The sequence below is a fragment of the Nocardia carnea genome (assembly GCF_029868325.1).
GTDB lineage: Bacteria > Actinomycetota > Actinomycetes > Mycobacteriales > Mycobacteriaceae > Nocardia > Nocardia carnea_C.
The window spans coordinates 1-43,524 of record NZ_JARWNW010000185.1; the positions used below are offsets into that span (position 1 = coordinate 1).

General features: G+C 68.4%; 39 protein-coding genes and 1 pseudogene. 16 read left to right on the forward strand and 24 right to left on the reverse strand.

Features of this window, described 5'->3' with window-relative positions:
• The 3 genes from QH196_RS14605 to QH196_RS14615 form a co-directional block, all read right to left on the reverse strand.
• On the reverse strand, positions 1–2,284 hold a 2,284-nt coding region (locus tag QH196_RS14605; RefSeq protein WP_280416329.1), incomplete at its 3' end, for a sensor histidine kinase.
• 204 nt (positions 2,285–2,488) lie between these two features.
• Positions 2,489–4,009, reverse strand: a complete 1,521-nt coding sequence (locus QH196_RS14610) for a hypothetical protein (RefSeq protein WP_280416330.1) — start codon at positions 4,007–4,009, stop codon at positions 2,489–2,491.
• A 179-nt stretch (positions 4,010–4,188) separates the two neighbouring features.
• On the reverse strand, positions 4,189–4,575 hold the full coding sequence (locus QH196_RS14615; protein ID WP_280416331.1) for a hypothetical protein: 387 nt from the start codon (positions 4,573–4,575) through the stop codon (positions 4,189–4,191).
• Between the two features lie 231 nt (positions 4,576–4,806).
• Between QH196_RS14615 and QH196_RS14620 the strand changes: the two genes are divergently transcribed.
• Positions 4,807–5,736: an alpha/beta hydrolase gene (locus QH196_RS14620; protein ID WP_280416332.1), complete on the forward strand. Its 930-nt coding sequence runs from the start codon at positions 4,807–4,809 to the stop codon at positions 5,734–5,736.
• Here QH196_RS14620 and QH196_RS14625 read toward each other — a convergent pair.
• The 4 genes from QH196_RS14625 to QH196_RS14640 all read right to left on the reverse strand — a co-directional run bounded on the left by QH196_RS14625 (position 5,725) and on the right by QH196_RS14640 (position 10,095).
• Positions 5,725–6,324: a TetR/AcrR family transcriptional regulator gene (locus tag QH196_RS14625; protein ID WP_280416333.1), complete on the reverse strand. Its 600-nt coding sequence runs from the start codon at positions 6,322–6,324 to the stop codon at positions 5,725–5,727. The genes QH196_RS14620 and QH196_RS14625 overlap by 12 nt on opposite strands.
• A 228-nt stretch (positions 6,325–6,552) precedes the next feature.
• A complete protein-coding gene (locus QH196_RS14630; protein WP_280416334.1) occupies positions 6,553–8,085 on the reverse strand; it encodes an acyl-CoA synthetase in 1,533 nt (510 codons plus the stop codon).
• Between the two features lie 353 nt (positions 8,086–8,438).
• Positions 8,439–9,296 carry an alpha/beta fold hydrolase gene (locus QH196_RS14635; RefSeq protein ID WP_280416335.1) on the reverse strand — a complete coding sequence of 286 codons (858 nt, stop codon included), beginning with the start codon at positions 9,294–9,296 and terminating at the stop codon, positions 8,439–8,441.
• Between the two features lie 94 nt (positions 9,297–9,390).
• Positions 9,391–10,095 carry a FadR/GntR family transcriptional regulator gene (locus QH196_RS14640; protein WP_280416336.1) on the reverse strand — a complete coding sequence of 235 codons (705 nt, stop codon included), beginning with the start codon at positions 10,093–10,095 and terminating at the stop codon, positions 9,391–9,393.
• Positions 10,096–10,393: 298 nt separating this feature from the next.
• Between QH196_RS14640 and QH196_RS14645 the strand changes: the two genes are divergently transcribed.
• From QH196_RS14645 to QH196_RS14665, 5 genes are read left to right on the forward strand one after another with little or no spacing between them, the layout of a single operon-like run.
• Positions 10,394–11,545 carry an acetamidase/formamidase family protein gene (locus QH196_RS14645; protein ID WP_280416337.1) on the forward strand — a complete coding sequence of 384 codons (1,152 nt, stop codon included), beginning with the start codon at positions 10,394–10,396 and terminating at the stop codon, positions 11,543–11,545.
• Positions 11,542–12,804, forward strand: a complete 1,263-nt coding sequence (locus QH196_RS14650) for an amidase family protein (RefSeq protein WP_280416338.1) — start codon at positions 11,542–11,544, stop codon at positions 12,802–12,804. The genes QH196_RS14645 and QH196_RS14650 overlap by 4 nt, the downstream gene beginning before the upstream one ends.
• Positions 12,801–13,772, forward strand: coding sequence for an ABC transporter substrate-binding protein (locus QH196_RS14655; protein ID WP_280416339.1), 972 nt, complete (start codon positions 12,801–12,803; stop codon positions 13,770–13,772). The genes QH196_RS14650 and QH196_RS14655 overlap by 4 nt, the downstream gene beginning before the upstream one ends.
• Positions 13,772–14,674: an ABC transporter permease gene (locus QH196_RS14660; RefSeq protein ID WP_280416340.1), complete on the forward strand. Its 903-nt coding sequence runs from the start codon at positions 13,772–13,774 to the stop codon at positions 14,672–14,674. The genes QH196_RS14655 and QH196_RS14660 overlap by 1 nt, the downstream gene beginning before the upstream one ends.
• A 24-nt stretch (positions 14,675–14,698) precedes the next feature.
• Entirely contained in the window at positions 14,699–15,505 is an 807-nt protein-coding gene (locus QH196_RS14665) for an ABC transporter ATP-binding protein (RefSeq protein WP_280416341.1), read from the forward strand.
• Between the two features lie 103 nt (positions 15,506–15,608).
• Here QH196_RS14665 and QH196_RS14670 read toward each other — a convergent pair whose 3' ends face one another.
• Both QH196_RS14670 and QH196_RS14675 read right to left on the reverse strand, forming a co-directional pair.
• Positions 15,609–17,249 carry an amidohydrolase family protein gene (locus QH196_RS14670; protein ID WP_280416342.1) on the reverse strand — a complete coding sequence of 547 codons (1,641 nt, stop codon included), beginning with the start codon at positions 17,247–17,249 and terminating at the stop codon, positions 15,609–15,611.
• An 84-nt stretch (positions 17,250–17,333) separates the two neighbouring features.
• Positions 17,334–17,981, reverse strand: coding sequence for a GntR family transcriptional regulator (locus QH196_RS14675; protein WP_280416343.1), 648 nt, complete (start codon positions 17,979–17,981; stop codon positions 17,334–17,336).
• A 278-nt stretch (positions 17,982–18,259) separates the two neighbouring features.
• Here QH196_RS14675 and QH196_RS14680 point away from each other — a divergent pair, with 278 nt between their 5' ends.
• From QH196_RS14680 to QH196_RS14705, 6 genes are all read left to right on the forward strand, one after another.
• A complete protein-coding gene (locus tag QH196_RS14680; RefSeq protein ID WP_280416344.1) occupies positions 18,260–19,003 on the forward strand; it encodes a sulfite exporter TauE/SafE family protein in 744 nt (247 codons plus the stop codon).
• Between the two features lie 22 nt (positions 19,004–19,025).
• Positions 19,026–20,246, forward strand: a complete 1,221-nt coding sequence (locus QH196_RS14685) for an amidohydrolase (protein ID WP_280416345.1) — start codon at positions 19,026–19,028, stop codon at positions 20,244–20,246.
• A gap of 68 nt (positions 20,247–20,314) precedes the next feature.
• Positions 20,315–21,121 (forward strand): ABC transporter ATP-binding protein, encoded by an 807-nt coding sequence (locus QH196_RS14690; protein ID WP_432279498.1) that lies wholly within the window; start codon positions 20,315–20,317, stop codon positions 21,119–21,121.
• Positions 21,118–21,975 (forward strand): ABC transporter permease, encoded by an 858-nt coding sequence (locus QH196_RS14695; RefSeq protein ID WP_280416346.1) that lies wholly within the window; start codon positions 21,118–21,120, stop codon positions 21,973–21,975. Before QH196_RS14690 ends, QH196_RS14695 begins: the two co-directional genes overlap by 4 nt.
• A gap of 66 nt (positions 21,976–22,041) precedes the next feature.
• Positions 22,042–23,178, forward strand: a complete 1,137-nt coding sequence (locus tag QH196_RS14700; protein ID WP_280416347.1) for an ABC transporter substrate-binding protein — start codon at positions 22,042–22,044, stop codon at positions 23,176–23,178.
• Positions 23,179–23,382: 204 nt separating this feature from the next.
• A complete protein-coding gene (locus QH196_RS14705) occupies positions 23,383–24,927 on the forward strand; it encodes an acyl-CoA synthetase (RefSeq protein ID WP_280416367.1) in 1,545 nt (514 codons plus the stop codon).
• A 117-nt stretch (positions 24,928–25,044) separates the two neighbouring features.
• On the opposite strand, the gene QH196_RS14710 is transcribed toward QH196_RS14705, so the two are convergent.
• From QH196_RS14710 to QH196_RS14750, 9 genes are all read right to left on the reverse strand, one after another.
• Positions 25,045–25,665 carry an alpha/beta fold hydrolase gene (locus QH196_RS14710; RefSeq protein ID WP_280416348.1) on the reverse strand — a complete coding sequence of 207 codons (621 nt, stop codon included), beginning with the start codon at positions 25,663–25,665 and terminating at the stop codon, positions 25,045–25,047.
• Positions 25,662–26,363: a biuret amidohydrolase gene (biuH, locus tag QH196_RS14715; RefSeq protein WP_280416349.1), complete on the reverse strand. Its 702-nt coding sequence runs from the start codon at positions 26,361–26,363 to the stop codon at positions 25,662–25,664. Before biuH ends, QH196_RS14710 begins: the two co-directional genes overlap by 4 nt.
• Complete coding sequence (locus tag QH196_RS14720; protein WP_280416350.1) at positions 26,360–27,673, reverse strand: cytosine permease; 1,314 nt, start codon at positions 27,671–27,673, stop codon at positions 26,360–26,362. Before QH196_RS14720 ends, biuH begins: the two co-directional genes overlap by 4 nt.
• The gene (locus QH196_RS14725; RefSeq protein ID WP_280416351.1) at positions 27,670–28,728 is read right to left on the reverse strand and encodes a ring-opening amidohydrolase; all 1,059 of its coding nucleotides are present in this window, start codon (positions 28,726–28,728) and stop codon (positions 27,670–27,672) included. Before QH196_RS14725 ends, QH196_RS14720 begins: the two co-directional genes overlap by 4 nt.
• Positions 28,725–30,053, reverse strand: a complete 1,329-nt coding sequence (locus QH196_RS14730; protein WP_280416352.1) for a nucleobase:cation symporter-2 family protein — start codon at positions 30,051–30,053, stop codon at positions 28,725–28,727. The genes QH196_RS14725 and QH196_RS14730 overlap by 4 nt, the downstream gene beginning before the upstream one ends.
• 259 nt (positions 30,054–30,312) lie before the next feature.
• On the reverse strand, positions 30,313–30,978 hold the full coding sequence (locus QH196_RS14735) for a GntR family transcriptional regulator (RefSeq protein ID WP_280416353.1): 666 nt from the start codon (positions 30,976–30,978) through the stop codon (positions 30,313–30,315).
• A 488-nt stretch (positions 30,979–31,466) separates the two neighbouring features.
• Positions 31,467–32,288: a class I SAM-dependent methyltransferase gene (locus tag QH196_RS14740; RefSeq protein ID WP_280416354.1), complete on the reverse strand. Its 822-nt coding sequence runs from the start codon at positions 32,286–32,288 to the stop codon at positions 31,467–31,469.
• 37 nt (positions 32,289–32,325) lie between these two features.
• Positions 32,326–33,099: a class I SAM-dependent methyltransferase gene (locus tag QH196_RS14745; RefSeq protein ID WP_280416355.1), complete on the reverse strand. Its 774-nt coding sequence runs from the start codon at positions 33,097–33,099 to the stop codon at positions 32,326–32,328.
• 118 nt (positions 33,100–33,217) lie between these two features.
• Positions 33,218–33,754, reverse strand: coding sequence for a hypothetical protein (locus QH196_RS14750; protein WP_280416356.1), 537 nt, complete (start codon positions 33,752–33,754; stop codon positions 33,218–33,220).
• 197 nt (positions 33,755–33,951) lie between these two features.
• Here QH196_RS14750 and QH196_RS14755 point away from each other — a divergent pair, with 197 nt between their 5' ends.
• From QH196_RS14755 to QH196_RS14765, 3 genes are all read left to right on the forward strand, one after another.
• The gene (locus QH196_RS14755) at positions 33,952–34,281 is read left to right on the forward strand and encodes a DUF6412 domain-containing protein (protein WP_280416357.1); all 330 of its coding nucleotides are present in this window, start codon (positions 33,952–33,954) and stop codon (positions 34,279–34,281) included.
• Positions 34,282–34,336: 55 nt separating this feature from the next.
• Complete coding sequence (locus QH196_RS14760) at positions 34,337–34,972, forward strand: ABC transporter ATP-binding protein (protein ID WP_280416358.1); 636 nt, start codon at positions 34,337–34,339, stop codon at positions 34,970–34,972.
• A gap of 74 nt (positions 34,973–35,046) precedes the next feature.
• Entirely contained in the window at positions 35,047–36,330 is a 1,284-nt protein-coding gene (locus tag QH196_RS14765; RefSeq protein ID WP_280416359.1) for a DUF6297 family protein, read from the forward strand.
• Positions 36,331–36,352: 22 nt separating this feature from the next.
• Here the strand turns inward: QH196_RS14765 and QH196_RS14770 are convergent, their stop codons facing one another.
• Both QH196_RS14770 and QH196_RS14775 read right to left on the reverse strand, forming a co-directional pair.
• Positions 36,353–36,856 carry an HAD domain-containing protein gene (locus tag QH196_RS14770; protein WP_280416360.1) on the reverse strand — a complete coding sequence of 168 codons (504 nt, stop codon included), beginning with the start codon at positions 36,854–36,856 and terminating at the stop codon, positions 36,353–36,355.
• Entirely contained in the window at positions 36,853–37,506 is a 654-nt protein-coding gene (locus tag QH196_RS14775; RefSeq protein ID WP_280416361.1) for a TetR/AcrR family transcriptional regulator, read from the reverse strand. Before QH196_RS14775 ends, QH196_RS14770 begins: the two co-directional genes overlap by 4 nt.
• 147 nt (positions 37,507–37,653) lie before the next feature.
• On the opposite strand from QH196_RS14775, the gene QH196_RS14780 reads away from it, so the two are divergent.
• Complete coding sequence (locus QH196_RS14780) at positions 37,654–38,598, forward strand: oxygenase MpaB family protein (RefSeq protein WP_280416362.1); 945 nt, start codon at positions 37,654–37,656, stop codon at positions 38,596–38,598.
• A gap of 3 nt (positions 38,599–38,601) precedes the next feature.
• On the opposite strand, the gene QH196_RS14785 is transcribed toward QH196_RS14780, so the two are convergent.
• The 4 genes and pseudogenes from QH196_RS14785 to QH196_RS14800 form a co-directional block, all read right to left on the reverse strand.
• Positions 38,602–39,813: an acetyl-CoA C-acetyltransferase gene (locus QH196_RS14785; RefSeq protein ID WP_280416363.1), complete on the reverse strand. Its 1,212-nt coding sequence runs from the start codon at positions 39,811–39,813 to the stop codon at positions 38,602–38,604.
• Between the two features lie 19 nt (positions 39,814–39,832).
• Positions 39,833–40,612 carry an IclR family transcriptional regulator gene (locus QH196_RS14790; RefSeq protein ID WP_280416364.1) on the reverse strand — a complete coding sequence of 260 codons (780 nt, stop codon included), beginning with the start codon at positions 40,610–40,612 and terminating at the stop codon, positions 39,833–39,835.
• Positions 40,609–41,829 (reverse strand): 3-oxoadipate enol-lactonase, encoded by a 1,221-nt coding sequence (pcaD, locus tag QH196_RS14795; RefSeq protein WP_280416365.1) that lies wholly within the window; start codon positions 41,827–41,829, stop codon positions 40,609–40,611. The genes QH196_RS14790 and pcaD overlap by 4 nt, the downstream gene beginning before the upstream one ends.
• A gap of 468 nt (positions 41,830–42,297) precedes the next feature.
• Positions 42,298–43,392 (reverse strand): annotated as a pseudogene (locus QH196_RS14800) (lyase family protein); the annotation flags it as partial.
• Positions 43,393–43,524 lie beyond the last annotated feature (132 nt).

Here is a 43,524-nt window from a genome sequence, read left to right on the forward strand (position 1 = left end):
GCGGGGGGGCCCGGGGGGGGGGGGGCGGGGGGGGGGGGGGGGCGGGCTGCCGGGGCGGGGGGGGCCGGGGGGGCCGGGTTCCGGTATCCGGTTGCTGGGCCACGGTAGCGGCGGCCGGCCGCGCCGACCCGCCGGAGCGCGCGGGGGCCGCGACGCCCGCGGGTGCGGCGCTGCCGTTCGGCACGGCGGAGTCCGGTCCGTTGCCGTTCGCCGCGGAATCCCGGGATCCGGCCTCCTCGGAACGGGTGCCGTTGTCCGCGGATTTTCCGGCGCCGGGCACGGTCCGTTCTTCGATCAGTTCGGTGGGGATCAGTACGACGGCCTTGACTCCGCCGTACATCGAATCCGACAGCCGTACCGACGCGCCGTGGCGGGCCGCCAGCGTGGCCACGACGAAAAGCCCGAGCCGGGTATCGCCGGACAGCGCCGCGACCCCGAAATCCGGTGGCTGCGAGAGCAGCTGGTTGTTCGCGACGATCTCGTCGGCCGACATACCCAGCCCCTGGTCGGCGACCTCGACCGCGACCCCGCGGCCCACGACGGCCGCCGAGACCTCGACCCGCGACTGCGGCGGTGAGAACGCGGTCGCGTTGTCCATCAGCTCCGCCAGCAGGTGGATCAGGTCGGCGGTGGCCTGGCCGGCGATCAGCACATCGGGCGCGTGACCGGTGTGGATCCGGGTGTAGTCGACCGTTTCCGCCGCGGCGCCGCGGATCAGATCCCACAGCGGAATCGCATTACGCCACACCCGGCCCGGGTTCTCTCCGCCCAGCACGATGAGGTTCTCGGCATGCCGCCGGGCGCGAGTGGCCAGATGGTCGAGTTCGAACAGGAGCTCGAGCTGGTCGGCGTTCTCCTCGCGGCGTTCCGCGCGATCGAGCAGGGCCAGCTGTTTGTGCACCGCGACCTGGTTGCGGTGGGCGATATTGAGGAAGATCGTGCGGAAACCGGCCCGGGTCCGGGATTCGGCCACGGCCGCCGATACCGCGGCGACCTGCGCCCGGTTGAACGCGTCGGCCACCTCGCCGAGTTCGTCGGTACCGAAATCCAGCCGGGCCACTTCGGCGGCCGTATCGATTTCCGCGCCGCTGTCGAGGCGCCGCATCAGATCGGGTAGCCGGTGATCGGCCAATTCGAGGGTGTCGCTGCGCAGCCGGCGCATCCGGCCGATGAACCGGTTGGCCACGAACAAGGTGCCCAGGAACGCCACCAGCGTGACGGCCAGGACCACGATCCCGCCGATCAGCGACAGGCCCGCCGTATCGGTGCCCTCCTCACGGGCGATGGCGTGTGCGTCGCGGCTCTGGTCCTCCCACAGTTTCAGCAGGGCCGAGCTGAGCCGGGTGGACGTTTCCTGCCAGGCCGGTCCGGTCATCGGCAGGGCGGGACCGGAATCCGCGGATTCCGCTGTGTCGTCACCGCTTTCGGAGGCAGCCGGGAAGGGACCGCGCAGCATCATCGCATCCTGCATGGCGGTTACCCGCTGCCAGTCCGGTGAAGAGGTGAGGGCATTCAGCTGGTCCAGCCGCGCACCCTTCAGTACGGACGCCGAATAGGCGGCCTGCGCGCGGAACTCGCCGACGTACCGGTGGAATTCGAGGAATTGCTCCGGCGTCGCTTCCCCGCGCGCGAGGCTCACGATACCGAGGGTATCGGCGCGCGACAGTGCTTCCGCGGCCCGCAGTGGTTCGACGCCGTAACCGAGTGCGATTCCCAGCCCGGCGTCGGGCGCGACCCGGGCGGCGATCAGCGACGCCCGGAAAATCGTGTCGATCACCGTATTGAAGAATCCGAACGCTTCCGCACTGGGTACCGCGCGGGCGTCGATGGTGGCGCGGAAGCCGGGAACGCTGTTGTAGAGCGGGCGGAATGTCTCCAGTTCGGCCGCCGATCCGCCGGGGTCGAGCCGCTGGGCCGCCTCGCCCTTGGCGATCGTCGCGGCGAGCGCGGTATCGGAACGCTGCCGCGCGTCCGCGAGGGCGCCGGCCGCGACCGGATCGCCCTCCAGATACAGCATCGACAGCCGGCGCTCTTCCTCGAAGGTTTCGACCATGGACATCACCGGCGTGGTGGTGCTGCTGATGAGGTTGGCCCAGACCCGGGCCGACAGACTGTCCTTCACCAGGTATCCGGCGGCGCCGACTCCGATGATCAGCAGCGTGATATTGGTGATCAGCAGGATCGAGAGCAGCCGGGTGCGGATACCGACCCGGCCGCGAGTGACATCCCTGCCGGAGCGCAGTGCCCGATCCCACGAGTCGGACAGATGCCGCCGAACAGCCACGATAGATCAACCCGTTCCAGGGCATGCGCAGACGACACCATGGTGATCGGCGCATATCACCCTAATGTTCCCGGCATTGCCGTTGTCCGGCAATGCATCAGCTTCGGTCCAAACCATAGCGAAGCATGGTTCGGCGGCCGAGACGAGTCTCACCAAGCGGTCGATAGGGTATCGGGGTGACCCCGGCTACATGCGGCTCAGCGTTCAGGCGCCGCCCGGCCGCTTCGCCCCCCGGCCACGGAAACACAGCACCTGATCGCCGTAGCCGGCCAGCGGCCGCGCCTCGGCGGCCTGGCGGATACCGCTGGCGGGCAGCTCGGTGAGCTTCGCGAACATGGTCGCGTTACCGAAGGCCGAACGGATCTGCGTCTCCGAGGCGTAATCGGCGCCGTAATCGGCGAGCTTGCCGAAATCCAGTGGCGCCAGTGGGGTATCGAGCGCCACCGGTTCCGCGGGCCGTCCGAGCGCGGCGTACTGGGTGGCCTCGCCCTGTTCATACCAGCACAGCTCGTAGGCAAGACTCTCCGTGCTGGTCACGCTCATCACCGGCCACTGCCGCGAAAGATGGCGAGCCAGCGGATTCTTCGCGACCGGTGTGAGCTCCCACTTCAGGCTCTGCACCGCGACCCAGCTCCCCGACCGCCGCTCGATCAGCACGATATCCTCGCCGAGTTCGGGGGTCGCGTTCATCTGCGGGTCCCGGGTGCCCCAATGGGCCTTGTCCACGCCGTAGGCGGTGTTGATATCCACCAGCTCCGCGCCCGCCTCGGTGTAGGCCGCGATAATCGCGGCCCGCACCTGCGACAACGCATCCGGTGCCGAACACAGCACGCCGAGCGCACCGAACGAGGAACCGATCTCCACCGGTTTGGCCGGTTGATCCGGCATCGCCCCCGCCACCAGCGGTTTCAGCCCGACCAGCGCCAGATTCCAGTTGATCTCCTCGATGGTCGCCAGATCACCGGCGCTCTGATAGAGGATCTGCTGCTGGGTCAGATAACCGGCGCGCTCGAGCGTGCGGCATTCGAGTTTGCGCAGCGCGGACTGCGTTTTGCCGGTGAAACCGATCTCTTCGATCTTCAGCGCCCGCAGCTGAGCAGCCATCTCCGGGGTGGTGAGCGCGGTATAGCGCTCGCGATACATGGCCACCGCCTGCTTCCGCTGCCGGCCCACCATCAGAGTGCGCAGCAGCGTATTCAAGGTGGCGAGGTATTTCCGGGACTGATCCGGATCCGCCGCGAACAGACCGGCACGAATCCGCACGGCCTCGTCGGTCGCCACGACAGCCGCGCCCGGGTCCAGCCGGCACAGCCATACACCGCATTTCGACAGGCTGTCCGCGCAGGCGCCCGCTGCATTCGGATGATCGTGCGCTACCTGCGTATAGGCGTTGCAGGCGTCGCGGATGGTCGCGGTGGCGAGTTCGCGGTGCCCGATCTCGCGGGCCGCCTGCTCCAGCAGCCGCAGCGTGTCCTGTACCTCGTTGGCGAACTGCGCGGTGACCCGGCCGGCGGTGAACCAGCGCAACCGGATCATCACCGCTTCCTGCGCGGGTTCGAGTGCCCCGGCCACCCGGTTACGTATCGAACCATCGGTTTTGGTGGCCAGATACGCGGCGGCGAGTTCGGACAGGCCGGTGGCCAGCTGTAATTCGGTTTCCGGGGTGCGGTCCCGGGCCGCGATCCGGTCGGTGGCCACCCGGCCCTCGATGGCGATCAGATCCATCGCGATCTCAATTCCCGCATCACCTTCCGCGCACGGTCCGCGCGACCCCATCGAGTCGCGCGGCCGTCATCCGAGCATTCCTCGAAAGTCTGCCACAGGTACCGCTCGATCAGCAGGCCTACCGGGACTCTTACCGGAACCTCGTAGCCGGGCCCCGCCGAATCCGAGGGTGCGTCCGGTCAGTCCGCGGGGACCGTGGTGGCGCCGATACCGAGATAGAACAGCATGATCAGGAACAGGAACCAGCCCGCGCCCTGCCAGATCGGCCAGGTCCCACCGCGCCGCCATACCCGGATCGTCTCCACGAACGCCCCGATACCCCCCAGGAACAGCAGCACACCGGGACCGAACAGGACCGCCACCTGGGACGGCGTATCGCAGAGCAGTGAATCGGCGTCCCGGCACTGCGCCGCGGCCGACCAGATGGCGGTACCGGCGCAGACCAGCGCGGCAACTCCCAGCACCGCCAGGGTGTAGCGCACAGCCCGCCGGAAGCCTCCCCGGTCGCCGGTCCAGCGCTTCTCCACATCGTTGATATTCGACCGCTTTTCCGCGTTATCGGCCATCGTCACGCTCTCCTGCCCGCTCGTCACCGGACCGGTCCCGTCGCCCGCGGTATTGCCCGGATCGAGCGCCGCAAACGTCGTCCCGCCGGCCTACGGGTCCGCGGCCGGGCCCGGCCGGACGCCAATGTTGAGCAGCTCTCCGATACGGCTGCATCAGTGCAGGTCAAGCCGTATAAGGACGGTTGTTGAAAGCGAGTTGTGGGGTATGCCCGGCTCCCCGAGGCTGGAGATATGAACGCACCAGCGCATCGCGCGTACGCCGAGTTCCTTCCCGATCCCTACCGGTCCGATTCGGTCGCCGAACCGGTCTCCGAATGGTGGGAGTGGCGGGGTCGCCGCGTCCATATGCTGCGCGCGGCGGTGCCCGAGGCTCCGGTGCGGATCCTGGCGATCCACGGCGCCGGCGGTCACTCGGGGCTGCTCTGGCCGGCGGTGGCGCTGGGTCTGCGGGAGAACGTCGATGCCACGGCAGTCGACCTCCCGCTGTACGGGCGGACCATCGAACCCGATCCGGCCGGGGTGCGCTACGGCGAGTGGGTCGAGCTGCTGTGCGATCTGGTGCACGCCCGGGCCGCGGCGGACGACCGGCCGCTGGTGCTGTTCGGCGCGAGTATGGGCGGAATGCTGGCCTACGAGGTCGCCGCACGTACCGGCGCGGCAGCGCATATCGTGGCGACCTGCCTGCTGGACCCCACCGACCCGGCGGCGCCCGCCGCCCTGACCCGATGGAACCTGCCCGGCCGGTCGGGCCCGCGGCTGCTGCGGTGGATCGACCCGGTCTGCGGCCGGCTCCGCGTACCCATCCGCTGGATCACCCATATGGACAAGATGAGCCTCGACCCCGGCCTCTCACGGCTGTGCGCGACCGATCCGCTGGGCGGCGGCACCAGGGTCCCGCTCGGCTTCCTCCGAAGTTTCGTGGACTATCGGCACACACCGCCGGAAGACTTCACCGCCGCTCCGATCACACTGGTCCACCCCGCCGCGGACCAGTGGACGCCACCCGAGCTGAGTATCCGGTTCCTCGAACGGATTCCCGGCCGGCGCGAAACCGTGCTGCTGGAAAACTGCGGGCATTTTCCCGTCGAAGAACCGGGAATCGCGCAGCTGGCCACGGCTCTGCGCGCGATCCTCGCCGAAGCGGGCGGCTCAGGGGGCTGATACCGGCGGCGCCAACCGCTCCACCACCGCCATCAGGTCGTTCGTGGTCATCGGGTACCGCGGATTCACCCGGTGCACCTGCGCATCGATCGTGTGCACCAGCAGGCGGGCGGTCGACGCCGGGTCGGCGCCACCGCGACCGCACCGGCGGAGGTGGTAGGCGAGTTCGTTCGCGAGATGATCCTCGAAGGCGTGCATCACCGCCAGCTCACCCGCCTCGCGTAACGCCATCCGGTGCATCAGGGCGTGTAATCCCGGGCGGTCGCGGTGCAGATCGACGACCACGTCCAGCACCCGGCGCAGCGCCGGCTCGAACGGCGGCTCGGCGGCGCGCACCTCGTCCAGTACGGCGCCCAGGCGGGTAGCCGCCTCGGTGACGTGCCGCCGGGCCAGCGCGTGCAGAATCGCCTGTTTGTCCGGGAAGTACTGGTACAGCGTGCCTATCGAAGTGCCGGCCCGCTCGGCGATGTGGTTGGTGGTGGTGGCCAGGCCGTCGCGCCCGAACAGCTGCGCCGCCGCCTCCAGGAGGGTGTCGACGGTGAACCGCGATCTGTCCTGCCGAGGCGACCGCCGTACTCCCTGGCTCACGGGCGCGGACACCCGGAAGTCACGTACGCGGTGGAGGCGCGTCGGCCGACCGGTATGGGCATCGGTGTTCTCCGGTGTCGGGCACTGGGGTCGCCGCCGATTATCCGGCACCGGAGGGCCTGCCGTACAGAGGTGCGAGCAACCGCCGCGACGAGCACCAGGACCCGGGTGGTCGACGCGACCAGTTGCCGGTACCGGAGACCTACCCGGTGCCCGACGGCCGGGGTCTCACAGGTACTGGGCGCGGAGTTTGCCCTTGACCAGCTTCCCGGTCGGTGTGCGGGGGAGTTCGTCGGCGAAATCCACCGTGCGCGGGACCTTGTATCCCGCGATACGGGCGCGCAGGTAGTCGCGGAGTTCCGCGGCGAGTCCGGGGCCGGGTTCGGCGCCGGGGGCGGGTTGCACCACGGCCTTCACCGATTCGCCCATCTCCTCGTCCGGGACGCCGATCACGGCGACATCGAGAACCTTCGGATGCAGGGCAAGCGCATCCTCGATCTCCTGCGGATAGATGTTCACACCACCGGAGATGATCATGAACGCCTTACGGTCGGTGAGGAACAGGAAACCGTCCTCATCGATGTAGCCGATATCGCCGGTCGTGGTCCAGGTCGGATGCTGCGGGTGGATCGCCTGCTCGGTTTTCGCCGCATCGTTGTGGTAGGTGAACGGGACTTCCTCGCGTTCGAAATAGATCGTGCCGATCTCGCCCGCCGGCAGTTCCGCGCCGTCGTCGCCACAGATCCGCACCGCTCCCAGCCCGGCCGGACCCACCGACCCCGGTTTCCGCAACCACTGTTCGCTGTCGATGAAGGTGGCGCCGTTGCCCTCGGTGGACGCGTAGTACTCGTGCAGCACCGGCCCCCACCAGTCGATCATCTTCTGTTTGACCTCGACCGGGCACGGCGCGGCAGCATGGACGGCCACCCGCAGGCTCGAAACGTCGTAGCGGGCGCGGACGGCCTCGTCGAGTTTCAGCATCCGGACGAACATGGTCGGAACCCACTGACTATGGGTGACGCGGTACCGCTCGATGGCTGCCAAGGCCTGCTCGGCGTCGAAACGTTCCAGCACCACCAGCGTCCCGCCGAGCGCGTGCACCACGCCCCCGAACCGCAGCGGCGCCGCGTGATACAGCGGAGCGGGGGACAGGTAGACCGTCTCGGTATCGAATCCGTAGAGCGGGCCGAAAACGGCGGTGTAGGTATCGCCGGGCGGATCGCCGACCTGCCGGTCCGGCAGCGGATGTTTGATGCCCTTCGGCCGGCCGGTGGTCCCGGAGGAGTAGAGCATATCGGCGCCGCGGGGCTGATCGGCCAAAGGTTCGGCGGAAGTGCCGGCCAGCGCTTCCTCGTAGGATCCGTGCCCCTCGACTCCGCCGCCGAAGGCCAGCCGGATCTCCACGCCCGGCGTCTCCTCGATGATCTTCTCGGCGGCCTCGCGCAGACCGGCCGACGCGATGAGCGCCCGCGCCCCGCAGTCGTTGACGATATAGCTGATCTCGCTCGGCGACAGATGCCGGTTCACGGCGGTGATGTAAAGCCCGGATCGCAACGCCGCCCAGTAGACCTCGTACACCTTCGGATCGTTCCCGGACAGCAGCGCGACGTGGTCGCCCTTGCGCAGACCCGCCTCGTGGAGGTGCCGGGCGAGACGGACCGAATTGTCCTCCAGCTCCCGATAGGTCAGCGTCTCACCGGTCTCGGCGAGGATTACGGCCGGTTTACCAGGGAAACGATCGACATGCGCGCCGGGATACATGCTGCTCCTCTACGGAAACGTTGCGATCGGTGCACCGACCGCCGAGCCGATATCGGGACCGCCGCCGCGCCGCGGCGCGCAATCCCACCGGGCATTCGCCCGGCCAGCGCGACACTAGCGGAAAGTGAACCGTGATTCGGTCAGTACACCGAAACTCATCGGTGTGGTCCGGGTTTCGCGTGATCCGGCGGCCGGTGCGATCAGGGAACCCGATCGCACCACATCGCGATCTCCGGGTGGGTATCGGTTTCCCGGTGGGAGCGACGGGCCGGTGGGGCGGCTTGCGATTCGGCGATCCCACCCCGGGCCGACAACGCGCAGTCGATTACGCGCGATATCGGCGCAGGCGTCGGCTACTGGGGTTCGTCGAGGAAGGCGGTGGCCAGGCTGTTGAAGAATTCGGGCCGTTCACCTTGTACCCAGTGCCCCGTGGCGGCCGGTAGATACACATCGCAGTGCGGGATCCGGCGGGCGAGCATATGCGCCCCCGAGGGGCGGTTCACCCGATCCTCCGCACCCCAGACCACCAGGGTCGGATGCGGGATCCGGCGCAGTCGGGGATCGCGGGTGAGGTCCATGCGCAAGAGGGTGCGTGGGGCGGACCGTCCCGAGGGCCGGCGCAGCGGCGGGTTCGCGACGACCTCGGGATCCAGACTCGCGCGGTAGCGGTTGTCGATCATCTCGTCGCTGATGGTGCGCGCGTCGTGCACGAGGTATTCGCGCATGAAGGTGGCGAGCTTCTCGCGGCTGGGGCCGTCGCCGGCGTAGTAGGCGAGCAGCGCACGCAAGCCCGCGGTCGGCAACGCCCGGGTGGTGCCGATACCCCCGGGAGCCAGCAGGACCAGCCGGTCGACCGTGTCCGGCGAGTCCATGGCCATCCGCAGGGCCGCCGCCCCGCCGTAGGAATTGCCGACCACATGCGCGCTGGGCAACTCCAGCGCGGCCAGCAGCCCGGTCATGGCTGCCGCCAGGTCGCCGAAGGGGTCGGAGCGGTCCAGGTACTTGCTCGACCGCCCGTACCCGGGCATATCCGGGACGATCACCCGGAACCGGCGGGCCAGCGCATCCGCATTGTGCGCGTACGCAGCCTGCCCCGAGGCGCCGGGACCGCCGCCGTGCAACATCAGTACGGCAGGTCCCGAACCGGATTCGGTGTAGTAGATATCCCGGTCGCCGACCCGCACCGTTCGCCCGCCCTCGATCTCCGTCACGTTCGACCTCCTCCTCGGCGGATTCTGCGGAGAACGCTACGGAATGCAGAGAAAGACCTGGTGCCGGGGCGGTGCAACGATGGCCATCGGCGATTCAGCGGGTCGGCGCAGCGACGCTGATCTCGCGGACCTCGCGCAGGTGCTGTTCCATCGCGGCCGCGGCGGCGGCGCCGTCTTGCGCGGAAACCGCTCGGTAGATCGTCTGGTGTCCCTGGACGGAGATCCGGCGGCCCAGCGCGGTGCGGTGGGACAGGACACGGGTGTGCCGGGTCCATTCCGTGGTCATGGTGCACAGTGTGACAAGCAGCGGATTCTGGGCGGCGTGGGCCAGGAGAGCATGGAACTCGATATCGAGGCGCATCGACTCGTCGGGTGCGAGATGCTCGTGTGAGCGGGCCAGGATCTCATCGAGGGACAGCAGGTTCGACGCGACCGCGCGCTGCGCGGCCAGCTGCGCGATCCGCGGTTCGACCAGATCGCGCAATTCGGTCGCGTAACCGAGTTCGATATCGATTCCGGCGAGGTTGCCGTGCAGTTCCGTGGCCGTGCGCGGGATATCGGCCACCGTGCTGCCGCTGCCCTGCCGGCGCCGGATGAGTTTCTTCGATTCCAGTTCGAACATGGCCTCGCGTAACGAGGAGCGGGAAACGTTCAGGCTTGCGGCGAGGTCTCGTTCCGGTGGGAGCCGGTCACCGGCGCGTAGTTCACCGCTGGTGATCAGGTGTTCCAGATGTGCCGCGACCTCGGCGCCGACGCTGCGCGTGGGACGACGCATCGGAGGTATCGATGCGAATGTCATACGGTCCCCTCCTCGTTCGGCTCATCGTCGGCGCATCGCAGCGGTTGGTGCCCGGATCGAGGTCGGACCAATGCGCGGCGATCGCTTCGGAAGGGATACAACCTATCAGCTCCCGGAATACCGCGGCGTGCCGGCGACGTGTCCGAATGATTCGGGAAAGTTACCGATATCCAGCACTTTTCGTGCTCGTATTGCCCGGCGGTAAATCGGTCGTTACGTTCCGCCGCCCCGCTCGCCGTGGGGGTCCCGGGCTCTTAGGGTCGGTGCATCAGGTGGTCCGACCAATAAGGAGGTCGCGGTGACGACACTGATCGGACAGGATTACGCCGCCGCATTTCCGGTGCTGCAACAGGGTTCGGGTATCGAACCCGGCACGGCATACGTCCCGGCAGACCCGCACCGAGTGCTCTGGGGACACCTACCGTGCCGTACCGATACCCCGGTCGTCACCGTGGCGGCGGGAACCACGGTCGTCGTCGACACCGTCAGTCATGAAGGAATCCTGGAAGACCAGGGCTCGGACCCGGTGCAATACTTCGGGAGTCACGGCGTGCACCGCGAGGATGTACTCGCCGATGCCGTCGAGGTGACAGCGCACACCCGGCGCGAGCCCGGGGCCGGACCCCATATCGTCACCGGGCCCATCGCCGTCGCCGGAGCGCAGCCGGGCGATCTGCTGGCCGTACGCATCGAAGCCTTGACCATGCGTGCGCCGTACGGGGTCGTGTCCACCCGGCACGGTCGCGGGGTGCTGGCCGGCCGGCCGGGATTCGACGGTGACTACGGGCAGTTCTGCCGGGTGCACGATCGCGACGGCCGCTGGTTCGGCGCCCTGCCGCTCGATTCCACCGGGCGGGCCGGGAGCGCGGTGTTCCCACTGGCCCCGTTCCTGGGGATCATCGGCGTGGCCACCGATACCGGCACCCGCGTGGGTTCCGTCCCACCCGGACCGCACGGCGGCAATATCGACATCAAACTCCTCACGGCGGGCGCGACCCTGTTCCTGCCCGTCCAAGTACCCGAGGCGCTGCTCTACATCGGCGACCCGCATTTCGCGCAGGGCGACGGCGAAGTGGCGTTGACCGCGCTGGAGGCGCCGCTGCGCGCCACACTGACCGTGGACGTGATCTCCGCGGCGGATATCGTCGGCGGATTCGGGGGACGGATCGGCCCGTTCGCCGCCGCGCACGGAATGCTGATCCCCACCGGTATCCATCCGGACCTGAACACCGCGCTGGAACTATGCGTCGCCCACGCCGTCGACCTGGTGGCCGGGCTCTTCGACGCCGACCCCCGGCAGTCCTATCTGTACCTCAGCGCCGCCGCCGATTTCACGATCTCGCAGGCGGTCGACCAGGTGCGCGGAGTGCACGGGATGATCCGGCGCGCCGATTTCGGCGTGGGCGCGGAGACAACGTTCGCCCGCCGCATCCTGGAGCGGGTCCGATGACCGCGGGCGGCGCTCTCACCGGCGGGGCAATCGCTGCCCACGCCGATGCCGCTGCTTCCCGGGCGCGGAACGGTATCTCGTCGGGGATCGATGCGGCCGTGTGGCGTTTTAGCGGGTCGCCGCTCGCGGCGGCGACCGGACCGGGGCCGCTGACCGGCCTGACCGTCGCGGTGAAGGATCTGTATGCGGTAGCGGGTTTCGCCGTCGGCGCCGGAATTCCGGCTTATGCGGCGGAGCAGCAGCCGGCGACGGATCATGCCTTCGCGGTGGCGCGGCTACTGGCGGCCGGAGCCGAGGTCACCGGTATTGCGCATACCGACGAGTTCGCCTACAGCCTCACCGGTAACAACGGCCGCTACGGGATGCCCGTGAATCCGGCTGCGCCCGAGTGTATCCCGGGCGGGTCGACCAGCGGTCCGGCCGTTGCCGTTGCTCGCCGGGAAGTGGAGATCGGGCTGGGCACCGATACCGCCGGGTCCATCCGGGTGCCCGCCGCTTATCAAGGGTTGTGGGGGATCCGCACCACTCACGGCCGGATCGAAACGTCCGGATTATTGCCGCTGGCGCAGTCGTTCGACACGGTCGGCTGGGTTACGGCAGACGGGGAAACACTGGCTACCGTCGCGGATTGCCTGCTCGGCCCGGATACCGTCACGCCCGGCGGCTTCGTGGTCGACAGGGAGCTGTGCGCAGGGGCCGATCCCGGGATCGCCGCCGCGGTGCGGTCGGTGGCCGGTGGGCTCGGCGCCGAACCGGTCGACCTGTGTCCCCGCGACGAGTGGATTGCCGCGTTCCGCGTAGTCCAAGCGTACGAGGCGTGGGCGAATCACGGGCAGTGGGTCGACGAGCATCCGGGTGTGCTGGAACCCGATATCGCCCACCGTTTCGCCTTCGCCGCCACGGTCACCGCCGCACGGGCCGCCGCCGCTCGCGAGGAACTCGCTGCGGCTGCCGACCGCATCCGGGCGGTACTCGGCAACCGGGTCCTGGTGCTCCCGGCCGCCGCGACCCCGCCGCCGCCCCGTACCGCCGGCCCCCGAATCCGCGAATCGACTCGTGCGCGCACCCTGCGCCTGACCTGTCCGGCGTCGATCGCGGGCCTGCCCGCGGTGACACTACCGCTGGACCGCGATGAGGGCGGCCCCAGCGGAGTGTGCCTGGTGGGCGCGCCGGGCACCGACCGTTCCCTGATCCGCCTCGCAGTCAGCAATGCCGCTGTCCCGGCCGAGGGGTTGCCGCACAGTGAGGATCCAGTATGAAACGTCCGCTCCGCCATCTCTTATCGGTTATCGGGATCCTGCTGCTGGCAGTCACGGGACTGACCGGCTGTATCGCCACTCCGGACAGCGCCGGCGGTGACCCCGGTGCCATCCGGATCGGGACCCTGCGTGGCCAACCCCACCTGTACGCGCCGTACTTCATGCAGCAGTTCGCCCCGCCGGGCACCACCTATGAAATCGTCCTGTTCGAGAATTCGCCCGATATCAAGAACGCGCTGGCCTCGGGGGCCGTCGATATCGGTGTGCTGGGCGCACCGGCGATGCTCGCCGGTGTCGCGGCGAACCAGGAGGTCGCGATCATCGCCTCGGCCGCCGACGGCGGGTCCGGTTTCGTCGGGCGGCCGGATATCCGCACCCCGCAGGATCTGCGCGGTAAGCGGATCGGCTTCCCGGCCGGTTCTTCGCAGGAGATCGCCCTGAAACTCACGTTGCGGGCATACGGCCTCGACCCGGACACCGATGTACAGCTGGTGAACCTGGCGTACTCGGATATGGCCGGTGCTTACACCGCGGGCCGCGTCGATGCCTTCCTCAGCGCCGAAATGGGGGTGTCCATCGCCCGGCAGGCCGGGGCGCACCAGATCCTTTCGCCGTACGAGACGCCCATCGGCGCCACCAATATCGTTCTCGGTGGCAATGGTCGTTTCCTCGACGAACACCCGGAACGGGCGCGCGAGACGGTGCAGAGTTTCACGGGTGCCATCGAGTTCATGAAGGGTGACCACGAAGCCTGGGCGAGCGGCCTCGTCGAAACCTTCGGTATGGAGCGCGAGGTTACCGATATCGCCATCCAGAACGTCGTGCTGCGCTGGGAACTCGACGACGAATTCCGGCAGCGGGTCACGGAATTGGCACGGCAGATGGTGGAGTTCGACCAACTGCCCACCGCACCGGATATGACGAAGGTCTTCCGGACAGAATTCCTCGATACCGCGGCGAGCCAGTGATGGCCACGGTGGACATCCGGACCGAGCCGGCGATCCGGCCGCACGAGGCCGAGCCCCCGGCGGGCGAGCACACCGACCGGATGAAACGGAGGACCCGCTTCGGAGCGCGAATCGCCGCAGTGCTCTGGGCGCTTCCGGTGCCGCTCCTGGCGCTGCTGCTGTGGGACCGGGGCGTCGGTGGCGGCTGGACGCTCCCGTTCGGTATCCAGATGCAATTCCTGCCGACCCCCTACGACGTGGCGCGCCGGCTCGTCGACCTCGCCGTGGGCGGGATCGTCGAGGACAGCTACAGCGGCACCCTGTGGCTGCACCTCTATGCCAGCACGCTGCGGGTGGTGCAGGGTTTCGCGATAGCGGCGGCCGTCGCGGTGCCGCTCGGCATCCTGATGGGTCGTTCGCGGACCGTGCACCGGATGCTCGAACCGACCCTGGGCCTGGTGCGGCCGATCCCGGTCACCGCGTGGGCTCCGCTCTCGCTGCTCATCATCGGTTTCGGGGACAGGGCGACCATTTTCCTGGTCTTCCTGGCCGCGGTGTTCGCCATCCTCGTCAATACTGTCGCCGGGGTACGGTCGGTGCCGGATCGGTTGTTCGAGGCCGCCGCCATGCTCGGCACCCCGCCCGCGCAAACCCTGTACAAGGTGGTGTTGCCGGCCGCGATACCCACGATCGTCTCCGGGCTCCGGATCGCGCTCGGGCTGTCCTGGGTGATCCTGGTGGTCGGCGAAACCGTGGGTATCCGCGTGGGATTGGGTGCGTTGATCACCCAGGCGCGGGAACAGTCGCGCACCGACCTCATCGTCGCCGTGATGATCGTTATCGGCCTGGCGGGATTCCTCGCCGACCGGATCATGATGCTGGCCGTCCGGCTACTCGCCGGGCGCCGCCCACTTCTTCCATGACCCTCTTGCGGATCAGGTGATCGTATGAAGATCTATTCCACTCGCCGCCGCCCGCACCGGCCGGCCCGGATCGTGCTCGACAGCCTCGGCAAGAGGTATCCCGGTACGGCCGGGCCCGCGGTCGAGGGCGTCACGCTCGATATCGCCGCCGGTGAATTCGTCTGTGTCGTCGGCGCCAGCGGCTGCGGGAAATCCACCTTGCTGCGGATTCTCGCCGGTTTCGAAACCGCGACCCAGGGAACGGTTACGGTCGGCGACGAACCGGTGACCGGGCCCGGACCCGACCGCGGCGTCGTCTTCCAGGACTACGGGTTGTTCCCGTGGCTCACCGTCGCCGAGAACGTCGCCTACGGTCCGAAACAGGCCCGGATGACCCGCGACGATATCCGCGAAACCACCGCCCGTTGCCTCGAAACCGTCGGCCTCACCCGAGTGCGCGATTCCTTCCCGCACCAGCTGTCGGGCGGGATGCAGCAGCGGGTCGCCATCGCCCGCGTCCTGGCCAACCGGCCGGCCGTTCTGCTCATGGACGAACCGTTCGGCGCCCTGGACGCGCTCACCCGCAGCGATATGCAAGCCGAGCTCGGCCGGATTCACCGGGAAGCCGGGGTCACGGTCGTTTTCGTCACGCACAGTGTCGAGGAAGCGGTGTACCTGTCGGACCGGGTTGTGGTGATGGCCGGGGGAACCGCTCACGGCACGGCCGGTCATATCCGCGAGACGATCGGAATCGACCTGCCCCGCGACCGCGAGGTGACGGCACCGGAGTTCAACGATTACAAGCGCCGGATCGATGCCCTCATCCACCAGGGCAACCGTTCGGCCGCCTGAGCATCCGGCGCTCGGACAACCCGCAACCGTATTCGATCCCGCCTCAGGCGAGCCCCTTACCGCCCGCGGTGCGGATGGCCTGGCTGCAGGACCGGCCTGCTACTCACAAGTGCAGCGCCGGTAGCAGTTGCTGGGTGCGGGTGGTGTGCGCGACGATCCGCCCCGCCTTGATCACAAAGCAGCGGTCCGGCCGGTCCAGCAGGGCGTCGGCGACCCGATGCGTGGACAGTACGACCAGGTCGGCGTCGGCGCCCACCCGCAGACCGTAGCGGTCGGCGATATCGATCACGGCGGCCGCTTCGTAGGTCGCCATACCGAGTACGCGGGTGAGATCGCCGGGACCTGCCAGATGTGAGGTCTGGGCCAGGAACAGTCCGATATCCAGCAGGTCTGCGTTGCCGTAGGGCGTGAAGGCGTTGCGAATATTGTTGGACGAGACCGCGGTTCGTACGCCGGCCGCCCACAGTTCGCGGACCGGGGCGATACCGCGGCGGATATTCGCGGTATCGGTGCGCCCGCCCAGGAAAATATCGGTGGCCGGGAGCGGAACCACGGCCACACCTGCCTCGGCGAGGCGGCGCAGCACCCGCTGCCGGTCCGCGGGTGGGCGGGCGGCCAGGGAGGTGGCGTGCCCGATCGTGACGCGGCCGCCCATCCCGGTGCGTTCGGTGACCTCGGCGATGTAATCGGCCAGCGCGAACCGGGGGTCGGTGGTGTCGTCGGCGAAATCGGCGTGCAGGTCGACCGGGACACCGAATTCGGCAGCCAGATCGAAGACGAGATCGATATGCCGGCGGCACTGTGCCACCGAGTCCTCGTTGTAGGTGCAGCCGCCGATCACGTCCGCGCCCGCGTTCAGCGCCTCCCGGAGCAGGGCGAGGGTGCCGGGGGCGCGGAGGATCCCCTCCTGCGGGAACGCGACGATCTGCAGGTCGATCCGGCCGCGGAATTCGTCGCGCAGCTCGAGCAGTGTGCCGACTCCCAGCAGGCCGACGATCGGGTCGACATCCGGATGTGCGCGAATCACCGTGGTGCCGTGCATGATCGCCTGTTCGAGCACCCGCCGGGCGCGGTCGCGGATCGAGGCGGCGGTGAAATCGCGTTTCAGCTCCGCGGTGACGGCGATCGCCCGGGCGAGTGTCCCGTCGCCGCTGCGTTCGCGGTCGAGTAGGGCCTTGTCGAGGTGGACATGTGATTCGACCAAACCGGGTATCACCACGCGGGCCGCGCAGTCGATCTCCTGATCGGCGGTATCCGCCAGGTCCGGGCCTATCGCGGTGATCACGCCGCCGGTGACGGCGATATCCACGAGTGGGGCCGCATCGTCGATATGCGCGTTGCGCAGCAGCAGGTCGGCCCGACTGCTGTCCGCCGGGGCCGCCGGGCCGCTGCGCAGGGATCGTGCTCCGCTGTTCGGGCCGCAATCTCCGGCGCTGCGGCGCGTAGCCGCTCCCGTGGTACCCGGTAACCGGTTCGCCGCAGTGCCGGCTACCGAGTCGGTGCGGCTGCCGGGCCGGGAGTTCGCGGTGGCACTGCTACCGTACGGAGCCGCAGCGCTGGTAGAAGGCGCAGCACTACCGACCGGTGCCTGAATTACAGCGGTGCCACCGGTTTCGGCCGTGTCGCTGCCGCCGGCCGGATAGGCCGTGCCGAGGTGGGCCGGCGGCTCGGGCGCCCTGCGGGCCGAAATCCGTTCGCGCTGCGGCAGCGGATCCGGCTCGTTCAGCGGCAGCGGGTGCGGCATCGATACCTCCAGGCCGGCGAAACAGGTCCTATTTTGTATACGACCCCTCTGTTTCCGGCGATGCGGCGGAATGCTTCGCGGGCGTTACGAACCCGATCCGGCCGTCGGGCAACGGTGGTCCCGGAGCCGGTAGGCGGTGGTCGCATGGGCGATATGTTCGGTGACCAGCCGCTGGGCGAGCTCCGCGTCCCGAGCTTCCAGGGCGGCGCAGATCTGCTCGTGCTCGGCCCAGGAATCGCCGGCCCGGCGCGGTAGTTCCACCGCATACACCCAGGCGATCTTCCAGCCGAGCTGGGTGATCAGCTGAGTCAGCAGGGCGCTGCCCGACGCCTCCGCGAGTACCTCGTGGAATCGGCTGTTGAGCCTGGTCAGGTCGTCCAGCCGGCCGGTGCGCACGGCATCCTGGCCGAGCGCGGTGAGTTCCTTGAGGCGGCCGAGTTGTTCCGGGCTGTGTCGTAGCGCGGCCCGGCCGGCGCACAGCGGTTCCAGCAGGGCGCGGATCTCGAGCAGGTCGGCCGCCTCCGCCTCGGTCAATTCGGCAACGAACGTCCCGGCGTAGGGGCGCGAATAGGCGAAACCCTCGGCTTCCAGGGTGCGCAACGCCTCCCGCACGGGTACGCGGGAAACCCCGTAACCCTCGGCGATGGTGTCCTCGGTGAGCCGCTGGCCGGGCGCGAAGACCCCGTTGACGATGTCCTCGCGAATGGCGCGGCACACCTGCTGTTTGGTCATACGCGGCTTACTGCTGGCCACATCGTCCTCGGCTCGGGTCGGGGGCGTGGTCGCATACGATCCACCGCCCGGTTTCTCCAACTGGATACCAGGTGTGTGCCCGGGATGCCGGTGGGGGGTGTTCTGCTCACTTGCTCGTGCGTCGGGCTGTGGGCTGGTCGCGAGGGGCGGCCGTGCCGCGTCGGCGGCGCGCTCGACGGACTTCGGGCGCCTCCTCGGGAAGCGAGCGCGTGGATTTTCGTATACGATTCTGGCTCGCTTTGGATCGGAGGGACGTTATGGACCCCGCGTACGCGGTTCTGCTGCTGGTGGCCGGTTTCGGCGCCGGTGTCTGCAACGCCATCGCCGGTGGCGGCAGCCTGCTGTCGTTTCCCGCGCTGCTGGCCACCGGCCTGCCGCCCGTCACCGCGACGGTGACCAACGCCGTCGCGGTATGGCCTGGGTACCTGGGTGGGGCGGCCGCGTTGCGCTCCCGGCTCGGCGAGCATCGCAGCCTGCTCCCGCGTTTGGTCATCACGGGCACTGCCGGCGCAGTCGGTGGTGTGATCGCCCTGCTGGCCGCGCCGCCCGAGGTGTTCGCCGCGCTGGTGCCCTACCTGGTGCTGGCGGCCACCGCCCTGTTCGCGGCCCAGCCCATGATCTCGCGGCGGCTCACCGAGAAGGGGGGCGATTCCCGGTTCACCCTGTTCGCCGGAGTGTTTCTGGGCGGCGTCTACGGCGCGTACTTCAACGGCGGCATGGGCATCGTGTTGCTGACGGCCCTGGCGCTCGGGATCGATGCCTCGATCAACCTGCTCAACGGTCTCAAGAGCGCGCTGACCCTGGCGGTTTCGACCACCGCGACCGTGGCCGTCGCGCTGTTCGGTCCCGTCGAATGGTGGTCGGTGGCCGTACTGGCACCGGCGTGCCTGGCCGGCGGGACCGTCGGCGCGAAGATCGCCGACCGCTTACGCCCCGGCGTGTTCCGCGCCGTGGTGATCGTCTTCGGTGCCGGTGCGGGCACCGCCATGTTGTTCACCTGACCTGTCGAAAGAAGGAACCGCTGTGCAGGATTTCCCACTCACCGAGGCATCCGGTCTATTACTCCGCAACGGTCGCCCGTGGGCGCCCGGCCGGCCGCTCGAAACGGCCGACATCCTGATCCGAGGCGGCCGGATCGACAGCATCGCCGCGGATCTGCCCGCGCCCGGCGTCGAAACCGTCGACCTGGACGGTGCACTGGTCCTGCCCGGTTTCGTCGATACCCACTGCCACCTGGACAAGACCCTGTGGGGCGGCCCCTGGGTGCCCAATACCGGCGGCCGTTCGCTGGCGGGCCGAATCGCCAACGGGGAAGGCCGGCGTCGCGAACTCGGTATCCCCAATGCCGATTACGCGGCGGACCTGCTCGCAACCATGGTCGCCGGCGGCACCGCATATGTGCGCAGTCATATCGATATCGATCCCGAAGTGGGCCTGGCCGGGGTCGAAGCGGTCCGGGCCGCCGCCGCCCGGCACCGCGATCGCGTCGATGTCGAACTCGTCGCCTTCCCGCAGGGAGGTGTGATGTGCCGCCCCGGCGTGGCCGACCTGCTGGCCGCGGCCCTCGCCGACGGCGTGGAGGTGGTGGGCGGTATCGACCCCGCCGGTTTCGACGGCGACCCCACCGGCCAGCTCGACCTGCTCTTCGGGCTGGCCGAACGTTTCGGTACGAAGATCGATATCCACCTGCACGATCCGGGCGTGCTCGGTGCCTGGGAGTTCGATCTGATCATCGAACGCACCCGGGCCACGGGGCTGGCCGGCCGCGTGACCATCAGCCACGCCTACGCCATGGGTGCCTTGCCGCCCGCCGAGCAGCAGCGGATTGCCGAAAGCCTGGTGGACGCGGGGGTGGCCATGGTGACCTGCGCGGTCGGTGACGCACCGGTGGTCCCGCTGCGGGTCATGCAGGCAGCCGGCGCGACTCTCGCGCTGGGCAACGACGGTATCCGCGATCTGTGGACCCCGTACGGCGACGGTGACATGCTGCGCCGGATCAATACGGTCGCCTTCCGTGACCGGCTGCTGGCCGACGAGGAGATCGAACTCGCTCTCACTGCCGGGACATATGGTGGCGCACAGGTATTGGGGCTACCTGATTACGGCCTGCGTCCAGGCGCTCGCGCGGATCTGCTCACCGTGCAGGCGTCGGTACCCGCGGCCGCCGTGGCCGGTGTTCCGGTGCGCGGCCTGGTGGTGAAGGCGGGCCGCGTGGTGGCCCGCGACGGAAAACTCGTTGATTGATCGTATACGAAACAGTGGCGTAATCCGGTGGACCGCGATCGGCAATCAGCGCCCGCTAAAACTGTTCCATGAGTACAGAGGCACTTCCGGCGCCCGCCTCTTCGCAGGGGGCAGCGTATACGATCGAATCCGAACCGGCCCTCGCATTCCGGAATGTATCGATGGTCTTCGAGAACGGGACCGCCGCCCTGCGCGATATCGATATCACCGTGCGCGCAGGGGAATTCGTATCACTGGTCGGTCCGTCGGGTTGCGGTAAATCCACGCTGCTACGCCTGGCGGCCGGCTTCGAGCAGGCCAGTGCCGGCAGCGTCGACATCGGTACCGGGCAGCTCGGCTACGTCTTCCAGGAAGCCACCCTGCTGCCGTGGCGTTCGGTACTGAGCAACGTCGAACTACCCGCCGAACTGACCGGTGTGCCCCGGGGCGAACGGCGCGCCGCCGCCCTCGACGCGATCGAGCGGGTGGGGCTGACCGGCTTCGAGAAACACAAACCCGCGCAACTGTCCGGCGGTATGCGGATGCGCGCCTCCATCGCCCGCGCGCTCACCCTGCGACCGGAGGTGTTTCTGTTCGACGAACCGTTCGGCGCCCTCGACGAGATCACCCGGCAGCGGCTCAACGAGGAGGTGGGCAGCCTGTTCCGGCGTGACGCATTCGCCGGGGTATTCGTCACTCATTCCGTGCCCGAGGCGGTGTTCATGTCCACCCGGGTCGTGGTACTCACCGGCCGGCCCGGCCGGGTCGCCGCCGATATCACGGTGCCGCTGGATTTCCCACGGGAACCGGGCCTGCGCTATACGGCGGAATTCGCCGAGATCGCCGGTGCGGTATCGGCCGCGCTGCACACTGCCGAACAGGCGGTCGCGGCATGACCACGGTCGCGGCGGATACCGCCGCCGCGGTCACCGTGCGCACCGCACCGAAACCTGCGGAAGCGCCGGGGCGCCGACGGGGTGCGCCGGTGCGGATCATCGCCCCGGTGGTGGTGTTCGTCCTCGTCATGGCGGGGTGGTACTTCGCGAGCCACTACCTGATCGCCGCGGAATCGCGGTTCCTGCTGCCCGGGCCCGACGAAGTGATCACAGAGGGCCTGCTGGATTCCGCGGTTCGCGCCGAAATCTTGTCCGCATTGGGCTCCACGGTGCTGGTCGCGTTGAGCGGGCTCGTCGTCGCCATGGTGCTGGGCGTGGGTTTCGCGGTGGTGATGAGCCAGGCGCGCTGGGCCGAGTACTCGCTGTACCCGTACGCGGTGATCCTGCAGACCATCCCGATCCTTGCCGTGGTCCCGCTGTTCGGCTTCTGGTTCGGCTACGAATTCGGCAGCCGGGTCATCGTCTGCGTGATGGTGTCGCTGTTCCCGGTGGTCACCAATACCCTGTTCGGGCTGAAATCCGTGGCACCCGCCGAACACGACCTGTTCACCCTGCACGGCGCCACCCGCAGGCAACGCCTGCTGAAACTGCAACTACCCGCGGCGCTTCCGGCCATGATCTCCGGTTTCAAGATTTCCGGCGGGATGGCCGTCATCGGCTCCATCGTGGCGGATTTCTTCTTCCGGCAGGGCGAGCCGGGGATCGGCCGGATGATCGACGTCTACCGCCAGCGCCTGGCCACCGAGGAACTGCTCACCGCTCTGCTGCTGTCGTCACTGGCCGGGCTGATCCTGTTCTGGGTTTTCGACTTCCTGGCCGGTCGCGTCGAACGCGCCCACGGTCGCCGCCGCTGACCGGCGCCGCACAACCTCCGCTGTTGCACTCATCGACCCATTCGCTGTTCACTCCAGGAAGACCCCATGAAGAGATCGATCTCCGTCCTGACCGCCCTCGCCGGCACCGCTCTCCTCGCCGCCTGCGGCGGCACCACATCCGTCCCGGAACCCACCGGCGAAGGACCACTGGCCGGGGTCTGCCCGGATACCGTCGTCATCCAAACCGACTGGTATGCCACACCGGAACGGGCCGCCGCCTTCCAGCTCGTCGGCCCCGACGGCACCGTCGACGTGAACAAAGGCTCCTACGTGGGTCCGCTCGGCGATACCGGTATCAATGTCGAGGTCCGGCTGGGCGGCCCCTTCCTCGGTGGCCAGCCGGTACCCGCGCAGATGTACCAGGACACCTCGATCACCCTCGGTTTCGTACCCACCGACGACGCCGTGCGGGCGCGGCAGGACTTCCCCGTCACCGGCGTCTTCGCCTCGCTCGACGTCAACCCGCAGATCATCATGTGGGATCCGGCGAGCTACCAGGTCGAATCCTGGAAAGACGTCCCCGGAACCGGCGCTCCCGTCGTGTACAGCGAGGGCAAGATCTTCATGGACTACCTCGTCGCCAACGGCTACGTCGGCAAAGACCAGGCCGACGCCTCGTTCGACGGCACCCCGAGCCGTTTCGTCGCCGAACGCGGCCGGGTCATGCAGCAGGGCTACGTATCCAACGAGCCCTACCGCTGGGCACACGATGTGGAGGGCTGGCGTAAACCCACCGACTACCTGCTGATCCACGAATCCGGCTACGAGATCTACCCGCACGCCTGGTCGGTCCGCACCGGCGAACTCGAGGCACTACGACCGTGCCTGACGAAACTGGTCCCGATGCTGCAACAGGCGCAGGTCGACTACATCGCCGACCCCGAACCGGTCAACGCCGCCCTGCTGCGTATCGCCGAAACCATCCCCGACGGCCCGCCGATGACCGCCGCCGGGAACACCGATTCGGTGAAGGTTCAGGTCGCGGAGCAGATCGTCGGCAACGGACCCGATAACACCCTCGGCAATTTCGACACCGCCCGAGTGGACCGGGTGATCGAGGCGGTCACCCCGATCCTGCGCAACCGCGGTGACCTGATCGCCGACGGCATGTCGGCATCCGACCTGGTGACCAACGAATTCATCGACCCATCGATCGCGCTGCCGGCGGTCCCGAAACCCTGATACCGCCGGCGCAGACCGCGGTGGGCGATTGCGCCACCGCAGGTCGTCTGCGGAGTCCGCGCCGACCGGGCAACCGCGAACGTCGCCGAATCGCCGCGCCGCATCCCTCCCGTGGAGTACAACCGGATAAGGCGGTTTCGCCGGGGTGAGGACAGGTGTATGACGAACGAGCAGTATTCGGTCGAGTCCGCAGGGGCGGCGGAGATGACCCCCGGATGGCATGCGGAACGTGCACCGGATCGCCCGGCGATCATCATGGCGTCGAGCGGGGAGGTCGTCACCTATCGGGACCTGGAGCAACGGTCGATCCGTGCCGCACGGGCTCTGCGCGCACGTGGACTGAACACCGGCGACCATATCGCGATCCTGATGGAGAACAACCGTCAGTTCCTCGAAACAGCGTGGGCGGCACAGCGGTCGGGGCTGTACTACACGGCGGTCAACTGGCATCTCACCGCCGGCGAAGTGCAGTACATCCTGGACGACTGCGGCGCCACCGCACTGATCGCCGGCGCGACCATGGCGGACGTGGTCGCGGACCTGGACCTGTCGCGAATCCCGGTGCGGATAGCGGGGACGGGAGAGCTGCCCGGATTCGAGCGATACGACGCGGTGCTGGCCGCCGCATCCGCCGGCCCGCTCGGTGCCGAGGAATGCGAGGGCCGCGAAATGCTCTATTCCTCGGGCACGACCGGGCAGCCGAAGGGAATCCGCAAACCACTACCGGCCACACCGCTGGGCGATCCGTCCGCCGCGCCGGTGCAGATCGCCCGTGGTCTGCTGGTGAGTGGAGCGACGCCGGATGCGGTATACCTCTCGCCCGCGCCGCTGTATCACGGTGCTCCACTGGTGTTCTCGATGTCATGGCACCGGCTCGGGGCCACCGTCGTCGTCATGGAACGCTTCGATGCCCGGCAGTGCCTGGAATTGATCGAACGCCACCGCATCACCCATACGCAGATGGTGCCGACCATGTTCGTGCGCATGTTGCGGCTTCCGCCCCCCGAACGTGACCGCTACGACACTTCCAGCCTGGTGGATGTCGTGCATTCCGCAGCACCGTGCCCGGCCGGGATCAAACAGCAGATGCTGGACTGGTGGGGCCCGATCATCGCCGAGTACTACTCGGGCACCGAGGACGTCGGCAGCACCTACATCACCGCCCGGGAATGGCTGGACCATCCGGGCTCGGTGGGCCGACCGGCCCAGGAATGCCATATCATCGGCGAGGACGGCGCGGAACTCCCGCCGGGAGAGGTCGGAGTCGTGTACTTCGCCGGCGGCCGCCCGTTCGAATACCACCACGATCCGGCGAAAACCGCCGCGGCCGCGCACCCGAACGGCTGGCGCACCCTCGGCGATATGGGCTATCTGGATGCGGAAGGCTACCTGTATCTCACCGACCGGCAAGCGCACATGATCATCTCCGGCGGCGTCAACATCTACCCCCAGGAAACCGAGAACATCCTCGCCACCCACCCAGCGGTCGCGGATGTGGCGGTGATCGGTGTGCCCGACGAAGAAATGGGGGAGGCGGTGAAGGCGGTGATCCAACCGGCCGACCCCGCCACTGCGAGCGATGCCCTGGCCGCCGACCTCATGGCTTTCTGCCGTACCGAACTGGCGGCCTACAAATGTCCCCGCTCGATCGACTTCACCACCGAACTGCCCCGCGATCCGAGCGGCAAACTCTACAAGCGCCGCCTCCGCGAGTCGTACTGGAAGGACCACGACAACCTGATCATCTGATCCGGTTCGTTGGGGCGGGTACCCGCCTCGGCGCTCTACCCGGGATACTCTTCCTGACCTGCGATGTTCTTGGGGCCTGACGAGCTGGTGAGAGCTCGGCAGTAGCTAGGCCCGGGGTCACCGGGTGGCGGTTTCGAGCTCTCCGACCAGCTGGTGTGGGGCTTGCAGATGTACCGCGTGGCCCACGCCTGGCAATACATGCCGTTTCGTTCCGAGGGTGGCGGCGAGATCCTGTACCGACCGGTGCCGTGCGGGGGTCGACCGTTCACCCACGGTCAATGTGATCCGCTGCGCCAGTGGCCCGACCGGCCGGGGTTCGAAGGCGCGGAACATCGCCAGTTCGCCGCCAACCGTTTCGGTGGAGGCAGTGGTGAGTTCCGGTGTCCAGGACGGACCATAGAGTGCACGCCCGAGCCCTGCCACACCGTCACTCCGGAACGCCGCCGCGATCTCGTCCAGTAATCCCGGTGCCAGTGATCCGGCTGCCGGTTCGTGCAGTAGCGCACCGGCGAGCGCGACTCCGCGAGCGGCCAGTTCCAAACCCAAGGTGGCGCCTCCGCTGACTCCCACCACAAACGCCCCCTCGCACAGCGGTGCGAGGGCGGCGATTTCGGTGTCCATATCCCCGGATTGCGGGCGGTCGGGGCAGCAGACTTCCACGGACCGACCGAGTGCGGCGATCGTCCCGGCCCACACCCGGCTGTCCGTGGCCACCCCGTGGATCAGCACGACCCTCATGCGGTGACGGTCTGCTTACCGAGTGCGGCGAGCAACTGGTCGGAGGTGGCGACCGCGCCGAAGATCCCGCCCTGCATGGTCACCATGCTCAGTGCGGCCTCGTGGTGCTTCTTCTCGGTGGCGCCGGTGCAATCGGAGAGCACCAGGCATTCGTAACCGCGGTCGTTGGCTTCGCGCATGGTGGTGTGCACGCAGACATCGGTGGTGATCCCGGTGAGGACGATATGGGTGATACCGGCAGCGCGTAACAGCAGGTCGAGGTCCGTGGCGTAGAAGGCGCCCTTGCCCGGTTTGTCGACGACCGGTTCGCCGGGAATCGGGGCGACCTCGGGCACGATCTCCCAGCCCGGTTCACCGCGGACCAGGATGCGCCCGCACGGGCCGGTACTGCCGATCTCGGCGCCGACCTGCGCGGACCGCCAGCGTTTGTTCGCCGGCAGGTCCGACAGATCGGGTCGGTGACCTTCGCGGGTGTGGATCACGGTGAGGCCGAGGTCACGGGCGGCGGCGAGCACTCGTGCGGTGGGTTCCAGACCTGCTCGGGTGAGCGCGAGGTCGTAGCCCATCTGATCGACGTAGCCGCCGGGACCGCAGAAATCGGTCTGCCAGTCGATCAGCAGCAGTGCGGTGCGCGCCGGATCGATCGGGCCGTCGAAGGGCCAGGTGTAGGGCGCGGCGTCCACGGTGGTGAGGGTCATGCGGGGATCTCCTTGTTGCTTCGCGCGGTGCGGGTCGCGCAGAGGGTGAGGATGAGGGCGGCGGCCACGAAACCGATGACCGCATCGGATAGCCACGGGGCGAACTCGTGGGTGATCAGGGCCGCGACTGCGCCACCGGCCCACGCGGTGAAGGCCGGCCAGTGCCAGCGGGTTTCGCGGTTCGCGGCGCCGAGGCCGAAACGGGGCAGGACGAGCTGATCGAGGATGACGACCGCGCCGATCGGTGGCACGATCACCCCCAGCAGGTTGAGCCACTGCTCGAAGTACGACCAGATCCCGGCCACCGCAAGGACCACCCCGGCCGCGCCGAGGATCAAGGTGAGCCGTCGCATCCTGCCTCCGGAGAGCTGGCTCCAGCCCACGGCGCCGTTGTACAGGCAGTGCGCGCAGACCGAGCCCAGATTGATGAACACGAACGCCACCGCCAGCGGAACCAGCAGACCCCCGTGGTCGACCAGCAGCCCCAGGAAGTTACCGCCGTCGGCGGCCGGATCGGCACTGCCGCCCAGTGCCACCACCAGACCGCCGATCACCAGCGCGATCGAATTACCGACCGGGAACGCCGACGCCGCGGCAAGGAAGGCCTCGCGGCCGTTACGGGACCAGCGGGTGAAATCGGCGGTCATGGTGCCGGAGTCGATGAACGAGGCGATCACCAGTGTCACCGCGGCCCCGAAGCTCATGGCTGCCGCGCCCGCGCCGCCCTGATAGGAGGTGGGTGAACCGCCGCCGTCGGCGACGGCCAGACCGATCGCGACCAGCCCGAGTATCACATAGACCGGTGCCGCGACCAGGCCGATCGCCGACAGCGCCCGGATCCCCAGCAGCGTGACCCCGATGAACGCGAGCCCTGCGGCGAGCGCGGTGAACTGTTCGTGCCAGCCGAGGGTGTCGTGCAGGATCGCCCCAGCCATCCCGGTCTGGAAGGCGAACCAGCCGATGACGATGGTCGCCAGGAACGCCGACGGCAGGAAAGCGCCGGCCTTACCGAAACTTTCCGCGGCGGTGAGCGCGAAGTTCTTCCCGCTGCGTCCGGCGATCACGCTGAGCGCGCCGACATACAGCATCATGCAGATATTGCCGACGGCGATGGCGAGCAGACCGAGCCAGAAGCCGAGCGAATACACGATCAGCCCGCCGAAGATGGCGCAGGTCAGCACCATCGGGAATCCGAACCAGACCGCGGATACCGAGCCGAGCCCGCGCCGGCGGTCGGCGGGTACCGGACGATCTTCGTATTCTTCTATCTCCCAGCTGGGTTCGGTATCGCTAGTGGTTGTGGTGCTCATAGCGCGGGGTTCCGATCGGGAGAGGGGAGTTCGTAGATCACGGTGATGCTGCCGCCGCCCGGTGGGCCCTGATGTTCGGCGCCGCCGGAGACGTATACGGCGCCGTCGCCCTTGAGCGCGGACAGCAGCCCGCCGACCGCGCCGCGCGCATGGCGGGTGGCGTTGATATCGGAGTCGGTGAGCATGGTGTGGCGGAAGCCGCGCACGGAACCGGTGGGGTCGGCTTCGGCCTTGGCGAAGATCTGGCGCACCGTGCCGCCCTCGGCCGCGATCCGGTCCAGTAGTTGCTGTACCGAGGCGAGGTCGAGGGCGTCGGCCATATGGCCGTGGACCGCGCGCAGCGGGTTCGCCGCGGTGGGGCTTTCGGCGACCACCAGGATGTGGCAGTCGTCGAGTTCGGCGCCGGCGCTGGCCGAGGCCCGGGCCGACCAGACATCGGCGTCGCCGGTGAGAGCCTTCAGCGCGGTCTCTCGGTCGCATTCGCCCAGCGCGACGGCGATCCCCAGCGAGCTCGCCGCCCGGGAGAAACCCATCGACGCGTAGGTATCGGTCGCGACGGGCGCCTGCCCGGCCATATGGAGCGCGGTGATGGTGTCCGAGGTGAGCAGCGGGCATTTCACCAGCACCAGATGCACATCGGAAGGGATGACACCGAGTTCGGCCAGCAGCTTCCCGACCGTATCGGCCACGGTGTCGACCTGGGCGGCCCGGCCGATCTCCGCCGGGTCGAGGGACCGGGTGCGCCGGGCCGCCGCGACCAGCCCGCGATCGAAACCGGAATACCGTTTCTCGTCGCGGACGAAAAGATTCACATGGGGACTCAGCACACCTTCGGTGCCGCCGGAGAACACGGTGACCGCGGCCTCCGGGATCCGCGGCTCCCAGAGCGCAGCGGCCAGCCCGCGGCTGAAATCGTTGACGCAGCCGTTGCCCTCGGTCTTACCGATCACCGAAATGAGATCGTCTGTGCGGTAGCCGGTTTCGGACAGGATGGCGAAAGGGCGGGTATCGCCCGGGGCGGCGGTGGGCACGGTGAGCAGGGCGATCCCGGTCATACGGCGCTCTCTTTCGGGGTCCTGGTGGTGAGTACGTGGTTGAACAGCAGATTCAGGACGAATGCCACGATGACCGTGCTGGTGATCGCGCCCCCGGCGATGATCCGCACCGACGACGGCAGCCCCTCGTACACCTCCGGCGCGACCACCGGGATCATCCCGATGCCCATCGCCAGCGAGACCACGAGCAGATTGTCGTTACGGGAATAGTCCACCCGCGCGAGCGTGGCGATACCGACGCCCGCGACCGTGGCGAACATGACCAGGCTCACCGACCCGATCACCGGCCCCGGCAGATTGGCCACCACCTCGCCCATCTTCGGTACCAGCCCCAGCGCCACCAGCAGGCCACCGGCCACCGCGACCGCACCCCGGCTCGCGACCCCGGTCATCCGGACCAGGCTGACGTTCTGGGCGAAGATCGTGTCCGGGAACGAGGTGAGGAAACCGGCCAGCACCGCGGAGACACCGTCGGCGCTCAACCCGCGGGCGAGCTGCTTCTGGTCCAGCGGACGGCCGAGATTGTCGGCGGTGGCCATCAGATAGGCGGTGGATTCGGTGAAGATCACCAGCATCACCAGGCACATCGAGATGATTCCGGCGAGGGGGAAGGTCGGGGTGCCGAACAGGAACGGGTTCGGCAGGCCGAACCAGTCGGCACTGCCCACGGCGCTGAAATCGGTGAGCGAGAGCGCGGCCGCGGCGAGCGTGCCCAGCACCAGCGCGATCAGGACCGCCGACTGCGCGACGAGCCCGCGACCGTACTTCATCAACGCGATGATCGTGAGCACCACGCCCGCCGCCAGCGCCAGCGGCGCACCACCCGCCGGTTCGTCGCCGAAGGTCATGGATACGGCCTTGCCGATCAGCGACAGCCCGATCATGGTGACCGCCGCCCCGCGCACCATCGGCGGGAAGAAGCGCACCAGCTTGGCGAACGGCACAGCGACCAGCACCCCGAAGATTCCGGCCGCGATCATCGCGCCGTACACCGCGGACAGGCCGTATTCCTCGCCGATCAGGATCATCGGCGTCACCGCGGTGAACGAGGCCCCCGCCACCACCGGCATCCGCGCCCCCAGCAGTTTCCCGATACCGAGGGCCTGCACGAGCGTGATGACACCGGCGACCAGCAGATCGGCGTTCACCAGGGTGGCGATGGTGGAGGTGTCCAGGCCCAGTGCGGCACCGAACACCAGCGGCACCGCGACGCAGCCGGTGTACATGACGAGCACATGCTGGACACCGAAAAGCGCTGTGCGCCAGAAGGGGAGCGGGGGAGCGGGTGGCAGCGGCGGCGAGTGGGTCGGGGCGTCGGTGGACATAGGACCTGGCCTCGGGCAGAAGAAACAAGCAACACCTGAATTTGTATACAAACAACGTTTCGGCGATGTTGCTCAACGTTCCATTGTCGTGAACAGTCCAGGTTCTAGGCTGCTACGCCGCGATCTTGTATACAAGAACTTCGTTTGGGGAGGCCTTGGGCCCGCCCTGTACCGCCGCTCGACGGGGAATGCGGGAGACCGAGGTGCGGGCGCCCGGGGCATAGGACACGCCCGCCGCCGTTGCGGGGCGTGCCCGGGCTCATTTCAGCGGGCTGTCCGGGTCCAGATTCATGAGCAGGTCTTCGTCCCGGGCGATGTGTTCGTCCATCAGGTAGCCGGCCTGCGCCGGAGAGCCGTTGAGAATTGCTTGCGCGATCGCGGCGTGGTCACTCCAGGAGGTGTGGGTCCGGGTGTCCAGCCGCTGGCCGAAGATCCACGAGACCCGCTCGAGTATCTGCTCCAACATGACCTGCAACTGCTGATTACCCGACGCCTCGGCCACCAGCCGGTGGAAACGCAGGGTCAACGCCGGCAGTTCGTCGTGGGCATGCTGAATATCCGCCGCCCGCCCGAGCTGCACCGCCCGCGCCAGCTCACCGGCTGCGCCGCCGCCCCGGTTCCGTGCGGCCAGTTGCGCGGCGAGCACTTCCAGCCCCCGCCGGATCTGCACCAGCTCCCGAGCCACCGAACCCGAGGGAGCGGACACGGTCGCCCCCCGATAGCGGACGAGCGTGACGAAACCTTCGCTCTGCAACTGTGACAGCGCCTCCCGCACCGGGATCCGGGATACTCCGAAACGTTCGGCGAGATCTACCTCGCGCAGGCGATCGCCGGGAGCGAGCCGACCGGCGAGGATGTCCGCCCGCAGCGCGTCCGCCACCGTCGCGCGCGGCGAGGTCCGGTTGTTGTCCTGCGATTCGCTCACAGGATGAGCCTATTGGTCTTCTCGTCGGCACCCTCTCCCACGGCCGCTGTGTCAGCAACCTCCGCCGCCACCTCCACCGCCGCCACCCCCGCCTCCGCCGCAGCCGCCTCCGCTGCAGCCGCCTCCGCTCCCGGATCCGCCGCCTACGGACCAGCGACCGCTACTGCCCCCGGAGCGGCGGCGCCGCCGTTTGCGTTGGCGGAATTCCGAAACCAGAACCCAGACAAATGTGATCGCCATCAGCGAGGACACGATCAAGAAATAGAACTCCATAGTCTACGGTAATTGTGAAAGTCGTTGCTGTGCCAGGAATCTTGTTTGCCGATGCCGGCTACGAAGCGGGTGACCCGAGGCGGCGCGGCGCTTCGCTGGGGGAAGAGAACAGGGACCGTATCGGGTGGCGCGACGTGTCGCGGGACCGCGATGAACGCCTGGGTCACGATCTACCGGGACTGAGCCGTAAACGGCCACCACGGTCTGTGCAATGTTCAGCTGAGTGGCGTGGTTTCGAAGAGGTTCAGTTTGTAGGTGGTGACGGGCGGGGGGAAGATTGCCCGCGCCATTTTCATGCCCAGCCGGTAGCGCAGGGGCCAGGTGTGGGCGACGGCCGGTTGGGGTGAGGCGAAGGTCCGGGATTCGAGCAGCCGGGCGCCGTGTGACTCCAGAGTTCCGGGGTCGTCGCAGACCCATTCCATACGTGCGGATACCTGTTTGAACACCGGGTTGCGGTCCTGGGTGCGCATCATCGCCTTGCCGCCGGTGTCCAGGGCCAGCCGGCTGCCCGGGAAACCCTTCGCGAGCTGCGCCAGGGCTGCGTGCACGGTATCAGCCGGGAAGTAGAGCAGCACCGCCTCGCTCAGCAGGAAAACCGGACCGCCGGGTTCGCGGACCTGCTCGAACCAGTCGTCGTCGAGAATCGAGCCCTCGATCATCGTGTACCGGTCGCTGTCGGAGAAGAATTTGTGCCGCAGGGCCATGGTGTCGGGCAGGTCGAGGTCGAACCAGTGCAGCCGGCCGTTGTCGAGGCGGTCGAAGCGGGTGGACAGGCCGCAGCCGAGATCGACGACGGTGGCGTCGGGGTGTTCGGCCAGATAGCTGCGGAGGTATTCGTCGAAGATCGACGCCCGCAGTACCGACCCCGCCAGGGAAGGGCCCCGGAATTTCGCGAAGTCGTAGTCGATCGCGGCGACCAGTTCGATGGCCCTGGTGTCGCGGAGAATACTGTCCGGCCGCCCGGCGTCCTGCGCGCGACCGTACAGCGGAATCAACAGGGTCTCTTGGACCGCACCGAGCGATATCGCCTCACCCACCCGCTCAACGTAACCCGTTTCCGGCGAAAACGGTGAGCTACGTCCGGCGGTGCCGGGATGGGTACGGCCGGCATTCGAGCAGGAGGAACAGCGGCCGGGTGTAGTTCTCGTTCCACCAGGGATCGCGGCCGCGCTCTTCCCGGGTCGGATGTGGTTCCCGCAGGGCCGTCACCGCGAAGCCGGCTTCGGTCATGAACTCGAAATAGGTTTCCAGAGAATAGAACTGCTGTACCGACGGCATGGGAGAGAGTTCGCCCTGCACCTCGAACCGCTGCTCCACCCTCCTCGTGCCGAAATAGGAATCCAGGGACAGCCCACCCGGGGCGGCGCGTTCGGCCCGTGACACATAGAAGCAGGGATGCATACCGAGCAGAACCAGCCGTCCCGACGGTTTCAGGACCCGGGCGAACTCGTGGAAGCGGCGACCCGGATCGTCGATACCGTGCGGCAGCCGGTTCGCGACCACCAGGTCGACGGACGCGTCGGCCGGCGGGAGGTCGGCGACATCGGCGACGTGGTACGTCGCCGTGGCCGGATCGTGGTCGGGATGCGTACGCGCCGCGGTCACGAACTCCGGACAGGTATCCACACCATGCACCTGCCGGGCGCCGCGCCGCACCAGTTCACGCGCGAAATAGCCTTCGCCGCAACCGGCGTCGAGAACAACGTGATCCGAGCAGTCGCCGATCAGGTCCAGTAATGCCGGATCGGTGAGCCTGGATCGGAACGGGTCACGGTCTTCGCGCACGATCCTGATCCAGAACTCGGCATTCGCCGAATAGGCGTTCGAAATCCGTTCGTCCTCCGCCATGACCACCTCTTGCCCGGTCCGCTGTGGACTTCATTCTCGCCGGACAGAGCTATCGGCCGGTAGTACTCCTTTTGCGGAAAGCGCGTTGAGGCGCATGTGTTTCGCGACCGGTACCGGATTACTGGGCGGAAGCCGCCGAACCGGCCCGCAGATCGGTGACGACCACGGGCACGATATCGAGCAGTTCCGGCCGGAACTCGCCGCTGAGCGGGGTCACATTGCAGACCGTGGCCACCAGGTAGACCCCGCGGGGGATCTCGGTGAACGACCCGGTGACCTGTCCCGCGGCGGCGAACTGGACGTGCGGTCCGGCGGTGACGGCGCCCTCGGCGATCAGGCGCTGCAACAGGGCGAAGGCGTCGGGTTCGCGGCCACTGAGGGTGTCGACGGCGGCGGGGGCGAGGATGGGCGCGGCGACGGCGGTGTTCACCAGGACGGTTGTGCATTCCCCGGGAATGACCGGGAAGGTGTCGCGCCGGTTCGGGACGTCGGTCACGGTGTAGTCGATCGTGGTTCCCGAAGCCCTCGCGGAGAGGGAGATCGCCGGGGTGTCCTGGGCGGCGGCAGTTGCCGGGAAGATCGCGGCGAAAACAGCCAGCAGGAAGGCAGCGACGGCCGTGCCGATGCCGATACGGAAGAAACTCGACCGCACCATGGCTCTCTCCTCTTCGGTCAGGTGCACCCAAAGCTAGCAGGAAAAGGCTGGTCAGCGTGGTATTCCGGGCGGCTCGTCGGCGACTTGCGGGAACTGCGGAAGATCCGGTCTTGCGATAGCAGGCTTTCTGGTCTGGTGAACGCCGTTGTTTTCATGCTGTGCAGTGGGCCCACTGCCGCATCGATTAGTCTGGCGGGATGTTCAGCAGCCGCTACCTCGTCAATTCGGTGGTGGCGTTTCTGCTGGTTTGGGGTGCTGCGTTCGGGTCGGTACTCACTCAGCCCGATACCCGCAGCCTGTTGCTGGCCGGTTTGGTCGTTGTCGTAACGGTCGCCGCGGCCTACCTCGTGGTGTGCCGGGCGGAGGATCTGCTGTTCGGGCAGTGCCGGACAGTGCGCGGGCCGACGGCCGAGGAGCAGCGGCTGCGTGGGGCGTTCCGCCGGCACAGTCATCCCGATGCGGCCGGTCGGCCGCGGCCCAGAGCGCCCGGTCCCCGTGCGGGGACCGTGCCGGCTGTCACTTTTTGAGCGGTCCCCGCTTCCTCGCCTGATCACTTCTCACGAGGAAAACGGGAGTACCCCTGTGTCCGAACCCATTCTGCAGGTCCGGGCGGCCGAACGCCGCTTCGGTGACCTGACCGTCTTCCGGGACGTCGGCTTCGATGTCGCCGCCGGTCGCTGCTGCGCGATCATCGGCGCCAACGGTGCCGGTAAATCGACCCTGTTGCGCTGCGTACTCGGCCGCGACCGGCTCGATTCCGGCCGGATCACCGTCGACGGCCGCGAGGTCGACGAATCGCATCCGCATTTCCGGAGCACCGTGGCCGCGGTGAGCGGAGAAGATGCCACCTTCGCGCACCTCACAGTTCACGAACATCTGCAACTCGTCGCGATCGCGCACGGCACCGCCGACCCCCGACGGGTGGCGAGCCGGGCGCTGGTCGATGTGGGTTTGTCCGAGGCCGCCGACCAGCTGCCCGTCACCCTGTCCAGCGGTCAGCGCCGGCGGCTCGCGTTGGCTTCGGCGTTCGTGCGGTCGCGCCGGCTGCTGGTGCTCGACGAACCCGAACAGCATCTGGACCGGGCGGGACGCGCCTGGCTGGCGGGCGCCCTCACTGCGGAGAAGGAAGCCGGTACGGCGATCCTGCTGGTCTCGCACGACCCGGAGCTGGTGGCAGCCGTCGCCGATGATGTCGTGGACGGTGACCTGTGGCGCTGACAGGAACTATGCCTGCCGTCCCGGCCGCACGCGAAATACTCGCGCTGCGGCGCGGATTCACACGATCTCATACTGTGCGGGAGAACCGGGCGGGCGCCGTGGTGCTGCTGGTACTGGGTGCCTACGTCGTCGGTGGGGTCATCTGGTGGGCCGCGACCCGGCCCGCCGCCGTTGTGGGTTCGGTCCTGTTCACGGCGGGGCCGGGGTGGGCCGTTACCGGCGCGTGGGCGTTGTTCGCGCCGGCGGTGAGCGGTGGCCTGCTGCTCGCGCAGGCGTTCGGCCCGGTCGGTGCGAACGCCCCCGACTCCCTGTGGTTGCTGTCCACGCCGGTGGATCGGGGCGCGCTCTTGCGAGTCCGGGTGGGGGCGGCCCTCGCCGCCGGTGCGGCTGCCGGAACAGTTGCCGGGCGTCTCACGGCGTATATCGCGGGGGCGAGTATGTGGGGGCCGCTCACGGTACTGGGGTCGCTGGTGGGTGTGATCGTCGTCGCCATCGCCGTACTCGTCCAGTCGCGCAGGCTCCCCGGCCCGGTGTTACCACTGCTTCGATGGGGCTTCGCCGTTACCGGCCTCGCGCTGACCGTGGCGGCGACGGCTCAGTGGACGGTCCCGGTGCTCGCCGCGTGGCCGCCGGTGTTCGTCGCGGCGGTACCGGCGGCGGCCGGCGCGCTATGGGCGGTCGCGAGTTGCCGGTATCTGAGCCGCGCGGATCTGGCTTCCGGAAGTGCTCTCACCTCCGGTGCCCAGGCCTCGCTGACCAGCTTGGATCCTTCGGTGCTGGCCGGGATTCTGGAGGAACGGGCGTGGCGGCGGGTCGGCCGGTCGGTCTCCCGGCGGCTGCCATCCGGTCGGGCCGCGGCGCTGCTGCGTGCGGATCTGCTGCGGCACCGTCGCCGGCCCTCGGCGTACGCGATCACGGCGGCGGTGGTGGCTGCCGTATGGTTCGCGACCGCCGTCGGCACCCCACTGCTGGTCGCGTTCACCGGACTCGGCGGCTCGTTCTGGATCGCGATGCTGTTCAGCGCGGGCCTGCGCGATATCTGCGGCGACCCGGCACTGCGCGTGCTCCTGGGCGCCGGCGACCGGACGCTTCGAGGGCCGATGCTCATCGTCCCCGCTGTCGCGCTCGGCCTCACCGCCGCACTTACCGTCCTCGCCACCGGCCCGGCCGTGGCCGCGATCAGCACTGCCGCGGCGGCTCTGGCGGCATACCGGATCCGGACCCGTTCGCCACTGTCGTACGAGGGCCTGCTGCTGATCACGACGACCGGGCCGCTGCCGGTCGACCTGATCCGCCAGTTGCTCCGCGGTCTACCGATTCTCGCGGTCGCCGGTGTGCTACTGCTGCTGGTGATGTGAACAGGGCGCCGCTCGTTGCGCTTCAGGACCGGCGTTCGTTCTGGAACCAGTCGGTGAATACGGTGAAATCATCCGGTCGCAACCCGATATGGGCGTCCACCCGGTGCAGGAGTGCGCGGCCGGGGTGATTCGCCGCCACCCACTCCCGGTCGCCGGTGCCGATCTCGTCGTCTACCCAGAGGAAAGGCCGGCCGGAGGCATATGCCACCAGCGCACGGGTTTTCCAGTGCAGACCGAACCATTCATCGATGGGATCGCCGGATTCGTCCAGGGCGTCCACTACTGCCAGCGGCGGCAGGCCGAGTACCGGGCCGATCGAGCGGTTCGCCTCGTGCATCCAGGTCGTGGCCCACACCAGGTCGCAGGGGAGTGCCGACAGCAGCGGGCCGAGTCCGGGATCGAGCCGTGTCAGAAGAGGATTCGTTCCGGACGACCGGTGGTGCGGATACGTACCGTCCGGTGCGCCGAACGGGATCAGTGGCCCGTCGATGTCGAGGAACAGTATGGGCCGGTCGGTAGCGCTCATCCGTTTGCGCCGGCGGGCCCGGCCAGGAGCCGCACCACCGATTCCACGAAACCTTCGATACGTTCGCGCGGATAGGTTTCGGGTTGGCTCACGGCCAGCCGGCCGAGCATTTCGGCGACGGTGAGCAGGGAGTTGGTGAGTAGCGCGGAGTCCATATCCGCCCAGCGGGGGTCGATCGCCAAGCCCATTCGCACCAGGGCTTCGGCCTGTTCGAGTATCCCCGCGCGGGAGCTGCGTACCGCCTCGCGGTATTCGTCGGGAGCGTTATCCGGGCCGGCGAGCAGGAGCCGCCAGCGGGTCGGGTTCTGCAGGGCCACACCGACGAATGCTTCGACCGTCGCGGACGCGGCTATCACCGGGTCCGCGCCCAGCAGGTCGGTGGGCAGCATATCGGCGACTTGTTCCAGCCCGCGTTCGCGTTCGCGTTCGAGCAGGGCGGCCACCAGTTCGGCGCGGGTGCGGAACACGGTGTAGAGCACGGGTTTGCCGACGCCGGCTTCCTGTGCCACCGCCTCCATGTTGAGATCGTGGAGTTCTCTGCGCTGGAGTACCGCGAAGGCGGCGTCGAGTAGCTGGGCCCGCCGCTGCTCGGGCGGTAACCGTGGCGCATAGCGCCTGCGCGGGCGGTCCGCTGTACCGGATCTGCTCACTGCCGCTTCCTTCCCACCCGGCCATTGTTCCATCCCGAGCTCGGCCGACCGGCTGTGGCCGCAAAAGCTACGCAACCGTTGTATTCACTTCGAGTAATTGCTACGGTGGCGTTGTATTGATGATTCGGGATCGCAGAGGAGCGACCGATGACCTTTGATCCGACCACTCTCCGCCGCGTGGACAACGGTTTCTTCGGACCGGGTTCACCCTCCTGGAAAGTCTGGACCGCACCCACTGCGGTCATCGGATTCCAGCGAGCCGTCGCGCTGGAGCATTTCGACCCGTTCCTCACCGCGGCGGTTGCCGATACCGGCAAGATCTACTCCGATCCGCGCAGCCGCCTCGACCACACCTTCGTCTACTTCCTGCTCGTCGCGGTCGGGGATACCCGCACCGCGATCGCCGCGTCCGAGCGCCTGATGACCCTGCACACCATGGCGACCGGTATCGAGCCGATCAGCGGCCGCCGCTACAGCGCCAACAGCCCGGAAACCCAGCTCTGGATCCACCTCACCGGCTGGCATTCGGTGCTGAAGGCCTACGAAATGTTCGGTCCCGGACTGGATCCCGGCGAAGAGGACCGGTACTGGGAAGAATGCGCGATCGCCGCCGAACTGCAGACCTGTAAACCCGGCGAGGTACCGCGTACCCGCGACGGCATCCGCGAATATTTCGCCGATGTGCGCCCCCGCCTGTGCACATCGGAACGTGCCCAGCAGGGGATTCGGCAGATGCTGTTCACCTCGCCGCGCAACGGCGCCGGCTGGACCTACGCTGTGGGTGCGCGCCTGCTGTCGCTGGCCTCCATCGCCACCCTGCCCACATGGATGCGGGTGCTCGGTGATTTCGATCGTCCGGGAATCGTCGACCTGGCTGTCCGCCCGGCCGCCCGGATCCTGGTCTGGCTGGCGACCCTCTTCGACAAACGCGGGTTACTGCTGGCCGCGCCCTATATCGCTCCGCAGGCGGGCGAGGTGCTGCGCAAACATCTGACCGCCGGGCCTCCGGACAGTCCGGTCACCCCCACGCCGAGCGAGGCCCGCGCTCGCTACGGGACCCGCAATCGCGCCGCGGACACGGTCGCCGGCTGAAACTCAGGTCAGGCGTTCGAAGACCGCTGCCAATCCCTGACCGCCGCCGATGCACATGGTTTCCAGCCCGTAGCGGCCCTCGCGGCGGTCGAGTTCGCGCAGGAGGGTGGCCAGGATGCGGGCGCCGGTGGCGCCGACGGGGTGGCCGAGGGAGATACCGGAACCGTTGGGGTTGAGGCGGTCGTCGTCGGGTTCGAGTTTCCAGGTGCGCAGAACGGCAAGGGTCTGGGCGGCGAAAGCTTCGTTGAGTTCGATGACCGACATATCGTCGAGCGTCAAACCCAGCCGGGCGAGGGCTTTTTCGGTGGCGGGGACGGGGCCGATGCCCATGGTGCGGGGCGGAACACCGGCGACAGCCCACGAGGCGAGGCGGGCCAGGGGGCGCAGGCCGAGGGCGCGCGCCTTTTCGGGGGTGGTGACGACGCAGAGGGCGGCGCCGTCGTTCTGGCCGCTGGCGTTACCGGCGGTGACGGTGGCGTCGGGGTCGACCTTGCCGCGGATCGGGCGCAGTTTCGCGAGGGCTTCGACGGTGGTGTCGGCGCGGGGATGTTCGTCGGTGCCGACGAGCAGGGGCTCCGATTTACGTTGCGGCACCGGGACTCCGACGATTTCCTCGGCGAAGCGGCCGGACTGCTGGGCAGCGACCGCGCGCTGATGTGACTGCACCGCGAGCGCATCCTGGTCGGCGCGGCTGATCGAGAATTCGGCGCGCAGGTTCTCGGCGGTTTCGATCATGCCGCCGGGGACCGGGAAATTCTTACCGCCGGCGGTCACGCGGGCGCGGGCGAGCCGGTCGTCGAGGGAGACGCCCTCACCCTTCACACCCCAGCGCATACCGGTGGCGTAGAACTCGGCCTGACTCATGGATTCGGTGCCGCCGGCCAGGATCAGATCGCTACCGCCGGTGCTGACCTGCATACACGCCTGGAGCACGGCCTGTAGTCCGGAACCGCAGCGACGGTCCACCTGCAACCCGGGAACGTCCACGCCGAGACCGGCGTCGAGGGCGGCGACCCGGCCGATCGCCGGAGCCTCACCGTTGGGGGAGGCCTGGCCCAGGATGACATCGTCGATCCGGTCGGCGGGCAGGCCCGTTCGGCTGATCAGTTCGGTGATCAAGGTTGCGGCCAGGGTTTCCGGCGCGATGTCCTTGAACACTCCACCGAAACGGCCGACCGGGGTGCGCAGCGGTTCGCAGATGACAGCGTCGATCATGGGATTCCTTCGTGAAATTTCAGGCGTGGTTCTGGACGCGGGCGAGGTCGGCGCTGATGGCCGCGGCCGTGCTCAGCAGCGGCGGCAGCAGGTCGGTGCGCACACTGTCGGTGGTGTAGCGGGCGGCGTGCGTGGAAATGTTCACGGCAGCGCAGACCGTTCCGGTGTGGTCGCGGATCGGGGCGGCCATCGAGCGCAGTCCCTGTTCGAGCTCCTGGTCGACCAGGCAGTAGCCGGCCTCCCTGGTCTTGCCTACCTGCTCGCGGAGCTGGTCGGCACTGAGGACGGTGCGGTCGGTGAGCGGAGTGAAGGTGACCTTCGCCAGGTATTCCTCGAATGCCTGCTCCGGCAGGCCTGCCAGCAGGACCCGGCCCATCGAGGTGCTGAAGGCGGGGAAGCGGGTGCCGATGGTGATGGACACGGTCATGATCCGGCTCACCGGTACGCGCGCGACGTAGACGATGTCCTCGCCGTCGAGGATGGATACCGAGGTCGATTCGTGCACCTGATTCGCCAGCGATTCCAGATGCGGGCCCGCGACCTCGGGCAGGCTCAGGCTGGACAGGTAGCTATAGCCGAGTTCCAGGACGCGCGGGGTCAGCCAGAACACGGACCCGTCGGTGCGCACATAGCCCAATTCCACCAGGGTCAGCAGGAACCGGCGGGCCGTCGCGCGGGTGAGGTCGGTGGCCTTGGCGACCTCACTGAGTGTGCGCCGCGGATGGCCGGCGTCGAAGGCGCGGATTACGGCCAGGCCGCGGCCCAGCGATTGCACGTAATCCGGGGAGGGTTCGGTCATGGTCGATCTGCTTCCTCTGCGCTGGAGGACTCGATCGGATCGGGCCCGATGCCCTCGGCGAGCGCCGCCTTACCGAGTCCGAAGGCGAGGTTACTGTTCGGCACCCCGGCGTAGACCGCGGTGTGCAGGAAGACCTCGGCGAGCTCCTCCGGGGCGATCCCGGCCCGCAGCGCGGCCCGGATATGCATATCCAGTTCGTGAGTGTTCCCGACGGCGGTGAGGATCGCGAGGGTGAGCAGGCGCCGGGTGTGGTGGTTCAGGCCGGGCCGGCTCCAGATATCACCCCAGGCGGTGCGGGTGATGAAATCCTGGAACGGCGCGGTGAAATCGGTGGTGCCGGCGACGGTGCGGTCGACGTGGGCGTCGCCCAGTACCGCCCGGCGCACTCCCATCCCCTGGTCGAAGGCGTGGTCGCGTTCGTGGTGGCCGCCGATGTGCGCGGTGATGAGGGCAGTCACCGGTCCGGCCTGTTCGACACTGGCAAGATGCGCGGCCGGGTCCAGGATGTGCAGGGTGGAGTCCGCGATCCCGGCGGCGAGGATGCGCATATCGTCGGGTGTGGTGGCCGGGTCCTGGGCACCGGCGATCACGAGAGTGGGCGCGGTGATCCGGGCGAGGTCGGCGCGGCTGTCGAAATGGGCGAGTGCGACACAGCAGCCGGCGTAGCCCTCATCGGTGGTCGCTTCGACCATGGCGCGGCTACGGGCGATCAGTTCGGGGTCGCGGCCGGCCAGGCCGGCGGTGAACCACCGGCCGACCACGGCTTCGGCCAGGGATGCCGTGCCGTCGGCCCGCACCGCGGCGGCCCGGTCGAGCCAGCCCTGCGCAGCGCCGAACTTCGCGGCCGTGCACAGCAGCGTCAGTGTCCGCACCCGGGCGGGGTGGCGCGCCGCGATCCACTGGGCGACCGCGCCGCCGAGCGAGAGCCCGACCAGGTGGACACGGTCGCGGCCGCGGCGGTCCAGCAGCGCGAGGACATCGTCGGCCAGGCCCGCGATGGTGTAATCACCGGTCCCGGTAGGGGATTCACCGTGACCGCGCAGGTCGACGGCAAGAACCTCGTGGTCGGCGGAGAGTGCGGCCACCTGTGGATCCCACATCGACCGATTCGAGCCGAGCGAGCCGAGGAGTACGACGGTGGATGCCGCGGTCGCGGGCCCGGCGGCTCGGTAGGAGAGCTCGACGGTCGAGGTCGAATCCGTTGCGCTGGTACCCATTTCACTTGCTCCGTTCGGGTTGCGAAGATTGTGCCGCGTCATGTGTTCGCGCACGCATCACGGGGATTCCCGCTGTGCGCGGTGCAGGACTCGGGCGGTTTCGCCGAGCGGTGCCGGAAGCAACGCCGCCGCCTCGCGACATCGGTTCATGCCGGCCTTGTCTCGGCCGAATGGCCGGGTCACCGGTCGTAGCTGGGGGTGTGGAGTCGGTGCGGCGGCCGGCCGGAACCTTGCCCTGCCTACGCCGGTGGTGGCTGATCGGTGGCGTGGGGCAGTCCTGCAGGGCGCAGTCCGGCCTCAGCCGGTGTGGTGCTGGTGGTCGATGCCGCAGATGCGAACTGGCCCGGATAGCCTGCCGAGTTCCGTGCATGGACCGTCGCGTACAGCCGAGGCCGCCCCTGCTGTGCGGTAGGTCCATCCGCGGCGCGGGTTTCCGCGGCCGCGTCTTGTGTTCGGTGAGCACCGGATTCACCGGGATTCCGGGCGGGTGCCGTCGCGTTCGGTCAGCACCCGCGTCACCAGATCGGCCGCGTGCCCTAGGTATCCGGCCGGATCCAGGAGTTCACGAACCCGTTGCGCCCCGAGACATTCGATGATCGATGGATCGGTGTCCAGGGCCGGCGGGTTCGCGGTGGCGGCGGCGGTGACGATATCGCGGGCGCGATCGGTGTGTTCGGACAGTGCCGCGGTGACCCGTTCCGCGAGCAGCAGTCCGCCGGTGACCGCGAGATTGCGCGCCATCGCCTCCGGGTGGACGTGCAGGCCGGTGAGGCTCTGTGCCAGCCGGTGCGCGGCGCCACCGGTGAGTCGCAGCAGGTCGGTGACGGTTTCCCATTCGGCATGCCAGGCCCCGGCGGCGCGCTGTAGTTCGTGATCCATCGACCCGAGCGCGTCCGCGACCAGTCCGGGTACCCGGCGGGCGGCCGCGCGGGCGGTGATGGCGGCGACCGGGTTGCGTTTGTGCGGCATCGCGGAGGATCCACCGGGGGAGTCCTCGCTGACTTCACCGATTTCGGTGGCGGACAACGCCACGATATCCGTGGCGATTTTGGCGACCGCGCCCGCGGCCACGCCGAGCGCGGTGGCGAGTTCGGCGATCGGAGTGCGGTCGGTATGCCACGGGATGCCCTGCGGCGCCAATCCGAGTTCCGCGGCCAGTGCGTCGGCGACGGCCGGGCCGTGCGGGTACAGGGCGGCGAGTGTGCCTGCGGCACCGCCGAATTGGACCGGAAGGTGGGCCAATGCGGCGGTGACCGACCCCGCGGCCCGGTCCAGGGACTTGCACCAGCCGGCCGCGAGTGCGCCGAAGGTGGTGGGCAGGGCTTGCTGGCCGAGTGTGCGGGCGGCCATGGGGGTGTCGCGGTGGGTGCCGGCCAGGCCGGCCGCGGCGTCGGCGGCGGAGCGGAGATCGTCGACGACCATCGCCCCGGCCCGTTGGGCGAGCAGTAGCAGTGCGTTGTCGAGAATGTCCTGGCTTGTCGCACCCTTGTGGACGGCGGACCCGGGGACCCCGGCGGGCGCGCAGGCTTAGCGCCGCCAGCGCACCAGCGGGATCACCGGGTTTCGCCGCTGACGAGGTATTCGCTGTCACCGTAGCGGGCCGATTCGATCAGCAGCTCCGGCAGGGCGCGCCTGCGGTTGCGGAACACCGGCATCGGGATTCCCCGGACCGGCTCCTGGCTGATTTCGAGCTCG

What these genes read in the sequence shown, in the direction of transcription:
- QH196_RS14610 (WP_280416330.1), bottom strand. Translation starts at nt 4,009, where the DNA reads ATGGATCTGATCGCCATCGAGGGCCGGGTGGCCACCGACCGGATCGCG.
- QH196_RS14690 (WP_432279498.1), top strand. Translation starts at nt 20,315, where the DNA reads ATGAGTACAGAGGCACTTCCGGCGCCCGCCTCTTCGCAGGGGGCAGCG.
- QH196_RS14730 (WP_280416352.1), bottom strand. Translation starts at nt 30,053, where the DNA reads ATGTCCACCGACGCCCCGACCCACTCGCCGCCGCTGCCACCCGCTCCC.
- QH196_RS14620 (WP_280416332.1), top strand. Translation starts at nt 4,807, where the DNA reads ATGAACGCACCAGCGCATCGCGCGTACGCCGAGTTCCTTCCCGATCCC.
- QH196_RS14615 (WP_280416331.1), bottom strand. Translation starts at nt 4,575, where the DNA reads ATGGCCGATAACGCGGAAAAGCGGTCGAATATCAACGATGTGGAGAAG.
- QH196_RS14790 (WP_280416364.1), bottom strand. Translation starts at nt 40,612, where the DNA reads ATGACCGAACCCTCCCCGGATTACGTGCAATCGCTGGGCCGCGGCCTG.
- QH196_RS14700 (WP_280416347.1), top strand. Translation starts at nt 22,042, where the DNA reads ATGAAGAGATCGATCTCCGTCCTGACCGCCCTCGCCGGCACCGCTCTC.
- QH196_RS14640 (WP_280416336.1), bottom strand. Translation starts at nt 10,095, where the DNA reads ATGACATTCGCATCGATACCTCCGATGCGTCGTCCCACGCGCAGCGTC.
- QH196_RS14695 (WP_280416346.1), top strand. Translation starts at nt 21,118, where the DNA reads ATGACCACGGTCGCGGCGGATACCGCCGCCGCGGTCACCGTGCGCACC.
- QH196_RS14720 (WP_280416350.1), bottom strand. Translation starts at nt 27,673, where the DNA reads ATGAGCACCACAACCACTAGCGATACCGAACCCAGCTGGGAGATAGAA.
- QH196_RS14725 (WP_280416351.1), bottom strand. Translation starts at nt 28,728, where the DNA reads ATGACCGGGATCGCCCTGCTCACCGTGCCCACCGCCGCCCCGGGCGAT.
- QH196_RS14755 (WP_280416357.1), top strand. Translation starts at nt 33,952, where the DNA reads ATGTTCAGCAGCCGCTACCTCGTCAATTCGGTGGTGGCGTTTCTGCTG.
- QH196_RS14750 (WP_280416356.1), bottom strand. Translation starts at nt 33,754, where the DNA reads ATGGTGCGGTCGAGTTTCTTCCGTATCGGCATCGGCACGGCCGTCGCT.
- biuH (WP_280416349.1), bottom strand. Translation starts at nt 26,363, where the DNA reads ATGACCCTCACCACCGTGGACGCCGCGCCCTACACCTGGCCCTTCGAC.
- QH196_RS14705 (WP_280416367.1), top strand. Translation starts at nt 23,383, where the DNA reads ATGACCCCCGGATGGCATGCGGAACGTGCACCGGATCGCCCGGCGATC.
- QH196_RS14745 (WP_280416355.1), bottom strand. Translation starts at nt 33,099, where the DNA reads ATGGCGGAGGACGAACGGATTTCGAACGCCTATTCGGCGAATGCCGAG.
- QH196_RS14655 (WP_280416339.1), top strand. Translation starts at nt 12,801, where the DNA reads ATGAAACGTCCGCTCCGCCATCTCTTATCGGTTATCGGGATCCTGCTG.
- QH196_RS14680 (WP_280416344.1), top strand. Translation starts at nt 18,260, where the DNA reads ATGGACCCCGCGTACGCGGTTCTGCTGCTGGTGGCCGGTTTCGGCGCC.
- QH196_RS14660 (WP_280416340.1), top strand. Translation starts at nt 13,772, where the DNA reads ATGGCCACGGTGGACATCCGGACCGAGCCGGCGATCCGGCCGCACGAG.
- QH196_RS14785 (WP_280416363.1), bottom strand. Translation starts at nt 39,813, where the DNA reads ATGATCGACGCTGTCATCTGCGAACCGCTGCGCACCCCGGTCGGCCGT.
- QH196_RS14670 (WP_280416342.1), bottom strand. Translation starts at nt 17,249, where the DNA reads ATGCCGCACCCGCTGCCGCTGAACGAGCCGGATCCGCTGCCGCAGCGC.
- QH196_RS14710 (WP_280416348.1), bottom strand. Translation starts at nt 25,665, where the DNA reads ATGAGGGTCGTGCTGATCCACGGGGTGGCCACGGACAGCCGGGTGTGG.
- QH196_RS14665 (WP_280416341.1), top strand. Translation starts at nt 14,699, where the DNA reads ATGAAGATCTATTCCACTCGCCGCCGCCCGCACCGGCCGGCCCGGATC.
- QH196_RS14675 (WP_280416343.1), bottom strand. Translation starts at nt 17,981, where the DNA reads ATGACCAAACAGCAGGTGTGCCGCGCCATTCGCGAGGACATCGTCAAC.
- QH196_RS14650 (WP_280416338.1), top strand. Translation starts at nt 11,542, where the DNA reads ATGACCGCGGGCGGCGCTCTCACCGGCGGGGCAATCGCTGCCCACGCC.
- QH196_RS14770 (WP_280416360.1), bottom strand. Translation starts at nt 36,856, where the DNA reads ATGAGCGCTACCGACCGGCCCATACTGTTCCTCGACATCGACGGGCCA.
- QH196_RS14780 (WP_280416362.1), top strand. Translation starts at nt 37,654, where the DNA reads ATGACCTTTGATCCGACCACTCTCCGCCGCGTGGACAACGGTTTCTTC.
- pcaD (WP_280416365.1), bottom strand. Translation starts at nt 41,829, where the DNA reads ATGGGTACCAGCGCAACGGATTCGACCTCGACCGTCGAGCTCTCCTAC.
- QH196_RS14630 (WP_280416334.1), bottom strand. Translation starts at nt 8,085, where the DNA reads ATGTATCCCGGCGCGCATGTCGATCGTTTCCCTGGTAAACCGGCCGTA.